General features: G+C 60.3%; 47 protein-coding genes, 1 tRNA gene and 3 pseudogenes (1 of these 51 running past the window's edge). 31 read left to right on the top strand and 20 right to left on the bottom strand.

The window, feature by feature from the left end; all coding sequences use genetic code 11:
• The 3 genes from NKH29_RS28635 to NKH29_RS28645 all read left to right on the top strand — a co-directional run.
• On the top strand, positions 1-215 hold a 215-nt coding region (locus tag NKH29_RS28635), incomplete at its 5' end, for a protein-L-isoaspartate O-methyltransferase family protein (protein WP_502911310.1).
• A gap of 593 nt (positions 216-808) precedes the next feature.
• Positions 809-1,513: a Crp/Fnr family transcriptional regulator gene (locus NKH29_RS28640; RefSeq protein WP_352496223.1), complete on the top strand. Its 705-nt coding sequence runs from the start codon at positions 809-811 to the stop codon at positions 1,511-1,513.
• 924 nt (positions 1,514-2,437) lie between these two features.
• Positions 2,438-3,223, top strand: coding sequence for a LuxR C-terminal-related transcriptional regulator (locus tag NKH29_RS28645; RefSeq protein WP_353001144.1), 786 nt, complete (start codon positions 2,438-2,440; stop codon positions 3,221-3,223).
• A gap of 631 nt (positions 3,224-3,854) precedes the next feature.
• Here NKH29_RS28645 and NKH29_RS28650 read toward each other — a convergent pair.
• The 4 genes from NKH29_RS28650 to NKH29_RS28665 all read right to left on the bottom strand — a co-directional run bounded on the left by NKH29_RS28650 (position 3,855) and on the right by NKH29_RS28665 (position 6,902).
• The gene (locus NKH29_RS28650) at positions 3,855-4,151 is read right to left on the bottom strand and encodes a hypothetical protein (RefSeq protein ID WP_352896512.1); all 297 of its coding nucleotides are present in this window, start codon (positions 4,149-4,151) and stop codon (positions 3,855-3,857) included.
• A 413-nt stretch (positions 4,152-4,564) separates the two neighbouring features.
• Positions 4,565-4,714: a hypothetical protein gene (locus NKH29_RS28655; RefSeq protein WP_352896514.1), complete on the bottom strand. Its 150-nt coding sequence runs from the start codon at positions 4,712-4,714 to the stop codon at positions 4,565-4,567.
• Positions 4,715-5,106: 392 nt separating this feature from the next.
• Positions 5,107-5,928, bottom strand: a complete 822-nt coding sequence (locus tag NKH29_RS28660) for a LuxR C-terminal-related transcriptional regulator (RefSeq protein ID WP_352896516.1) — start codon at positions 5,926-5,928, stop codon at positions 5,107-5,109.
• 779 nt (positions 5,929-6,707) lie between these two features.
• The gene (locus NKH29_RS28665; protein WP_352896519.1) at positions 6,708-6,902 is read right to left on the bottom strand and encodes a hypothetical protein; all 195 of its coding nucleotides are present in this window, start codon (positions 6,900-6,902) and stop codon (positions 6,708-6,710) included.
• Between the two features lie 270 nt (positions 6,903-7,172).
• Here NKH29_RS28665 and NKH29_RS28670 point away from each other — a divergent pair, with 270 nt between their 5' ends.
• The 10 genes from NKH29_RS28670 (at position 7,173) to NKH29_RS28715 (ending at position 19,452) form a co-directional block, all read left to right on the top strand.
• Complete coding sequence (locus tag NKH29_RS28670) at positions 7,173-9,053, top strand: polysaccharide biosynthesis/export family protein (protein ID WP_353001146.1); 1,881 nt, start codon at positions 7,173-7,175, stop codon at positions 9,051-9,053.
• A gap of 206 nt (positions 9,054-9,259) precedes the next feature.
• A complete protein-coding gene (locus tag NKH29_RS28675) occupies positions 9,260-9,904 on the top strand; it encodes a class I SAM-dependent methyltransferase (protein ID WP_353001147.1) in 645 nt (214 codons plus the stop codon).
• Between the two features lie 417 nt (positions 9,905-10,321).
• The gene (locus NKH29_RS28680; protein ID WP_353001148.1) at positions 10,322-11,611 is read left to right on the top strand and encodes a GNAT family N-acetyltransferase; all 1,290 of its coding nucleotides are present in this window, start codon (positions 10,322-10,324) and stop codon (positions 11,609-11,611) included.
• Positions 11,612-11,863: 252 nt separating this feature from the next.
• Positions 11,864-11,948 (top strand) — tRNA-Asn (locus tag NKH29_RS28685).
• Positions 11,949-12,033: 85 nt separating this feature from the next.
• Positions 12,034-12,276, top strand: coding sequence for a PAS domain-containing protein (locus NKH29_RS28690; protein WP_352896528.1), 243 nt, complete (start codon positions 12,034-12,036; stop codon positions 12,274-12,276).
• Positions 12,273-12,698: a hypothetical protein gene (locus NKH29_RS28695; protein ID WP_352896530.1), complete on the top strand. Its 426-nt coding sequence runs from the start codon at positions 12,273-12,275 to the stop codon at positions 12,696-12,698. Before NKH29_RS28690 ends, NKH29_RS28695 begins: the two co-directional genes overlap by 4 nt.
• Before the next feature lie 542 nt (positions 12,699-13,240).
• Positions 13,241-13,852, top strand: coding sequence for a 4'-phosphopantetheinyl transferase family protein (locus tag NKH29_RS28700; protein ID WP_352896534.1), 612 nt, complete (start codon positions 13,241-13,243; stop codon positions 13,850-13,852).
• A 297-nt stretch (positions 13,853-14,149) separates the two neighbouring features.
• Complete coding sequence (locus tag NKH29_RS28705) at positions 14,150-15,172, top strand: TubC N-terminal docking domain-related protein (protein WP_352791575.1); 1,023 nt, start codon at positions 14,150-14,152, stop codon at positions 15,170-15,172.
• Between the two features lie 47 nt (positions 15,173-15,219).
• Positions 15,220-18,195 carry an amino acid adenylation domain-containing protein gene (locus NKH29_RS28710; protein ID WP_353001149.1) on the top strand — a complete coding sequence of 992 codons (2,976 nt, stop codon included), beginning with the start codon at positions 15,220-15,222 and terminating at the stop codon, positions 18,193-18,195.
• A gap of 78 nt (positions 18,196-18,273) precedes the next feature.
• Positions 18,274-19,452 (top strand): acyl-CoA dehydrogenase family protein, encoded by a 1,179-nt coding sequence (locus NKH29_RS28715; protein ID WP_353001150.1) that lies wholly within the window; start codon positions 18,274-18,276, stop codon positions 19,450-19,452.
• Positions 19,453-19,566: 114 nt separating this feature from the next.
• On the opposite strand, the gene NKH29_RS28720 is transcribed toward NKH29_RS28715, so the two are convergent.
• The 8 genes from NKH29_RS28720 to NKH29_RS28755 all read right to left on the bottom strand — a co-directional run bounded on the left by NKH29_RS28720 (position 19,567) and on the right by NKH29_RS28755 (position 30,028).
• Positions 19,567-20,406 (bottom strand): class I SAM-dependent methyltransferase, encoded by an 840-nt coding sequence (locus NKH29_RS28720; protein WP_352450585.1) that lies wholly within the window; start codon positions 20,404-20,406, stop codon positions 19,567-19,569.
• A gap of 28 nt (positions 20,407-20,434) precedes the next feature.
• A complete protein-coding gene (locus tag NKH29_RS28725) occupies positions 20,435-21,751 on the bottom strand; it encodes a lipopolysaccharide biosynthesis protein (RefSeq protein WP_353001151.1) in 1,317 nt (438 codons plus the stop codon).
• On the bottom strand, positions 21,742-23,019 hold the full coding sequence (locus tag NKH29_RS28730) for a glycosyltransferase family 4 protein (protein ID WP_352450583.1): 1,278 nt from the start codon (positions 23,017-23,019) through the stop codon (positions 21,742-21,744). Before NKH29_RS28730 ends, NKH29_RS28725 begins: the two co-directional genes overlap by 10 nt.
• A gap of 14 nt (positions 23,020-23,033) precedes the next feature.
• A complete protein-coding gene (locus NKH29_RS28735) occupies positions 23,034-23,678 on the bottom strand; it encodes a hypothetical protein (protein ID WP_352450582.1) in 645 nt (214 codons plus the stop codon).
• Positions 23,679-23,778: 100 nt separating this feature from the next.
• Entirely contained in the window at positions 23,779-25,530 is a 1,752-nt protein-coding gene (locus tag NKH29_RS28740; RefSeq protein WP_353001152.1) for a putative glycosyltransferase family protein, read from the bottom strand.
• Between the two features lie 224 nt (positions 25,531-25,754).
• Positions 25,755-26,900 (bottom strand): glycosyltransferase family 4 protein, encoded by a 1,146-nt coding sequence (locus tag NKH29_RS28745; RefSeq protein ID WP_352450580.1) that lies wholly within the window; start codon positions 26,898-26,900, stop codon positions 25,755-25,757.
• The gene (locus NKH29_RS28750; RefSeq protein ID WP_352450579.1) at positions 26,900-27,706 is read right to left on the bottom strand and encodes a glycosyltransferase family 2 protein; all 807 of its coding nucleotides are present in this window, start codon (positions 27,704-27,706) and stop codon (positions 26,900-26,902) included. The genes NKH29_RS28745 and NKH29_RS28750 overlap by 1 nt, the downstream gene beginning before the upstream one ends.
• Positions 27,707-28,372: 666 nt before the next feature.
• The gene (locus NKH29_RS28755; protein ID WP_352744549.1) at positions 28,373-30,028 is read right to left on the bottom strand and encodes a glucosamine inositolphosphorylceramide transferase family protein; all 1,656 of its coding nucleotides are present in this window, start codon (positions 30,026-30,028) and stop codon (positions 28,373-28,375) included.
• A gap of 340 nt (positions 30,029-30,368) precedes the next feature.
• Here NKH29_RS28755 and NKH29_RS28760 point away from each other — a divergent pair, with 340 nt between their 5' ends.
• From NKH29_RS28760 to NKH29_RS28775, 4 genes are all read left to right on the top strand, one after another.
• Positions 30,369-30,659 (top strand): hypothetical protein, encoded by a 291-nt coding sequence (locus NKH29_RS28760; protein WP_352746488.1) that lies wholly within the window; start codon positions 30,369-30,371, stop codon positions 30,657-30,659.
• Positions 30,660-30,851: 192 nt separating this feature from the next.
• Positions 30,852-32,018: a glycosyltransferase family 2 protein gene (locus tag NKH29_RS28765; protein WP_353001153.1), complete on the top strand. Its 1,167-nt coding sequence runs from the start codon at positions 30,852-30,854 to the stop codon at positions 32,016-32,018.
• Entirely contained in the window at positions 32,019-33,635 is a 1,617-nt protein-coding gene (locus NKH29_RS28770) for a Rossmann-fold NAD(P)-binding domain-containing protein (protein ID WP_353001154.1), read from the top strand.
• A gap of 7 nt (positions 33,636-33,642) precedes the next feature.
• Positions 33,643-34,515, top strand: coding sequence for an NAD-dependent epimerase/dehydratase family protein (locus NKH29_RS28775; RefSeq protein ID WP_353001155.1), 873 nt, complete (start codon positions 33,643-33,645; stop codon positions 34,513-34,515).
• A 657-nt stretch (positions 34,516-35,172) separates the two neighbouring features.
• Here the strand turns inward: NKH29_RS28775 and NKH29_RS28780 are convergent.
• Complete coding sequence (locus tag NKH29_RS28780) at positions 35,173-35,955, bottom strand: FkbM family methyltransferase (RefSeq protein WP_353001156.1); 783 nt, start codon at positions 35,953-35,955, stop codon at positions 35,173-35,175.
• 233 nt (positions 35,956-36,188) lie between these two features.
• Here NKH29_RS28780 and NKH29_RS32745 point away from each other — a divergent pair.
• Positions 36,189-36,638, top strand: a pseudogene (locus NKH29_RS32745) (SOS response-associated peptidase family protein); the annotation flags it as partial.
• 182 nt (positions 36,639-36,820) lie between these two features.
• On the top strand, positions 36,821-37,672 hold the full coding sequence (locus NKH29_RS28785) for a glycoside hydrolase family 16 protein (protein ID WP_352821907.1): 852 nt from the start codon (positions 36,821-36,823) through the stop codon (positions 37,670-37,672).
• Positions 37,673-37,821: 149 nt separating this feature from the next.
• Here the strand turns inward: NKH29_RS28785 and NKH29_RS28790 are convergent, their stop codons facing one another.
• Positions 37,822-38,007: a hypothetical protein gene (locus NKH29_RS28790; protein WP_353001170.1), complete on the bottom strand. Its 186-nt coding sequence runs from the start codon at positions 38,005-38,007 to the stop codon at positions 37,822-37,824.
• Between the two features lie 774 nt (positions 38,008-38,781).
• Here NKH29_RS28790 and NKH29_RS28795 point away from each other — a divergent pair.
• The 11 genes from NKH29_RS28795 (at position 38,782) to NKH29_RS28845 (ending at position 50,933) form a co-directional block, all read left to right on the top strand.
• Entirely contained in the window at positions 38,782-39,759 is a 978-nt protein-coding gene (locus NKH29_RS28795) for an NAD-dependent epimerase/dehydratase family protein (RefSeq protein WP_352450570.1), read from the top strand.
• The gene (locus NKH29_RS28800) at positions 39,759-41,681 is read left to right on the top strand and encodes an HAD-IIIA family hydrolase (protein WP_353001167.1); all 1,923 of its coding nucleotides are present in this window, start codon (positions 39,759-39,761) and stop codon (positions 41,679-41,681) included. Before NKH29_RS28795 ends, NKH29_RS28800 begins: the two co-directional genes overlap by 1 nt.
• Positions 41,678-42,679: a GHMP family kinase ATP-binding protein gene (locus NKH29_RS28805; protein ID WP_353001157.1), complete on the top strand. Its 1,002-nt coding sequence runs from the start codon at positions 41,678-41,680 to the stop codon at positions 42,677-42,679. Before NKH29_RS28800 ends, NKH29_RS28805 begins: the two co-directional genes overlap by 4 nt.
• On the top strand, positions 42,676-43,332 hold the full coding sequence (locus tag NKH29_RS28810) for an SIS domain-containing protein (protein WP_352746473.1): 657 nt from the start codon (positions 42,676-42,678) through the stop codon (positions 43,330-43,332). Before NKH29_RS28805 ends, NKH29_RS28810 begins: the two co-directional genes overlap by 4 nt.
• Positions 43,333-43,345: 13 nt before the next feature.
• Complete coding sequence (locus NKH29_RS28815) at positions 43,346-43,675, top strand: hypothetical protein (RefSeq protein ID WP_352746471.1); 330 nt, start codon at positions 43,346-43,348, stop codon at positions 43,673-43,675.
• An 837-nt stretch (positions 43,676-44,512) separates the two neighbouring features.
• Positions 44,513-46,069: a family 16 glycosylhydrolase gene (locus NKH29_RS28820; protein ID WP_353001158.1), complete on the top strand. Its 1,557-nt coding sequence runs from the start codon at positions 44,513-44,515 to the stop codon at positions 46,067-46,069.
• Positions 46,070-46,413: 344 nt separating this feature from the next.
• Positions 46,414-46,743: a hypothetical protein gene (locus tag NKH29_RS28825; RefSeq protein ID WP_352792081.1), complete on the top strand. Its 330-nt coding sequence runs from the start codon at positions 46,414-46,416 to the stop codon at positions 46,741-46,743.
• A gap of 318 nt (positions 46,744-47,061) precedes the next feature.
• On the top strand, positions 47,062-47,973 hold the full coding sequence (locus NKH29_RS28830) for a metallophosphoesterase (RefSeq protein ID WP_352749702.1): 912 nt from the start codon (positions 47,062-47,064) through the stop codon (positions 47,971-47,973).
• A gap of 785 nt (positions 47,974-48,758) precedes the next feature.
• Positions 48,759-48,887: a hypothetical protein gene (locus NKH29_RS28835; protein WP_353001159.1), complete on the top strand. Its 129-nt coding sequence runs from the start codon at positions 48,759-48,761 to the stop codon at positions 48,885-48,887.
• Between the two features lie 542 nt (positions 48,888-49,429).
• Positions 49,430-50,260 carry a PA3715 family protein gene (locus tag NKH29_RS28840; RefSeq protein WP_353001160.1) on the top strand — a complete coding sequence of 277 codons (831 nt, stop codon included), beginning with the start codon at positions 49,430-49,432 and terminating at the stop codon, positions 50,258-50,260.
• 124 nt (positions 50,261-50,384) lie between these two features.
• Positions 50,385-50,933 carry a class I SAM-dependent methyltransferase gene (locus tag NKH29_RS28845; protein ID WP_156948240.1) on the top strand — a complete coding sequence of 183 codons (549 nt, stop codon included), beginning with the start codon at positions 50,385-50,387 and terminating at the stop codon, positions 50,931-50,933.
• 304 nt (positions 50,934-51,237) lie between these two features.
• On the opposite strand, the gene NKH29_RS28850 is transcribed toward NKH29_RS28845, so the two are convergent.
• Together NKH29_RS28850 and NKH29_RS28855 are read right to left on the bottom strand one after the other, a co-directional pair.
• Positions 51,238-51,468: a DUF6429 family protein gene (locus tag NKH29_RS28850; RefSeq protein ID WP_352822887.1), complete on the bottom strand. Its 231-nt coding sequence runs from the start codon at positions 51,466-51,468 to the stop codon at positions 51,238-51,240.
• A 160-nt stretch (positions 51,469-51,628) separates the two neighbouring features.
• Positions 51,629-51,822: pseudogene (locus NKH29_RS28855) on the bottom strand (3'(2'),5'-bisphosphate nucleotidase CysQ); the annotation flags it as partial.
• Positions 51,823-52,138: 316 nt separating this feature from the next.
• On the opposite strand from NKH29_RS28855, the gene NKH29_RS28860 reads away from it, so the two are divergent.
• Positions 52,139-53,725, top strand: coding sequence for an adenylate/guanylate cyclase domain-containing protein (locus NKH29_RS28860; RefSeq protein WP_353001161.1), 1,587 nt, complete (start codon positions 52,139-52,141; stop codon positions 53,723-53,725).
• 224 nt (positions 53,726-53,949) lie between these two features.
• On the opposite strand, the pseudogene NKH29_RS28865 reads toward NKH29_RS28860, so the two are convergent.
• From NKH29_RS28865 to cysD, 4 genes and pseudogenes are all read right to left on the bottom strand, one after another.
• Positions 53,950-54,348, bottom strand: a pseudogene (locus tag NKH29_RS28865) (type II toxin-antitoxin system VapB family antitoxin); the annotation flags it as partial.
• Between the two features lie 3 nt (positions 54,349-54,351).
• Entirely contained in the window at positions 54,352-55,140 is a 789-nt protein-coding gene (gene cysQ, locus NKH29_RS28870) for a 3'(2'),5'-bisphosphate nucleotidase CysQ (RefSeq protein WP_353001168.1), read from the bottom strand.
• Positions 55,141-55,150: 10 nt separating this feature from the next.
• A complete protein-coding gene (gene cysN / locus NKH29_RS28875; RefSeq protein ID WP_353001162.1) occupies positions 55,151-57,088 on the bottom strand; it encodes a sulfate adenylyltransferase subunit CysN in 1,938 nt (645 codons plus the stop codon).
• A 2-nt stretch (positions 57,089-57,090) separates the two neighbouring features.
• A protein-coding gene (cysD, locus tag NKH29_RS28880) for a sulfate adenylyltransferase subunit CysD (RefSeq protein ID WP_352737410.1) crosses the window boundary here: on the bottom strand, positions 57,091-57,671 show its 3' portion. The gene runs 325 nt beyond the window's last position; 581 of the gene's 906 nt are visible here — the last part of the coding sequence; its start codon lies beyond the right edge, outside the window — the gene reads right to left on this strand; its stop codon occupies positions 57,091-57,093.

Consider the following 57,671-nt stretch of genomic DNA (forward strand, 5'->3'; position numbering starts at 1 on the left):
CTGAGCACGCCCCATTCGACAAGGTCCTGGTCACGGTGGCGGCTGAGCGGACACCGCCGGCTTTACTGAAGCAACTCAAGCCGGGGGGACGCCTGGTTCTGCCTGTGGGACCTGAAGATGTGCAGTTGCTGACGGTCATCGACAAGGATTCGGCAGGGCAACTGAAGACTCGCAAACTCATCCCGGTTCGGTTCAGCCGGCTCGAAACGGTCTAATGAGGTGCGACAACTAGCGCGACCGCGCGTTTCCGACCGTCAATCAGATGCCAGCCTTCCGCGTTTCTTCGCCCTTGGTGAACGCGAAGAAACGGTAGAGTCGAGGTGTGGCGCAATGGCGGTAGGTTGAACATATCTGTTTGCCGCCCCTTCGTCTTGTCCTGCCTTTATTGATTCAACCTTGGCTCCGTTTCCACACCCCGCTCATCGAACCGGACCTGCAGATCTCCCGCATCCGGCTCTCGGACAAGTACTCACGCCTTCAGCCACGACACGCCACGTCCAAGTCGGGTCAGACGTACGAGCCCGAAGTGCTCGTAAAGATGCGAGTCTGGATAGGCTCCGCCCTTGCTTCGTGCAGGCTAGCTGCTGCTGAGCAATGATCTCACCACACTTCTGCAGGGCTTGGCGTAGATCGTCTCGCCGAAGCCGGAAGACTTGACCGCCTGAGGCTTGCAACCCCTTGATCTAAACGCAGTCTACCTCATTCGAACAGACGAGGACAGTAGGCCATGCTGCCTCTACCGTGGGTGGTCCTTCTGTCAAACTCGTGCGGGAGAAATTATTGTAGGTTGTGCGGAAATTGAAGCAACATGCAAACACTGTTGCAGTTCATACACTCGCATCCCGTAGGGGGGACATTCTCGAAGGACGATTGGGGTAACAACGATTTTCTCGGTGTTACCGCAAGAATTTACAAACCCCATTCGGTGATATCCCGCCAGGATGACAACAACGATGGGATATTCATCGTAAAATCGGGTTGGGCCCTCCTTTACCGCGGACTACTGGACGGAGAACGGCAGATCATCGACACTCCTCTGCGGGGGGACATTGTCGGTTTCCGTTCCGTGGACGGACCCCGTTTAGCGTCCCTGGCGTCTATAACCGAACTAGCTGTTTATGAAATTTCCAGCAAGAAACTGATAGAGGCCATCTTGTCGGAAGGCCGCCTTGGGAAGACCATCGCCTGCTCCCTAGCCCGCCTGAACGCCATCCTTGCCGAACATCTCATGAATGCCGGGCGGCGGAACGCGATGAGCCGCACCGCCCATTTCCTGCTCGAGTTGGAGGAGAGGCTCTCGATCGTTGGCCTGTCGGCCCATGGAAGATATGAGTGTCCCCTGACCCAGCACGAATTGGCCGACATCCTCGGAATGACCACCGTTCACCTCAATCGGACGTTGAGGGAACTCCGCAAGGCCGATCTCGTCGCTTTCAAGGCAGGCCATGTAGAGGTGATCAACCGCAAGAAGCTGGTCAAGACAGCCGGATTCGACAGCGAGTACCTCAGGTAAAGGTTATTCCCTCTAGCTCGGGTTCAACCGTCTCGCGAACTTTCGCGTCGCCGCCTGCGGCGCGGTGCTGGGCGCCAGCGCGTAGGCCATCAGCAAAATTTCTGCTGGAAGACGACAGTGCGCCGTCGCTTGAGCAGTTCCAGACAATGCTTAGTGCGCGGCTTACCTGGCGGGCCCGCAATCTATCTTGACGAGGGCAGCCGCAAAGGCCCGATTATCATGACCGACGGCACCATGGCCTATCGCTGAGGAGAACGTGCTGCCGAAATATGTAAGCTGCCCATAAACTGCGGCAGATACAGCCAGGTGTTCTCGGACCTAAAGCGCTTGGCCACGGATGCCACGAACTGCGCCCTGGTCATGCCAATATCCACCTTCAGGATTTCTCGTCCACAATCACGAGGAACTACCGATCCTCCCTCGAATGGCTGCTGGGCTTGGGGTTTGGCTGAGCGGTCCCATCCTGAGAATGGCATCATCGCCTACCCGGTTAGTCAACCTCGCAGAGCTATCCCACTCCTTGGCATTCCTTAAGCGGTCGGGAATCATTCCAACGGTTGGCACATGGCCAAAGAGATTGAACCTGACCGGACCCGCGCGTCACGATCGAACTCGCGGGAGCTTCAAGGCGGGGTGACGCGGTCTCAACACATGCCTCAGGCGACCGTCGACGCGAAATTTCCTAAAAATTAACTTATGTTAGAGAACGCTTATAAATAGACGATAGGCTGCACAAGCTGTTCTCGGCTAGGGGCGAAGAACTGCTGAAGACTGCTGGGTGAGCCTCACGCTTTCACAAGGGCTGGGTGTTCGATCACAAGCGCATTCAAACACAGGGCAGCGTATTCAAGCTTTCAGATTGCGAAGAATGAGGGGTGTTTTGGCAGCCGCAACGCGGCTTGTGCGAAAAGATTGGGGATTGACATGGGTTCCACAGCAGGACGGCGTAAACACACGGCCAATCGGTCAGGAGTGCTGTCCAGCGGAACGGAAAGTCTCCACGGCCAAGGAGGCAGGGGATGCCTCCTCATCCTGGACGGAAGGGCTCTAGGCCGCGAGTGTCTCGCATCGGCTCTCGCGGACCACGAACTCGGCATGGAGATCGCCGCCATGGGTTCGATCGATGAATGGCGCGTGAAGAAGGGCTCGGCACCTCCCCTTGCAGCCATACTCTTCAACCTTGGCGGCCGGAAGGTCACCGATCATGGCATCGCAGACGAGATTAGGCATATTTCGTCCGAATTCAAATCAGTCCCTGTGGTTATCCTGGCCGACACCGAAGACCTTGCACACATACTCACCGCTCTCGAATGCGGCGCACGCGGCTACATTCCGACCTCGGTCGAAATCGATGTCTGTGTCGAGGCTATCAACCTTGCGGCAGCGGGAGGCATCTTCGTCCCGGCGAGCAGTGTCCTTTGCATGCGCCACCTGATAGGTTCGGGCAGCCGCGACACGCAGCCTTTGACAGGCATGTTCACGCTCAGGCAGGCCGAGGTCGCCCAAGCGCTCCGGCGCGGAAAGGCGAACAAGATCATCGCCTACGAACTGAACCTGCGCGAAAGCACCGTGAAGGTCCACATCCGAAATATCATGAAGAAGCTGAAGGCGACCAACCGCACGGAAGTCGCCTACAAAGTCAATGATCTCTTCGCGGAAGGAACTCTTGCCGAAGCGTATCCAAGCAATGAGACGGCCAGCATCGGGTGAATCCCGGCGGGCCGTCTTAGTGAAAGTCGGGGGATCTCCGTTGCAGTGAATGGCATCCGGGAGCCGCCCGAGATCCAGCGGCCCCCCGCCCCGGTGGGTTCGTTGCCCCGAGCTTTCTGATAATATGCTGTAGGGGATTTTGGCGGGGTGCTCCGAAGCGCCCGGCATCGTCGCGATGATCTTGTTCTGCAGTCCTCTGGAAAGCTGTTCCAAGGGGGCAGTGTCAGAGGCAATGGTCCGCATGCGGCCGCAGAAGCTCTCGGCGCTCGACCCGACGGCAAGCCGGCGTAGACATACCGTCCCGTGTTCCTGCAGGACATTCAGGCGTGGAGTGCTCATCCCGCTCTCGTCGTCAGCTACACCCGCGACGAGGCGGCTGTCATGAAGATGATAGCGGCCGCCGACGGTGACTGGCGGTGATGAGCACGACCTCACTTCGGTTGCGGACCAATAAGGTGACGGCCGTCTGACAAACGGGTCTAGGTGTTGCCGAAGGGCTTCGCCGGGACCCGCACAGGGCGGCACGCAAAGCCAAGAAGATTCCCGCCGGCAGGAAACTGGCCTGGAGGACGACCGCTTGAAAAGGGAAATGCGCGACTTCCGCCAGCTCGGAAGCTGACCGCGATTCGGGTTAACTTCCTGCCGCTGAATCCGCTGATTCATCTGAAGTGTCAGGGAAAGTGTGTCTGGCCACCCATCTTATGGCTTCTTCGATCGTATCGAAATTCTTGTGCTGCCCGCTCAGCAGCCCGAAGCCTGTCTCAAGGAACCATTTGCCCTTCGTGGAGTAGGCTTCCTCGTCGATCTGAGTAAGGACCGCGACCAGTTGGTCCCATTTCCACACCAGAACCCCGGATTCTCCGCCCTCGACCGTTCCGATCCGGGCTTTCTTGAACGAAAATCCATGAGCAATTTTTGCTTCGCCCACTTTGATGAATCCCTCAACTTCAAAATGGATAGTAAGAACGGTCGGCCCGAATGGCCAGTTCTGTACTGTCTTTCCTTGTAGACGTCTTTTTGCCGGACCGCTGTAGACGAATAGTTAGCAGATCGCCCGATGAGTTCAAGGCCCACTCCATTTTTCGACGGTCCCTTTGTTAATTTTGTGCGAGAGAATGTGTGCAAACTGCTAAAGAATTTTGGCCTTCCGGAGCGTGAAAGTCCCGGCGAAATGCTCGGGTGCCCGGCATTCCATTGCGCGCAATCTCGCAAGCCCAGCGAGTGTCTCGCGGTCGAACCAGTCCTTGGAGCGTTCCGAAGTGCTTGTCGAGGAGCTCGATCATGCGTTCTAGCACGTCGGCAGTGAGCGGCACGTAGGTATTGGGTTGGCAAAGGTCGCCGTCACATTTCGGGGCGGCATTCGAGCACCAGATGATCGCGGAAGACGTTCCAGGTCAGTTGGTTGACCTCCCGCTGGCCCTGATGGGCGTCGAACCTGGCCTGGGTTAACACCACGTCGGGATGAACCGTGATCTTACATCCGTCAGCCACTGCTTTATCGATCGGCTGTGGGCGGGGAAGTAGCTGTCTTCGAAATCCGCGACGGCAATCACAAAGGCCGGGTCGTGGTGCCGTTGGCGGGTCCACCGCAGCGCCCCATTGCGATCCCGTCTCTACCTTCCTTCGCTACCATCGCGGCGGTGATTTGAACCTACGCGTTCTTGATCGCGGAACCTCTTATCGGGGCGTAGCTTTGGAAAAGTGCATCGTAGAAAGGTGTGGTTGCGGGGACCTGAGACCATCTCAAAGTTGCGGTTTTCAGCATCGGGAACTAATGTGCTGGGTAGCAGGTCGCATCGGTCGACCGGTCTCCTTCGTGCGGCAGCATAATGCAGCGTACAGGTCACCAGCCCGAAGGACGATATGTCAAGACGCGGAGGCGGTCACATCGGATGAGTGTTCTTGACAAGGTGGTACTCCTTTTGTGCTTCAAGTAGCTCTTGCGGATGGGGAGAAGGCTGAGTTGCCGTCTTTTCGGTCCCTGACGGAGCGGAAGTGAGCATACCATGGTTCATCGCCCAAACTGCAGCCTGGGTACGGTTGCCGACCCGAATCTTTCGAAGGATGGCCTTCACGTGCACCTTCACTGTCGCTTCGGCGATGTTAATCTTGCGCGCGATTGTTTTGTTAGACTCCCCTCCGATCAAGCAACGTATAATACAATCTTCCCGAGTTGACAACATTGATGGTTCTCGATCAGCGTTCTCCATTGTAACAGCCACGTTTGTAAACTCGTGTACCGCATCATGTTTCAGACCATGTCTTATGTCCTGAATAAACGTCGAAGTTTCTGCAGGTAGCACCGTCTGACCTAGCATAACCAATTCGAGAGCTTTGATGAAGGTGTCGTGAGCGGCAACTTTTGTCAAATACGCGTCAGCCCCCGCACGAAGGGCTGAAACTATATCGTTCGGTCGACAGTGATCGGCTAGCGCAACGACATGGCTGGTCGGATAAATCCCTTTAAAATCTGCAATTTGTGCGAATCCAGCATCCGCATCAGTACCGTCGACATCCATGATGAGCAAGATGGACCGGTGCTTGGGTAGCGGCTTCTGCAGAAGGTCGTGAACACAAGCCGCAGAGAAAAGAATGCGAAACTTTGCTGCATCCAGAATTAGAACAAGGCCCTCTCGGAGTAACTCTCTTGGGCTGACAAGCACTGTTATAAAAGACTTTGTGGTCATCAAGGATTTCGTTGTCATCGTAGCCTCCCCTGACGCGATTGAGGTACGCACGTCTCGCAAGGCGCTCCTCGCATAGTTTCTTTTTTGACCGTGTTACCTTACGCTAGGAAAACCCTGGACAAGAACACCCTCTTTAGGCGTAGGGTTAGCTTCGTCGAGGGCTACCCCGGATTCTCAAGCCTGAGGCCTTGGTGAGGGGTGCGAGCCCTGGCTTTCAGCCGCTCCGGGCGGCACCCAGCACCATCGTGGCGCCGGATGCGCGGGCCGCGAGAGTTGCCGGGCTTGGTCTCCCGTGGGGCATGGGTGGTGCTGCCGCCGGTCTGGCGCGGGGCGGCGCGGCGTGTCAGGCGGGAGAACCGCTGGCCCAGGCGACCCGCGCCGCGACCAGCCGCCATTTTGGGATGGACGGCGCAGGCGGAGGAGAAGGCGATCTTGACGCGGCGCGCGCTGATCCTGACCAGCGCCCGAGCTTCACCAGCTTGAGGAGCAATGTGCCACGGCTGGCAGCGGCGCAGCGGCCACAACAGCACGGAAGCACGGATGCCTTCGGGCATCGAAATGGACTGCCGAGCCGCTCCTTGCGATGCACCTGCGGTGAGCAATAGAGGAGTTGCCTGGCGCGTCCCCTGGGGCGGCCGACATCCGGGCAGCGCTGCCGGGGAAGTCCTTTGGGTGAGATCCGGCGAGAGAAATGAGTGAGGCGGGCCAGTTCTGCTATTGCTACCGCGGTAGAATTGCCAAGATTGGCGGCTTCGTCGAGGTTCGCCTCTTCAGTCATCAGGCGGGTCAGCCGTCGATCAGGTCATCGACGTAGCAGAATGATCGGAGCCGGAGATCGTGATCGGCTCGTTTTCCAGGGCCAGGACGACGAAGTTGGAGACGGCCAGCCATTCTGCGAATGCATGTTGGGGCCACAGGGGGCTCGAGACGCTGCGTCGGACCACTATTTCCGGCTCTTCGTTGCGTTCGATCGCCTTTGTCCCGTTTGCCATCAAAGGGGTTCTCCTTCAGCGCAGCAATCTGCTCATTGGACGAGTTCGCCGGAGGGGGCGTTTATCCGGAGGGAGTGCCTACAAAGGGATAGTTGTGCCGCTAGCGGTGAAGGGCCACGATAAGGCAGAGCCTTCCTCGTCGACCGAATGCTCGCGACTTCGGGATGGGCTGGCTACCATTGAAAGTGAAAGCCACGCGCCATGGCCATGGATGCAAAATACAATTCCGAGCCCGTCACTCCCTCATCACAGGCGGCCCGCCGCAGGAGAATGAAGGCCGTCCTGCTTGTCTTGGGGGTCGCCGTCCTGGGAGCGGGAGCGGTCAGAAACTGGGAGCCCATCGAAGTTGTTTCCAGAGCCGTAATTGAGAAGGTCGAGGATGCCTCCGCAGCCGTGTTGCAGAAGGTCGAGGATACCTCCGGAGCCGTAATGGAGAAGGTCGAAGATGCCTCCGCAGCCGTGGTGCAAAAGGTCACGGACGCCTCCGACGCCGCGATGCAGAAGGTCGAGGATGTCTCCGGAACCGTGGTGCCGAGGATCCAGGATGTCTCCGAAGCCGTGGTGCAGAGGGTCGAGAATGTCTCCGGAGCCGTGATGCAGAAGGTGTCTGCTGCTATCGATAGCTGGCAAGAACAGCCGGGCCACGCCACGGCCGAACCCTCCCGTGCGATCGTGTCGGGACCGGATGCGTCGGCCGCGACGTTCGTCGAACGGAGCGCCGTCCCTGAGGTCCCCGCTAGCGCCGAGCCCCCCCAAGCCCTCAGCACGGGACCGGATGCATCGGCCGCGGCGTTGATCGAGCGGAGCGTCGTCCCTGCCGTTCCCACCAGTGCCGAGCGCCCCAAAACCCTCAGCAAGGCACCAGGCATGCCAACCGGAGCCCTGTTTGGCGTCGGTGACCGCCTCAAGGTCGCCTTCTACGAACGCGTCGACGTCGAGGAAGACAAGTGGGGGGGCGCGTCCTCGGCCTTGCACGGCATCCTGCAGCGTCCGGAACTGAGCGGCGAATATATTGTCCAAGAGGACGGCACGATTTCCGTGCCCTTGCTTGGCTCCATTCCGGTCGCCAACCGGTCGACGCAGCAGGTACAGGCCGACTTAGCGGAAACCTTCAATCAACTGGTGGGCCGCGAGGGACTGGTCAACATCCTGCCGCTGGAGCGCCCGCCCATTTACGTACTGGGACCGGTCAAGAATCCAGGCTCGTTCAAATACGCGGCCGGCATGACGGTCCTGCACGCGATCGCGCTGGCCGGCGGACTCGACCGCGCCGAGAGCGAGCCGTGGCAGAAGATCGAAGCCGTGCGTGAAACCCAGAAGCGGAGCGGGGCGATCGATGCCATGTTGAAGTTGCTCGCGCGCACGGCGGTGCTGAAGGCCGAGCGCGACGGTACGGCACCCACCATCCCACGCCAGTTGCTGGAACTGGCCGGCGCGACCGAAGCTGCCAACCTTGTCAACGAGCAGAGCGAGCGGCGCAAGGCCGTCGCCACGGCCCGCAAGGATCGCGAGCGCGCGAACCTGCGTGCGCTGGAGGCGGCTAAGCAGGATGTTGTCGCTTATGGGCGCATGAAGTCGCTCGACGAACTCGTCAAGCTGCGCCAGGAGCGCGTCAACAGCATGCGCACGCTCGTGGACCGCAAAGTTCTCAGCATGACGGTGATGGATCAGATCCAGAGTGAGTTGTCCGACGCGGAACAGCGTCGGCAGGACGCCCTTAACCAATACGCAAGCGCCAAGCAGCGCCTCGCTTCGCTGGAGTCTGAGGTGTTGCGGACCCGGGCGGACCTCAGGAACGATCTCGAGATCGAGATCGAGACCATCGAGAGCCAGATCGCGGCCAATATGCGCGAGTTGAACGCCAGCGAAGGCGTCCTGTACACGTTGCCGGTGACCCGCGTCCAGTTTGCTAAGGACGCGAACAGCGCAACTTATCAAATCGTGCGGCAATCGGCAGCCGGGCCGGTCAGCATTGACTCTGTCGGGATGACCCTGTTGCAGCCAGGCGACCTCGTCAACATCATCGTGGGCGAAAACGAGCCAAGAGAGCCGGCCGGTTCGCCCGTCCCGACCTCGTCGCCGACCAGCGAGAGCTTGCCGGCCGCGTCCAACCCCAACGATGTCGAGCCTTCCCGCGTGGTGAGGCAGTAGAGGATCGGTCCGAAATTGATGCCCGGCAAGGAGATTGGTCTGCATGGCTGGTCTGCGTAGTGACCTCGTCGGGACGAAGTGGGAAGCGAAACGACCACTCGCCGTCGCCGACAGCTTGAACCGCTTCATGAACGAGCATGTCCGCCTCCGCTCAGGAGTTCGGATCACTGACAAAGGTGCAGTGAGATGACATCGAACGGATACAGGTGCCTATCAAGCGGGATTGGTCAAAGATTTCGGAATTTTGTCACGACGCGCGCACGCCCGAGCGGATATTTGCGCACTATCAAATCGAGAAAGCTCTGGCTGCTCAGCTGCTGAATTCAGATCAAGACGCTCGGCTCAGCCTCTATGCTGAAGTGTACGGCAAACTTTTTACTTCCCTTGAAGATCATCCCCAAAATAGAAATGAATACAGAGATGATCGTCTAGTCAATCTTCAGACCACCCTTCTAAGAACGCTTATCCAGAAAGGCGCGCGTTTCGGCGAATTGGGGGCCGGTGATTGTAAGCTTAGCCTCAGCATGTGCAGTCATTGCTCGTCAGTAAATTCAATCGACGTAACTGACGCGTTACTGCCACCTGGGGAGAAGCCCGTCAATTTTCAATTCGTCAGGATCGACGGTATTCATCTACCTTTCGCCGATAATAGTCTCGATTTTATGTTCAGCGATCAGTTGATGGAGCACCTACACCCCGACGACGCAGTAAGGCAGCTTTCCGAGGTCTATCGTGTTCTTTCACCCGGCGGTGCTTACTATTGCATCACTCCAAACGCCGTTACGGGTCCTCACGACATTTCGGTATACTTTGACAACGTTGCATGTGGATTCCACCCTGAAGGAATATAGCTATCGTGAGCTGTCACGCGCGTTTACGGGAATTGGCCTTCGAAAGCAGGCTGTGCTGTTCGGCAATGGGGCCGTCAATGTGCTCGTTCCTGCCAAAATTGGGATCGTGCTCGAAATGATCATGCAAGGAGTTTGGCGGCGGCGATCGAGGCCCCCTACGAATTCGGTTCTTCGGCATCTGATGGGGATTCGCCTGCTCGGCTATAAATGAGCGCGCGAGCCGCCGCGGTTCCAGACAATGCCTCGGAAACGCCTTCGCTGGTCCCGGCCGCTTTAAAAGGCCCCGTGTGAAGCGGTCGCTCGTCCTCCTCCAGCCGGCATAGACTAGGCTCTCCGTGAGTAGTCAAGAATAGGGTCTTCACTTTTAGCGCCTCCCGACATGAAGTCTTCTCCAAACAGGAAAACCCCGGGTGCTCCATGGACGAACAGCAGCGTGCAGCGAGGATACTCCTGGCATTCCCGCCGCAATGCGCAAAGTATCAGGAAGATGGTTGTATATCAGGACCTCTTGGTGTCTCAGCCATCGGTGCGGAACCCTATCGCGTGGCTTCAGTAGAACAAGCCATGCGCCAGGATACGGTCATCGACGTTACCGTGGAGGCTTTGCCGGACATCGCGACACTCGAGACCGCTTGGAATGAGCTCGAAGCGCGAGCAACGCACTCATTCTATCTGTCCTGGCTCTGGATCGGAACTTGGCTGCGGCATCTGCCGGGGGGCGCGCAACCACATGTTCTAGTCGCTCGGACGTCAAGCAGGATCGTTGGCTTGGCGATTATTTGCCGGCGGAGGGCGTGGAGTTTCGGGCGGCATGCGCGGGCGCGTTGGCTGCTCAATGAAACCGGAGATGTTCGATTCGATCGATTGTTCATCGAGTATAACGATATTCTTGCGGAGCGATCCCTGGCCGATGCCACTCGAGCGGCATGCGTCGAGGCCTTGGCGCATCACTTGCGCCGCTCTGACCAACTGGTGTTCTCCGGAATCGATCCCGACTTCGAATTGGCCGCTTGTCGCACCGCGGGCCGGGCCGGGCTCCTTACCGAGGTGAAAGCAGAAGATACGGCACGGTGGATCGATTTCGCCAAAGTCCGCCAGAAAGGCGCAAATTACCGCGCCACATTAGGCCGCAATACTCGCCAAGCGGTAAGCCGTGCCATGCGGCTATATGCGGAACGCGGGCCCGTTGCGTTCCGGACTGTCGAAGTGACATCGGAGGCGCTCGCCGCGTTTGATTTGCTGGCCGAGCTTCATCAGGCGCGATGGGGACGCAGGGGAGCCTTTGCCAACCCGAGCTTCCGTCGATTTCACGAGGAACTCATTGCGCGCGGCGTTCCCACGGGGACCGTCCGCATCTCACAGACGTTGGCCGGGGACCAGACAGTCGGGGTCCTCTACAATTTCGTGTGTGACGGCCGTGTTCTCAACTATCAAAGCGGCTTTCTTTATGAGCGCGATGGCCGGCTCAAGCCAGGGCTTATCAGCCATGTGCTGGCTATTGAGGACAGCATCGGACGCGGCGAGTGCGGCTACGATTTTCTGGCAGGCTTCGCCGGGCACAAGTCCCACCTGGCCAATGCGGAGCATACCATGAAGTGGATCGCAATAGGCAGAGACAGTCCAGAGCGCCGCATCGAGGCACAGCTGCGCGGTGCCAAGCGGGTGCTAGGGACCATTGCTGCTCACATGAAACAGGCCGCGGCTTGAAGCGTCGACCGAAAAAAGGGAGCCCCCACTTTATATCAAGTATTGGGGCAGGCTCTTCCACAATCGATCGGCGGGTTCGGCCCTTCGGAAGGCGAGGACCAAGGGGAGGTTGGATTTGTTTACGTTATGCGATGTGACCGTTGTCGGTGCTGGCCACTTTGGACTATCGGCAGCGCCGGATAAGCACAGCGCGTATTCCGTTCAATTCGGGATCAGAGCACCAGTTCGCGCGGCGGGCTCTCTAATCTATGTTTCAGCGTGGCGGAATTGGTAGACGCACCGCACGGTTAATGCGACGCCGAAAGGCTTGTAGGTTCGACTCCTACCGCTGGAGCCATAGATTACAAGTAGCCGCGTAGCCATCATTTTAAGCCGTTGAATAAGGGGCTTTCGGCCCTCTTTCTGCCCGTGCAGGAGTACCCTTGGTCCACCTGATCCGCCGCCGGCAGGGCGAGGTTCACCGCAGCGGCCGCGGCGCTCGTGATGCAGCAGCTGGAGCTGCGCCGCAGCGAGATCGCCTGCGGTCGATGATGGGCTCTGCCGGCGCCACGGAGCTTGCGATCCTCACCATCGACGTCCACGGCGTCATCCGGTTCGCCAACCATGCGGCCGGCACGCTGTTTGGGTGGGATCTTGCGGAGATGATCGGGTACCCATCGACATGATCGTCCCCGAGCGGCTGCACAACGCCCACAATGCGGGACTGGCGCGTGTCGCCCGGGGCGGCGAATCCAAGGTCGTCGGAAAGACGGTCGAGGTCGCCGCCCGCCTCGCCCAACTCTATCTGCGTGCCTCCACCGCCGAGCAGGACGCCAGCCGGATCCGCTGTGGAAACCAAGCCGAATCGGCGATGTTCGAACGGACTGGCGATGCGGACCTATTGAGAACCGATCAATTACTCAGAAGAGGTAATCCGAATTGGATCTTTACTGACAGCGCTATCGCGTCGTCCCCAGTAACCAAGTCTTCCACAAGGCATAAAGCCGCGCGGAGAGGCCGGGAGACTTCCGTCGTCCAGCAGCAAAAGCCTATCGCCCAGGCGCTCACTCGGCCGCACAAGCGAAGCGCGGAGATTGCTTTGATCTGATGTAATTCCGCATCCAGGTAACTGCTTTTTGGCAAAACCCGGCGCAGCAGCCTTGCTCGTCAGAGCAGGGGATCATTGGAGCGCCAGTTCATTGTCAATCCGGCAAGATAAAGTTGGCAATTTCGCCTCCGGCAGACCCCTTGCGAGCAGCAGCATGTCTGGGTCTTTTGATGTAGCCCATCCATACCTCGAAATAGCCACCAGGCGCTCCTTGCTTTCGCCCTTACGTGGTTGTTTCATCAGGGAAATCCGCAAGAATGGCGCTGCCGTTCATTAGAAAGAATTGCACTTGTGCGCATGAGCGCTCCCAGCGATCGGAATCCACGTATGACTTCTGGCTGCTGCCCTGAGTTCGACTTTATCCAATTTTCTGGCGCGGGCGGGGACGAGGGCCATGGCGCATTGGGCGAGCTGGAATTTTCATGCTGTCTCGGGACATCGATCAATTCGACCCGTCAGATTCGGCGTCAGTCAGCCTCTTGCGGGACCGGCACCGCCCCCCTCCAAACTTGGATAAAGTCGAGCTGAGACCCGGGATCATAATGCCGGTCCTCGAGAATGATGGTTTGGAGATCCTGGCATTCATGCTCGATGCGGAGCAGGACGTCATCCGCGAGATAGGCGTTTGCCTCAACGAAGAGGAACGTCGGCGCGCCGAGGGATTGAGACTGGAGCGGGACCGCCGCCGCTATATCGTTACCCGCGGGCAGCTGCGCCGGGTCCTCGCCTCCAAACTGGGAATCTCGCCGTCCGACGTCGAACTAAAATATGGACGCCTAGGCAAACCCCACCTCTCGCACCGCATGCCTGCTCGCGATTTGCGCTTCAGCGTCTCGCGATCCGGAGATGTCGCGGTCGTCGCCCTCTCGACCAGGCAGGAGGTCGGCGTGGACATCGAGGCAGTTCTCCCTGTGCCCGAAGCGGACGAGATCGCAGCGCATTGCTTTTCTGCCTCCGAGTATGGGTCCTACACCGCCCTTGGTCCGGAAGACCGGCTGGAAGGCTTCCTCCGGCGCTGGACCCGGCTGGAGGCTATCTCTAAGGCCCTGGGGTGCGGCTTAGGACAGCCCCTTTCTTGGGATGAAAGGGAATGGGCTGTCCATAGGTTCGTACCGAAACCTGGGTACATCGGGACGGTGGTAGTCCGGAATTGAGTGGTAGTCCGGAATTGAAGTGCCCGCGATGCCACTATTCACTTATGATGCACTGCGGATAACGAGGAGCTCAACCAATTCCATTGGACTGCACGCAAGTTCATTCGAACCGGACTTGTTCCCCACACTTCGCCGTGGGTCGCGGTTGAGAACACGGGACAGCGCTTCACTGACATGTCCCGGGCGTATGGAGAAACAGCGGCAGTTTCATCGATGAAACCGTCGTGCTGGAGGGACTGGGACGCGGGAACCACTTCGGCTTCCGTCGTGAATCATGAAAAAGTGATCGGAAGGCCTATGTCGGCGGACGTGATGCAGTTCCCGGAGCTTCTCGCAGACCTCGCGGTCAAGGACATCAAGATCTGGGTGGAGGGCGACCGGCTGCGGTGCAACGCCCCAGCTGGCGCACTGACGGCGGAGTTTCGCGACCAGTTGCGGGACCGGAAGGGCGAGATCATTGCGTTTCTGAATATGGCCACGGCGGCGGCCCGGCAACAGCCTGCAATCATTCCCCTGCAGTCAGGCGGAACACGCACGCCCATTTACGCCGTACCCGGGCATATCGGGGCGCCCTTCTCATTCTCGGACCTGTCGAAGCACTTGGGCGGCGATCAACCGTTTTACGCACTCCAACCGTCTGGCTTCGATGGGCAGAGCGAGCCGATGGACCGCGTCGAAGATATCGCGGAGTACTTCGCCCGCCAGATCGTCGAATATCAGCCCACCGGTCCGTATATCATCGCCGGTTACTGCTCCGGCGCTGCAACCGCTTTCGAACTGGCGAAAATGATGGGTCAACGCGGAGCGGAGGTCCCGTGCATGGCGCTCTTTGGCCCTCTTCACCCCACCACCTATAAGGAATTGCCGCGTCTGCTGTATTTCTATACCAGGCGTAGCGCCGATTCGTGCCTGCGAGAGATGGCGAAGCTGCCGACATTCGGCGCGCGTCTCCGATATTTCGGCAGTCGCCTCCGGAATCTCGGCGAGCGCGTCCGCGCCGCCCTCGTGCCCCTCGTTCGCAAAAGCAAAGGGCCTGTCACGACAGATCCGGTGCTGGCGAGCAGAGCTCGACTCAAATCGACGGCGATCACGGCTTTGCGGCGGTACATTCCCACTCCGTATTCGGGTCGAGTATGCATATTTCTTCCGAACAAGGCTTGGCTGCGATCGGGCGCAGCACCGCACCGATGGCTTCGAGTGGTGCCGCATGCCGAATTTTATTTCGGGCCCGAGGACTGCAACGGTCCCCTTATGCTGGAAGAACCGGACGCGCCTGCCATTGCAGAGCTTTTTCGCCGGGCAACCCAAAAAGCTGAATGATTGACGTGATTTGATTTTTTTGATTTCCGCAATGGGGACCGTATCTCATGAATGAAGTCCTTCCTATCGCGGCGGAGGGCGTAACGCTTCCCCTGCTGAAAGATGCCGATCATCAGGCGCTGGTTGTCGAGTACAACGCCACGGCAGCGCCCTACCCGTCGGACAGGACAATCATCGATCTCTTCCGCGACCAGGCGACGCGTAGTCCTGACGCTGAAGCGATCCGCTTCGGCGATGCAACGCTGACGTACCAGCAGCTCAACGAACGCTCCAACCAGATGGCCACGCATCTGACATCGACCGGCGTGGGGCCGGGTCGGATTGCCGTTGTGTTCATGGAGCACTCCATTGAAGTCGTCGTCGCAATCTTAGGCGTCCTGAAGTCAGGCGCAGCCTATGTGCCGGTGGATGCGGCAACGCCGAAGGGGCGTCTGGCAACAATCCTGAAGGACATTGCCAACGGGACCGACGGGCGGGCGCCGGTGGCGATCACTCAGGCGCGCCTGCAATCCGTCATTTCCCCGAACCTTGCCGACATTTTCGTGCTCGACGCCGATTTCGGGTCGATTTTGAATCAGCCGGACTCGGCCCGACCGTCCGCTGCCACTCCGGACGGCGCCGCCTATATCATCTTCACCTCCGGCTCGACCGGCACGCCCAAGGGCGTCGTGATCGAGCACCGGAATCTGGTGAACTACATTGGGTGGGCCGCTCGGGTATACAGTTGCGGCGAACGTCTCGCATGGCCCCTTTTCTCATCCCTCGCCTTCGATCTGACCGTCACGACGCTCTTCACACCACTCATCACCGGCGGCCGCATCGTGGTCTATCTTGGTGATCCCGGAGTCCAGAGCATGGTCGTGCTCAAGGTCATCGACGACAATGCCGTCGATATCATGAAGCTGACGCCGGCGCATCTCGCGATGATCCGCGACCGCAATCTTGAGACCACAAGGCTGCGCAAGTTCATCGTGGGTGGCGAGGACTTCAAGACCGAGTTGGCTCGCGATATCACGAAAGCCGTCCCCCATCCTATCGAGATCTACAACGAGTACGGACCAACCGAAGCCACTGTGGGCTGCATGATTCACCGTTTCGACATCGACCGGGATCAATCCGCATCGGTGCCGATCGGCGTTCCGGCGGCCAATGCGGGCATCTACGTGCTCAACAAGGCACATCAGCCCACTGCCCGCAGCATCATCGGTGAGATGTTCATTGCCGGCGACGGTCTCGCGAGAGGCTATTTCAATCGCCCTGACCTGACCGACGAGCGTTTCCTCACGGCCGTCGATCCGAGAGATGGGTTTTCGAAGCTGCGGCTGTACAGGACGGGCGATCTCGCCCGCTGGAACTCGGAAGGGCGCCTGGACTTTCTCGGCCGCGCCGATCATCAGGTGAAGATTGGTGGCGCGCGTGTCGAGCTGGGCGAGATCGAAGCGCGGCTTCTAAAGCACCCGCACGTTCAGGAATGCGCTGTCGCTGCTATCGCCACCTTGGTGGCGAAACCAGCGACACAAGTGCGTTATTGCGAACGGTGCGGTGTTGAGTCCGGCCTGCCCGGCACGACATTCGATGCGGCAGGCGTCTGCAATCTATGCCGGGCCTTCGACACCTATGTCGACAAGGCGCAGACTTATTTCAAAACGTCGGACGACCTCCAGGTTCTCATCGCGAAGATGCAGGCTAACCGGAAGGGACCTTACGACTGCATCGTGCTGTTGAGCGGCGGCAAAGACAGCAGTTTTATGCTGTGCAAGCTCGTCGCCATGGGGGTGAAGCCGCTTACCTTCACCCTCGACAACGGTTTCATTTCGGAAGGAGCCAAGGCCAATATCAGGCGCCTCGTGAACTCTCTCGGCGTGGATCACCACTGGGGAAGCACCCCGCATATGAACGAGATCTTCGTCGACAGCCTGAAACGGTTCGCGAACGTCTGCAACGGCTGCTTCAAGACGATCTACACCCTGGCCACGAACGTCGCCCGCGAACGAGGGATCGGGTACGTCGTGACTGGGTTGTCCCGCGGCCAGTTCTTTGAGACGCGCCTGACCGAGGAGGTCTTCAAGCGGGACGACTACGATCCGGCTCGTCTGGACGCGCTCATCGCCGAGGCGCGCAAGGAGTATCACCGCCGCGACGATGCTGTGTCGCGCTATCTCGACGTGGATGCCTTCCGCAACGACTCAGTATTCGAGGAAGTGAAGTTCATCGACTTCTACCGCTACTGGAGCGTGCCTCTTGAGGACATGCTCGATTTCCTGAAGACGCAGGCGGGATGGGATCGGCCCGCGGATACAGGACGCTCCACGAACTGCCTCATCAACGATGTCGGCATCTACGTTCATAAGAAGCAGCGGGGACATCACAACTACGCGCTCCCTTACAGCTGGGATGTGCGTCTCGGCCAGAAGACGCGCGATGAAGCCATTGACGAACTCAACGACGAGCTGGACCTATCCCGCATCAAGGAGATCATGGCCCAAATCGGCTATGTCGAACCGCCAGCGGCCGAAGACGGCATCGCACGACTTGTGGCCTACTATGTCTCGTCGAAACCCCTGACCGTGGCGGACCTGCGCACCCACCTCGCCGAAGAACTCTTGGAGTCCATGATTCCGACTCAGTATGTTCGCCTCGAACGGATGCCGCTCACGTCCAACGGAAAGATCGACCGCTCTGCGCTTCCCGAGCCGACGGCGGAAAACATCCAGCCTGCACAAGACTTCGTCGCCCCCTCGACGGCGACCGAGAAGACGCTGGCCGCGCTGTGGTGCGATCTCCTCAAGGTCGAGTCGATCGGCCGTGACGACAACTTCTTCGGCCTGGGTGGGCATTCGCTGCTGGTGATGCGGGCGGTGTCGCGCATGCGGCAGAGCTTCGGCGTCGACGTGCAGCTTCGCAACCTCTTCGAGCGCCCGACAGTGGCCGGACTGGCGGAAGTGATCGACGGAATGCTCTGGGTGGCCGACGCCAGAGCCCCTTCAGTCTCGGAAGGACCGAGAGAGGAAATCGAACTCTAGCTTGCCGCAAGGCCTCCGAATGGCCTTGGGGTACCAATCCGGACGGAAGCTTTTGCGTTGGACTGCAGAGCAGAGCGGATGAAGATGATGGACAAAGCTTGGGTACCGGCGCGAGGACCGGGGCTGCCTTGGGCGGCGGGGGAATATGAGCTCTTACGCGATCAGGTGCGCCGGTTCGTGGAGGAGGAGATCAAGCCCCGTGCGGATCGCTGGGAGGAGGACGGGTTCATTCCCCGTCCGATCCTGCACCGCATGGGTGAACTCGGCTTCTTCGGCATCCGCTACCCGGCCGAGTATGGTGGTGCCGAAATGGACGCGGTCGCATCCACGATCTTCGCCGAGGAGCTCGGGCGCTCGACCTATGGCGGCGTCGCCGCCGTGACGCTGGTCCATACCGACATGGCTTCCGCGCATGTCTTTCACGACGGGACCAAAGCCCAGCGGGCCCGCTGGATGCCGGGGATTATCAGCGGCGAGGTGATCACCGCGGTCGCCATCACGGAGCCGGATGCAGGCTCGGACGTGAAGGCCATCCGCACGCGCGCCCGCCGAGAGGGCGAGTCTTACGTCCTCGACGGCACGAAGCTCTACATCACGAACGGCGTCCACGCGGATCTCTACTGCGTCGGCGCCAAGACCGATCCCTCGGCAGGAAGCCACGGGATCACGATGTTCCTCGTCGAGAAGGGCACGCCAGGCTTCAGCGTCGCCCGCGAGCTGGACAAGCACGGCTGGCGCTGCTCCGATACGGCGGAGCTCGTCTTCGACGGTTGCCGTATCCCCGCCGAGAACGTGCTCGGCGCGGAGGGACAGGGCTTCTACTCCATCATGCGCAACTTCCAGAACGAGCGCCTTGTCCTCGCGGGCATGGCGATAGGGGCGGCCGAGGCGGCGATCGATATGACCCTCGCCTGGGTGAAAGCTCGCCGCGCATTCGGGGGCGTCTTATGGGACATGCAGGCGATCCGTGAACGTCTCGCGATGCTCTCTGCGAAGGTGGAGGCAGGCCGCCAGTTTCTCTATGCCACCGCTTGGCGCATGGCGGCGGACGAAGATTGCCTGCGCGAGGTCTCGATGGTGAAGGCCATCTGCGGCGAACTCGTCAACGAGGTTGCGTATACGTGCGTGCAGTTCCACGGCGCTATGGGCCTCATGCGCGAGAGCCCGATCGAGCGCATAGCGCGTGACGCCCGCGTCCTATCCATCGGCGGCGGCGCGACGGAGGTGATGCTGGAGGTGGTCGCGTCGATGTCGTGAGCCTGATGCGCAGCATCCCACCGCGCCAACCGTCCGGCTCTCCAGTTCGTTTCAACTCGAATACAATTCGTCATGGCTCGGCGGAGTGGAGCACCGGTCTCCGAAGCTGGCCAGTTAAGTGTGGCCGACGGGGCGGGTCGCTACGACCAGGGTTGAAACGCCGAATTTCCGCAAAGCCGTTTTTTCGATCCGTGGCATGAGCCGCCGGTAGGTCGGTATCACGCTAGCCGGCAGCCATTGATAACGCTCCAACACCGGCAGCACATAGTCGACCTTCTGTATCTCGAAACCCGCCGCAGCCACAATATTCCGCAATTCATGCGGCCAGTAGTTCCGTGCCGCCATAACGCGAGCCGACCACGAACTCGGCAGCCAAGGAAGCAGTGGGATAGGGAAACCGAAATTGCGGCCCAGAAACCGCATCCCATGGCCCTCGAATGGAAACCAGCGATTTGGACTCATCACGACCAGATGACCGCCGGGCCGCAGGACTCGCCAAATTTCGCGCAGCGTGGCCGCCTCATTGGCGACGTGCTCAAGAACCTCATTCAACAATGTCGCATCAACGGACGCATCCGGTAATGGGAAGTCGTCGGTGCAGCAGTGGTATTCGATCGCATCTGGCCGCCGATTAAGCTTCTCATCATTCACCAGCTTGCGAGCGATGGCCTCGTCGATCCTCGATCGTTCAGGATCGACACCAATGACTTTCTGGGCACCCCAGGCGACCAGGGCCTCGGTGTAGCCGCCCTCGGCACAGCCGCAGTCGAGCCACACTCCCTGTAGCAGTCCCAGGTCTCTCAACTTGCCGAGCCTGTAAGCAACATTGCTTCCGATCGCGGTCGAGTCGCCGGGATGGGGGTAGCGTGGCGCAGTACGCGCGCGCGATAAAGAATTCTCGCTTGTCGCGATGACCCGCAGGCCATCCAATTGCGGTCGATAACGTTGCGCCATGAGCGGTGTCTCCTCAAGTCTCAGATGGTTACGCAACCGGCGGCCCTTCGTGCACAGGACCGCCGGCGGAATTCAGGTTCATCGCGAAGGCCAAAGTCAGGGCCGCGCACACGCCCTCGATGCTAACGGCGAGCGTCCAGCCCAGGACCAGGCCTTGAAGTCCGCCAAGCTTCGCCCCCGCGATCACGAGGCACAGCTCCAGCAACCCGCCCAGCGCGAACCAGCGAGATGCCTTGCGCATCCTGTCGCCCAGCCGCGCCAGCGTGCAGGCATGAAATTTGAGCGTTGATCCCAACAGGCTGAAGCCGAGGAAGCGCAGGCTCGAACCGGCGATCTCAGGATAGGCCGGATTGAAGACCGCAAGGATCTCCTGCGAATAGGTGAAGACGAAGACGGCGCAGACCAGCGAGAAGAGCAATGACGCCGTCAGCGACATAAGGATGTCGCGTCTCGATTGTTTCGGGCTTGTTCTGACCACGGGGAACAGGATCGTGGCCATGGCTGCGGGAATCAACGAGGCCAAGGAGACCAGCATCCACAACGGCATGAAGGCGGCATTGGTGGTCGGCGACAGGAGAACCAGCACAAGGTAGGGCATGATGGTGCCCGGGGCCTGCAAAGCCACATCGAGCGCGTAGTGGTCGAACACCTTGCGTCGGAGCGCATGGAGCAGCTGGAAATCGGGGGTCCCAAAGAGGCGACGCGCGCCGCCCCGGGTCAAGAGATCGACGCCGATACAGGCCGCCAGCAAGCCGGCCACCCAGGTCAGAAGAAGCGCGGCATTGGAGGCGTAGCCGGCGGCCGCGGCGAGCAGCATCAGCTTGAACGTGGAGAACAGCACTTGCCGGATCATCTTGCCGGTGCTGCGCAGGTTGCCCATGAACGCCGTATCGGCCACGATCCCGAGAACGGTCAGGCCGCAGCCGAGGACGAAGGTAACGCCCACGAACAAGCCGTCGATCGGCCCGGTCGGGCTGTTGAGGTACGCCTCCCCGAAGACAAACAACAAGGCCAGGCCGACCGCCAGCGCCACCCCGACGCACGCTGCAGCGGCCACGAGGCCGCGCTCCTTGCCGGGATGCCGGACGATTTCACCCATCAGCAACGTCCCCAGCCCGGCGTCCCCCAGCAGGCCGATGAGCGCCATCACGGACAGGAGGGCGGAGACGTTGCCGATCACCTCAGGCGGAAACAGCCGGGCCGCGAGCCACCAATAGACAAACCCGAGACCGGCCGTTGCAGTCGTTCCGATCGCCAGAGCGCCGGAATTCATGACGAACGCGGCGCTCTTTCGAAGCTCCCGGCGCAGGCGAATAATGGCCGTCCCGGCGGGGTCTACCGGCATGACGGCTCTCCCGAACCTTGGTTTGCCGGCACCGCAGGCCTGCTGGCGGCTGGGCGCAGGACGTCCCGGTAGACCTGCTCGATCCGGGTCACGACCGCTCCGGCCTTGAGGCATCCAACCCTGGCGAGGCTTGTCGTCTCCAGGCGGGCCAGCAAGGCGCGGTCATCCAGAAGTGTCTGCATTGCGTGGGCGAGGGCGTGCGCGTCGCCGGGCGGCACGAGAAGCCCTGTTTCCCCATGATCGACGATATCCGGCATGCCGCCGACATCGGTTGCGATGACTGCCTTGCCGGAAGCCATGGCTTCCATGATGACCGTCGCGCAGGCTTCAGGTCCCACCGATGGTAGCACGCCGAACAGTGAGCGCCGCCATGCATGCATGATGGCGGAATGCGGCCACGTACCGAAGACGCGGACGTTCGGCGGAAACTCGGTTGGTGTATCGGCGGCCCGGCGCCCGATCAGGACCAGCTGCGGCGCCCGCTCCAGGCCGGCATAGGCTTGCAGGAGAACGTCAATGCCCTTGAGGCGCGCCATGTCGCCGACGAACAGGATGAATCCATGCCCAGGTAGCTCCCGCAGGCAGGGATCTTCCGGGCCAAGTACCTCGACATTGTCGGGCACGAAGTTGGGAATGACCTCGTAGGGGGCGCGGCCTTGGGTGAGGCCGGTGTGGCTGGCCACCGCGTGGCTCACCGCGATGAAGCGGTCCACAGCGCGCCGAGCGCCGAAGCTCGAAGCCCAGTTGCCCAAGGTGGTCGCGGCTGCCTTCACGGCTCCGTAATGCCCGGTGGCGCAAGGTAAGCACTTGGCCGGTGCTGGGCCACTGCAGAGATGGGTCCCCAAGTGCATGAAGTTCTTCTTGGCGCAGACAAGGCCGTAGTCGTGCAGAGTGACCACGAGGCGTGCCCCACTGAGAACTTTGACCGGCAGGAAGGACGCGTAGATCCAGTTGTGGGCGTGGACGATGTCCGGCCTCTCCTGAGCGACCAGCCGCTTCAGGGCTAGCACCAGTTCGGGATCCGGGAAAGGTGGTGCGTGGCGGCGCTCGGGATCGGTGTGGAGGCCTGACAGACGCTGGAGCGTGCCGCGCAAGCGGTGCACGCGAACCGCGCCGTCCAGCTCGGTTGCGGGCGATCCGGGATGCATCAAGGTCCCGACGCTGACATGATGGCCCCGCTCCACCAACGCCGCGCCGAGGTTGCGGACGTGCCGCTCCTCTCCCCCGATCACCGGAGGATAGAACTGCGATAGCAGCAGGATGCGCATGGTACAGCCTCGTTTTAGATCCGCGGCACAAGCGTCGAAACGCTGCGATAGAGCCGGTTGTCTTCCGGTCGATAAAGCCGCGCCTCGGCCGTCTGGCGAGTTGCCAAGACGGGCACCGGGATTTCCCGCGCCCAAGTGTCGCCCGGCGCGATGGTGAGCGATCGGAAAACGGCGAACGGCTGCCCATCGAGGGTGATTTCCAGGTCGAATCGCTGAGGTCGAGTCTCGGCGCTCCTGATGCCGACGGTGATCCGGCCGGACTCGCCACCGGCCGACGGCAACAACCAGAACGCGGTGTATTTGAATTCCCGGTAGGCCGCTTCGTCTCGGACGGCCAACGCATAGGCTCCGGTCGCTACAAGCAGCGCTAGCATGAGCGCAGCCCCCTGCCAGAGCCGGACCCGCGCCGGAGCCGGCCAGGCTGGCAGATCGGGAGTGTCGCGGCGGCCGGCGGCCACCAGTGCCGCGGCGGCCGTCACCGCCCAGAACCACACCGCCCAGCCGAGCGGCGTAAGGAAGCCTGCGGCGTTCAGGGCAAAGCCCCCGGCGATGCTGGCGGCCAGGCTTGCTCCGACCGCGTAGACGAAGTGTTCCAACGCGGAGGTTGTCCTGACGCCAATGGCCCGCAGCACCGTGTGGCCCGAGACGAGGAACACCATGGGCGCGCCCAGGGCAGTACGGAGGAGCAAGCTGTCGCTGACCGCAACGGCCGCCACCGCGGCCCCCGCCCACAGGCACGCGGCCAGAAGGTCCCACTTGCTACAAAATCTCATGCAATCCCCTCACGTCATAGATGACGATCCAGCCGTTGTCGTAGATGCGGGTGACGCCCTTGACCTCATTGAACTTGAGCAGCGCTGCGCCCGAGAGCGGCGCTCCCTGCCGCGCTTCCCACGGCTGGAAGTAAAAGCCGAGCACCGGCGGAGCCGTAGTCAGGCGCAGGTCAATCAGCAGGAAATCGATGTTGCTTCGCGCCAAGGCCCAAAACTCGTCGGGCCCCAATGTCTCGGCCTCGAAAATTCGCGCGGGATCGACGCCTTCGACGATGGTGACCCTAACGTCCTGCCGGCCGTAGCCCGCAAGCAGAAGGCGGTTGATGCGGTCGGTGGTGAAGCGGTTGCCAGCACCGAGCCATTCCTTGGCCCAGCGTGCCGTTTCGATCCCCATCGGCTCGATGGATTCGTGATCCGCGGCCACCCTGTAGCGCCCATGGATCGGATTAATCGAAGAGCTCGTGACGCCGCCCAGGACGATGATCACCAGAGCAACGGCCGGTGCGATGCGGCGCCACCCGCGTGGCGTGCGTCCCTGCCAGAAGTGGACGATGCTCACCGCGACGACCAGCCCGACGGCGATGAACACGAACGTTCCCATGCGGTTGCCGACTTCCCATCCGGCGACGGTCAGTCGGAAGGCCACCGAGACTGGGAGCCCGAAGGCCAGCAAGCTGAGGAGCACGAGGCGGCTATCGCGCCAGCGGCGTTTAAGAATGTCCTGGATCGGACGCCAACCGGACCGCGCACCACTCGGCGCTGCCATGGCCAGCGACCGAAAGAATCCCGTTGCCAGTCCGAGGGCCACCAGCAGGAGCGCCAGCAAGGTGGTCAGCCGCATGTAGAGCGCCTTGTCCGGCGCTCCGAGGTGCTCCGACCGCGGGGTGGGCGCGCCCAGGATGTTCCGGAGCAATGTGTCGAGACCGGACTCGATCACCGGGCCGAGATAGCCTGTGAGAGGGATGCCACGGGCCTGCACCCACAGGGACGGCAGGGCTATGGCGAGGATCGCCGCGAGGCCCACGGCAGTGCTGGTCTTGATCCGCAGGGGATCGTGCCGGCGCAACGTCTCGAGCGCCGCCAGCGCTCCGAAATAGATGGCGGCGAAGGCGGCAGAGAGGTGATGCGTGACCGCGAGGCTTGCCAACAGCAAGGCAATCAGCCCGAACGACTTCAGCCTCGGTCGCCCGACGAGATCCTTGGACGCTGCTTCGACCGCGAAGGTCAGCACGCATAGCACGATACCGAGGCTCTCGTAGGAGAACATCGAATCGAACAGGAAGAAGGTTGAGCAGCCCATATAGGCCAGACAGGCGATGGCCGAGATACGCGGCGACCCAGCGATGCTTTCGAGGAACAGAAACAGGGCACCGATGAACGTGCCCTTGAGGATGGCCAACAAGAGCGTCCCCGCCACAAACAAGGGCAGTCCCGTCAGATCGACGATCGCCGTCGTCAGGATTTCCAGGGCGGGATAGGTTGGCCCGATCGGGAAAAGCGGGTTGGACAGGAACAGCCGGCGGGCCGTGATGAGATCCTGGGCCGCGATCCAGTGCAAGACCTCGTCGTAACCGCTGAAGCTCGTCGGGGAATAGACGTTCTTGCAATAGAACAGGGCTTCGGCAAGCAGCAACAGGAGGAACAGGCGCTCACCCCGGGCTGTTGTCGGCCAGGCGATGCGAAGGCTGGTCGGAGCGACCAGGAGAACGACACCGGACCAGAAGAGCGGCGGCGCCACGTCATAGCCGCGGCGCCCGGCCGCGTGACCGGCCACGACCAGGAGTAGAGCCGCGGCGATCGTCAGGCATAGAACCGCAATCCATCCGGAATTGGCGCGTTGCGACGGGGCATCGGCGCTGCCGTCGCGAAGGTCGGGACCGACAACGGCCGAGACGAATCGTATCCCGGCCTGAAGCGGGTTGATCCTGGTTCCCGCGCTGAAATGAGCCGGCATCATCAGCATCATGCCCTCGTCGCAGGAGGCCACGATGTCACGCCGCCGGGGCCCAAGCGGAGCATGGATCGGCTGCCGAGAACATCATAATAAACGTGGTTCAGCGCATGCGCGCAGGCATCCCAGTCCGGCAGGGCCAAATCCGGGACCTCCCGATGCGCCTCCAGTTCCTGGGCCATGGCGGCGGCCAGCTCTCCAGGACCGGCGTTGGGCGGAATCGCCCGGCACAGGCCATTGGCGGCCAGCTCCCGCAGACCGGACGTGTCGCTGACGAGGACCGGACGGCGCAGCGACAGGGCTTCCATCACAGCGATCGGATGGGCTTCGTATTCGCTGAACAGCACGAATAGCGCGGCGCTCGCCAGCAGGTCTGCCATTTTCTGCCGCTCGGATCCGGGGATGCCCGCAATGGTGACCCGCTTCTCGAGGCCGAGCGTCGCGACGAGGCGCCGCAATTCTCCCTCGTACGGGCCTGTTCCAACGATGTGCAGTCGCACGTCCGGTACCCGGCGGATCAGTTCGGGCAAGGCCGCGATCGCCCGGTGATGGCCCTTGTAGCGCTCCAGCCTGCCGCCCGAGACGATCAGATGCGGATCGACCTTGATGCCGGGGCTCGGAGCCGGCATCGCAGCGCCGTTCGGGATGACGACAAACCGTTCGCGCGGCACGCGCATTCTGGCGCTGAAGAAGCTGGCCTCGAATTCGGAGACGCCGATCAGCCGCGCGGCGCGGGCCACCAGCGGTCGAAGCAGCGCGTGCTGTGTGCCGCGCACGGCATTGCGCAGCCGGGAGGAATGCCCGCCGCTGTGGAAGGTCAGGATGAACGGCAGGTCCCCGCGAAGGGTCGCGAGCAGCCCGATCGGCGCCACGAAGCTGTTGTAACCTTGGAAATGGATCAGATCCCATGCCCCGCGCCGGATCGCGGTATAAATGCCGGGCGCAACATAGAGGTCCAGCTCCCTCGGCCAGGCCGGCACGCGCTGCACGCGCATACCGCGCACCTCCTCCTCAGCCGGCAACTCCCCCGAGGGATCGGTAGTGAGCACGTCGACGGCGTGGCCACGCGCCACCAAGCGGGGACCGACTTCCTGGATGTGAGTTTCGATGCCACCTATGAGGGGGTAGCAGCGAGCGGCAACCATCAGGATTCGCATCAGGTCTGTCCACCGACAACACAGGCTGTCGCGCTCCGCCTGCGCTGTTGGTGCACCCTCTCGCGCAGGATGGTTTTCAGGACGCGCCAGCCGTCCGGCATGGCGCGCAGATGGCTCACGCCGCTGATGCGCGGAGCCTCGAAACTCGCCACCTCGACGATATTGAGGTGGTTCTTCAAGGCCCGCACGTTGATGAGGGTCTCGATCTCGAACCCATCGCAATCGCAGTCCAGCGTGGCGACGTGCTTGGTCCAGAAGGCTATGTATCCGTAGCATAGATCGGAGAACCAACCGCCATAGAGCAGCCGCACGAACAGGGTCAGCCCCTTATTGCCGAACATCCGGAACAGCGACATGTCGTCGGTGCCGGCGCCCTGGATAAAGCGTGAACCCTTAACGAGATCCGCGCCGGCCATCAGCGCACTGACAAAGACGATCGCCTCCTCCGGCACCATGGAGCCGTCAGCGTCCAGCATGACGATGATTTCGCCTGTGGCGGCCAGGAATCCCGCTTGCAGTGCAGCGCCCTTGCCCCGCCGGGGCTCCATCACGACCTTCACGTCCTCTCGCAGGCGGCGCGCGACCGCGACCGTATCGTCAGTCGAACGCCCATCTACGATAATGATCTCATGCGCCCAGTTGGGGATGCGCGGCAGAAGCCACGGGAGGTTCTCGGCTTCATTGAGCGTCGGGACGACGAAGCTGACTCGGGGCAGAGTCAGCGATCCCCGCAGCGCGACATTTAACGGGTCAGGCGGCGATGTGGCACCGACGGGGGCGAGAATGCCGGAGAGACGGGCGTTCATGGCAGCGCTTTGAGGTCGTACGATGGGACCCATCCGGGGAGCATATTGTGCTTCCATGACCCCATGAGCTCCCCGAAAATCCGGTGCTCCACATAGCGCGCACGCAAATGCGCGGCCAGCGACAAGCCGCGGCGGCCAGCTCCAATGACCGCCACATCCACGGATGTGCTTGATCCAACCATATGCGGACTCCCGGCCGTTATGAAATGAAGATGAAATGAAAGAGGATTGGCAAGCTTGTCGCCCCCTAATATTGGGTTGTGATGCGACGATTACTGATGCAGATCTGAAATGGAAGGACGATAGATGGTTATGAAAAGCAAATAGATGATTAGCTCTTTTGGGGTATCCCTACAGGTTATTTCCAGCCATACGACCAGCGCGGATAGTACGGCAGCGGCACCGATCACCTTCAGCAGCTGTGTTGGCAGCGTTGCCAAACCCGTTTTAGACCTCTGGGTCCACCTTCAACCCCAGCGAGGACATTCATCGACCCGCGGCTGGGACTAGCTCACAGCGACACTTTCTATTGAGCGAACCGTGCAGAAGGCAGCGAAGCTCGCCGGCGCGAAGAAATGAACGTCCAGCGCAACGCTGACTTGCCACTGGCCAGAAGCTGCGAAGTGCAGGTGGGCTCGCTCCTTCACTTGGCCGTGATTTCCGAGCTTATTTTGTGCCCGAGAAGGGTCGAGCGCGCCCGGCCCTTCGCAGGCGGGGCACCTTGCGCTCGACCGCCTGGCTACGGGTAACTAACCCGGGCAAAACCGGCCAAGAGAGCGACCGCCCACGCGGTCCCGAGACCCCGCGCGGTCCCGAGACCGGCGCGTTGGGTATCAGCACACGATACGAGGTCGTGACCTCTCGCAAACCCCGGATATGCCCGAACAGGTCGATCACCTCCAGGCCAGACCGGCGATTGTAGGTGTGACACCCCAACGCTCCGGACCAAATGCGACCGACCGGGGTCTGGGCAAACTCCGACGCGCCGAGCGCATCAATCTGGCAGAACGTCACCGCGCCGCCATAACCGCGCGCGCAGTCTTGGACCGGGCGTAGCGTGCGTCCGCCATGTCGGATGACGGCGCCTGCGGGACGGCTGAGCCTTGCATCGAGCAGGACGGGGTTGGCGGCATGGGGCGTCCAGGACCCAGTCAGGCTCTCGGCACGGTAGAGGCTGAGAAGATCCCAGGATGTGGACCTCCAAAGCCTTGGGCTGACGAAAAACCAAAAGCCGCCCTCATGGCAGAGCGGCGTGGTATCGTAGCCCTCAATGCCTTCCATGAGACAGGCCTCCCGCGTCCACCGGTAAGGGAATTCCACTGCCCTGTAGAGGCTGACATTCTTGGCCGCCCCCGATTCGGGGATCATCCAGATCTGCCCATCCTGCTCGAACACGAACGGGTACGAGAGGTGATGCGGTTCCTCTACGACGATCCGGGATGCGCCGGCTGTCCCGTCCCGGTTCACTGCCACGACCGCAATGCACCCCCGGTTCTTCGAGTAGAGGTACTGTTCGACAAAGATGAAATTCTGCCCCTGGTGCCGGAACGGGAACGGGTCGGCAAGGTAGCTGTCGGCATTTCCGGTGAGCACCCGGAAGGCTGCTTCGCCTTTGTCGAGCAGGCTCGCCGATTCATCGAAGCGCCAGCCAATCCCCCACATCCTGCCGCCCCTCGCCAGGACGTCCAAAAGCCCGATCGCCTTCGATGCAACCGTGCCGCTCGCCCTTGCAAGCGCCGAAAGCGCGCCAAACGAGGGCACTGCCGTCCGCGGACCGCGGATACCGGACGCAGTTGAACCGCTTTCCTCGCACAGGGCTTTGAGGATCAGCGGCACAGCGCAGGAAAGGGCGCTGTCGAGCCTCGCTGCCAATAATTCACGGTCTGCACTGGCCGGACGCGCCGTCCACGGCCGCAACGGGCGCGCCGTGTCATGCAGGTCGACGAGAAGATCCTGATGATTCACCCAGGCCGCCACAACTCCGATCTCGCCGGGTGCGCCGTTGAAGACCGGGGTGAGCACGCGCCGCCCCGCCGGGAGCGATTCTGCGCCGCTCAAATCGATCACCACATCCACTTGGTCGGCCGGAGGCGGCGGCAGGCACCGCAGCGCCGCCTGGACGGGGTCGATGGCGCCGTTCCCGCGAAAGCCACAGACCAGTTGTTCGAGTTCCAGCAGCAGACGGCAGATTATCGGCAGCGGGCAGCGACCGGCCGCCAAAGCGCAGAAGACTTCGTTGCCGGGCACTTCAGCGAGCGCTTCTGCCAGCCAGAGGTGCCACCGCAGCAGCCGGGACGAATCGAGACTCAGGCAAATGCGCATTGTTGTTCTCACGGCCGATTTCAAAAAGCCAGCTTACAGCTTCCACGAGAACCACCTCAGGCGATCCGCCTACCCTGGATTCCGCCGCAGGCACGCGAGCCAAGGGCGGCAGATAGAAAGCCGCAGCGCGAGGATGGTTTCCACCCACCATGGTTGCGGGGACTCGCCATGTCGGGAGCCGAACACTTGATTGGGAGATGCCTGAGCACGGGTCCATACTCGAGCGACTGGAAACGGCTAAGCACCACTATGCCCGAACGACGCCGTGGCTGTGTGAGGTCAGAGGAGGTAATCCTTAGGGGCCATTGCACCCTGTGGCCGGCGAGAGCCAAATGCCAGGATGATCATCGACTGGCAACGAGTGAAAAATGGGCTGCGGAACGCCGGACTGCGGGTGCTGGTGTCCGCGTTGCTGTCCGTTCCGGCAGTCGCGAGCGCCGCGGACGATCCGTCGGCAACATCCCTCATCAAGACTTCCGGAACGAACTTTGCGTTGGACGGCAGGCCGTTCTTCGTGACCGGCGTAAACAACCACTATCTGACCTACCGGTTGCAGGCTGAGGTCACCCGCGTGCTCGACGACGCGGTGGCGATGGGCGCCAATGTGGTCCGCACCTTCTCCAGCCGGTGATCGGGTCGCTCGACGGAAGCAAGCCTACGATGGCGCAAACCTCGGCCCTGGTTGGTAACTTTTTATGCTGAAAACCGGCTTCCGGGTAGGCCGAATCCCGCGTGGAAGCCTGCGTTTCAAAAACCAAGACCATCGCACGTCTATCAAAGAGTTTGGACAGACATTGGCAGCTCAAGTCGGGAGAATTCCTAGATGCGTATTCTGATGCTTGCGCAATCCTATATCTCGATTGGCGTTGGCCAGCGGGGCCACGTCCGCAACCTAACTATCGGTCTCGCCCGCCGCGGTCATGACGTTGCCGTTGCCACAACCGGTCAGCCTGGATCCAAAACCGGGCAGCCCGAGGATGGCGTCAGCAGCGAATGCCGGCAGCCGCCCCCTACGATCTCAGTGATTATCTGTGCCTACTCCGAGGACAGATGGGAGCTGTTGCTTCAGTCGGTGGCCTCGGTTCAGGAGCAGACCTTGCAACCCCGCGAGATCATCGTATCTGTCGACCAGCCCCTGTTCCACCGTTGTGCCGCGCACTGGGCTGACTTCGCAGCATCCGCCCCTCCGATACGGGTGATCCAGAACAAGTATGACGGGCACCTGGGGGCGGCCCGAAACACGGCAGCCGAGACAGCCACTGGAGAGATCCTGGCGTTCCTGGACGACGATGCGGCGGCCGACAGGGACTGGCTCGAGATTCTCATCGAACCCTACCGGGATAAGCGCATCGGCGCCGTCGGCGGGCGCCCCATACCGGTTTTCGAGACGAGCCGCCCGGCCTGGTTTCCTGTGCAGTTCGACTGGGTGTTCGGATGCGCTTATGACGGCCTTCCGACCAGCCGAGGTCCTTTGGCTCACCTCATAGGAGCCAACATGTCGGTGCGGCGGACCCTCCTCGAGCAGGTGGGAGGGTTCCACTCCGACCGTCACGACGACATGGACATGTGTCACCGCGTGGCGCACCTCAGGGGCAGTGAGGCAGTCATCTACGAACCAGCGGCGACCGTTCGCCACTTCGTGCCCGCCTCACGGCCGACCTGGAGGTACTTCTGGCGCCGCTGCCTGTTCGTCAACAAGGGGAAGGTCGAGGCCTTTGCCCAGATGGGCGACGCGGCCACACTGGGTGCAGAGGCCCGCTTCGCCTGGTACGCGCTGACCAAGGGCCTACCGCGGGAGATTTTGCAGGCGGCCAAGGGTGACGCCCACGGGCTGGCCCGGTCCGCGGCGATAGTCGCTGGCGTGGGGCTGGCCGCGGTAGGCCACGTCGCCGGCCGGATCGAGCTGGTGCGGCGCTTGCGCCGGCGGCGCCAACAGGCAACCAAGCAGATACTGGACACAGCCGCGCAAGGCGATGGGCGCGGCAAGTAGATGCCGTCTTCGATAATCATTGGTTCGGGTCCGGCTGCAGCCGCCGCCGTGTTGGCGCTGTCCGATAAACCGGACGAGAAGGTAACCGTGTTCGATCCGGGCACCGTGCTTGACGCGGAGACGCAAGAGGTAATCTCCAGGATGTCCAAGCTGCGTGTCGACAACTGGGATGAGGAGGACGTCCGCGGGGTCAGCCTGCAACCCAAGCGGATCCGGTCCGATTCGCTGCCTGAAAAGAGAAGCTACGGATCCGATTTCCCGTTTGTCAACAAGGGCCAGCTCGACGGCGTCCACTCCGAGGGTAGAGTCAACTCAGCTGTCATATCAAGCGCCTACGGGGGGTTCAGCAACGTCTGGGGAGCCCAGATCATGCCCTTCAGCGCCGCCTCGTTCAAGGGATGGCCGTTCGACTTCTCGGATATGGAAGAGCACTATCGGACGATCCTGGGTCACATTCCTTTCGCTGGAGAGTCCGACGATCTCGAGGAGTGGTTCCCGCTCATCGGATCCCCGGACCCGCTTCCGCCGCTGGCGCCGCGGGCGCAGATGGTCCTGGCCAACTACGACCGGCACCGCGATCGAGTGCGCTCCGCGGGAATAACGATAGGCCGCGCCCGCCTCGCCTTCTCAGCGCCCGAATGCCAGCCCTGCGGGCTGTGCATGACTGGGTGCCCGCGGTCGCTAGTCTATTCGGCCTCGCACAGCTTCGATCGCTTCAGGCGCAGCGGGAGGATCGCCTACCACAGCGGGCTGCTGGCGGTGCGAGTTGACCAGGAGGGCGACACGGCCGTCGTGCAGGCCCGGGAGCTGTCCAGCGGCCGGATCCAGCGATTCACCGCCGACCGGGTCTTCGTGGGCTGCGGAGCAGTCGGGACCACCCGGCTGATCCTGGGCTCGCTCGGATCGGACCAGCCGGTATATCTTTCGGAATCGGCTCAATTCGTTCTTCCAATGATGTCCATGAAGCCGACCCCAGACCCACGTACAAGGCGCGAGTTCACACTCAACCAGTTCAACATGGTCATCGTCCGGGACGACGAAGGCTTCGATGTCTCACAGATTCACTTCTATCCGTTCAACCAGGCATACTACGATGCGCTTCCCGGCTTCCTCCAACATCCCGCCGCCGCCTTCGTGACGGATCGACTCCTGAGCCGGTTGACGGTAGGCCTCGGCTATTTGCCGTCCTGGGCGTCACCTAAGATCCGGGTCACGGCCCAGCTGCCCGCAGCTCCTGATGAGCTACCCCAGATCACCCTTGCTTCGGAGGGCTTCAGCGAGGCCAGGGTCAGGGGCAAAGACGTGCCTCCGATGCTGCCTGACGTAATAAAGCGGATCCGCAGGGCGGCACCTTACCTTGACTTGTGGCCAGTCACGCCGCGGATGCTGTGGTCGGGCGGGGCTAAGAGCTACCACTTTGGCGGCAGCTTTCCCCACGCCAGTGAGCCGGATACCGGGAGTGCGTCGACAGACCGCCTCGGGCGGCTGGCGCGCTGGGACCGTATCCATCTCATCGACGGGTCGGTTTTCCCAAATGTTCCAGCTACTACCTTTACCCTGACTGTGATGGCCAATTCTCATCGCATCGCCTGCGAAGCGATGCAGCTGACGGGTTGAGCGTTCTATGCGTGTCGGTATCACCGGAGCCAACGGATATGTCGGGACCATCCTGCGTGCCGCCTTCGCCGAAGAAGGGCATGAGGTCATCGCGTTCGCCCGTTCGAACCGGGTGACCTCCGACTCTGCCACCGCAATGGTTGGCGTCGCCGAGTGGCGCCCATACGAGATCAAGCGCCCGCCGTCGGGGGCCGCATTGAGCGACCTAGATGTGCTCATCCACGGTGCATGGGACCTGGCTCTCGTCAGCGCCGGCGATGTGTGGGGTGTCAATGTGTCCGGCTCGCAGCACCTCCTGCGTAATGCCGCCGACGCAGGGGTTCGCCGGGTCATTTTTATCTCCTCGATGTCCGCCTGTAAGGGAACCCGACAGTTGTACGGTCAGGCGAAGCTGGCCTGCGAGCGCACCGCCAGCAGTCTGGGAGGTGTCTCCACCCGCCTCGGACTGGTGTACGGCCCCGGTTGGGGCGGGATGGCAGGCGCGCTCCGCAAGCTCACCAACCTGCCAGTCACACCTCTCATCGGAGCGCGCTCCCATCAGTTCACCGTGCATGAGGCGGACATGGCAGCCGCCATGGTGCGTATTGCCGAGTCGGACATGCCCCTGCCGGAACCGGTAGGGCTGGCCAACCCCGAACCGGTACCGTTCCGACGGCTCATGAAAGAGATCGCCGCATCACAAGGCAGAACACTGCGCGCCGTCGCCGTGCCCTGGCAGCTTGTCAGTGGCGTCCTCAAGGCAGCTGAGGCCCTGCATGTCCCCCTACCCTTCCGATCCGACTCCATCCTTGGGCTCGTGCACCCGGCGGCAGAGGTTCCCGGTGTAGAGCGGCTCAAGCAACTCGGAATCGAGTTTCGGAGCTTCTCGCTGGAGCCCTAAACAGTATGGGAGATCCCACGGCCTTGCCGTGTGACACTAGCAGTTTGACGTTTCCGGGCGTCGACGACTTTCGCCTTCGTGAGCCTCCACGCTTGAGCCGCTTGAGAGGCTCAAGTCTGAAGGCCCCCGGCTTTGCCGGGTGGATGGCTACTCTAGCACATTGCGTGGACATTCTCAGTCGAAGACCGGCGCGATGCGCCAAGAGACATTACCCGCAAACAGCGAAATTGTGCGGTCGGCGCGGTAGCGAAGGCGTCTGGATGCGCGAGGCCGGCGAGATCGCTGAGGAAGCTGAGGCGGCCGGCCCTCGCGACGCCGTCAGCGCGTCGAGCCAACGACCTTCATGCAGCCTCGCTCGGCACGCGGCCTATCGGAGGTAGCTCATAGGAAAGCATTATCGCGTCTACGTTCTGAACGAACATGGCCAATTTATGGGCGGGGTCAACCTCGCCTGCACGGACGACGATGCAGCGAAAGAGCACGCCAACCGGTTAGCAGTATGGCCATGAGGTGGAGCTTTGGCGACTGGTTGCGCAGTTTGTGCCAAGGCCGCCGTGGAAGTCGCGATGAAATTCTCGGACGACCTGATGCGCGAGTCCTCCGTCGCTCAGAAGTACGACGAAGCTTCGCAGCGGGGAGCCGGTTTTCCGAAAGAGACTAACGAACGGCGTTCAGTTCAAGTCGCTGTGCGAAGCGCTGGCTCGCAGACCTGTCAGGAAGAAACAGCACATCGGCAGATTTGGTGCCGGTTGTTCTGGCCTCAATCTCGGATTGGCTTGCCTTTCGGCGCCCGGTCCGGGTCAGCCAGTATGCCTCGTATCCGTTATCCGACAAGAGGCGCAGGACTACCAAAACCGACGCCCCGAACTTGTTCAATCCCTGGTCGGAAAGTTCGACGAACAGGGCCGGGCGGGCGAACCTCAGGATCTCGATCATGCCCTGAAGCGTCAGCAGTTCGGCACCCTGCACATCGATTTTCACGAGCGCCGGGCGCCGGGGTCCCTTGTCCGCGAGCAGTCCGTCGAGCGTCACGGCGGTGACCGGCACGCCGGTACCGTTCTGGGAAAGCTTGTGGTCGGCCGGATAAAGCGGGTTGATTTCGAGAAAGGTCGTGCCGGGCTCGGCGGCGGCGACCACCCTCAGCGCCTCGACGCGGCCAAGGAGACCCGCGCGCTCGAGCGCGCAAATCAGGCCGCTGTAATTCTGATCCTCCGGCTCGATGGCGATCACCTTTCCGCCATCACCGACCCATTCAGCAAAGCGGACCGAGAAGAAGCCGACATTGGCGCCGACGTCGATGACCAGCGATCCGTCTGGCACGAATTCCCTGAGCTGATCGATTGGGCCTGCTTCAAAATACCTTTTGTACAGGGGATAAAGCGCAAGATAGGCGCGGTGGAAAAGCGGAAGACTCTGCAGGCCGAGCTTGGCGGTCAGCACGTATAGCCTGATAGCCGAATCTCTTAGGAAAACTTTGAGCATTCAGGAACCATCCATGACACCGATGCAGGATTGTTGACAGTGACTTGTCGAGGGGCCCCGCTCGGAGGGCCGCATCGCAACGATCTTCGTTCGGCTATGCAGACTTTATCACTCGATCAAGGCCTGATCGCGGGAATAAGGAGCTACCTCCCGAGGATCGGCGTCGACACACCGCCCCAAGACCACCTGGCTGGATAATGCCGCCACCGCCACGAGCCGGGAGGTTTCCAAATTACGAACATCAGGAGCACTTCCTCGCATCACCGGCTGGCGTGGCTCAGCTCGGAAAAACCATTGTTTGGTCCCGGCGAACAGCTTCGCTGAGTACGCTCCCGAGCCCAGCCCGGTGACCCAAAAAAACGTGGTCTGGTTCGCCCTGAGGCATGTGGACGGCATTCAACGGCGGCCGACGGACGAAGTCCAAACCCTTGCCCGGACCGCACTATGTTTATGGCTTCCTCACGCCGGCGCCGAACGAGCCGATCCATCCCAAGGTCATGCCGTAATCACACCACGGATGAGGAGCACGACGTTTGGATGTGCGTGCGACATGGGATGAGGCGACGGCGTTGCTGCGGCCGGATGATGGGCTGAAGATTGTACTGCGCGGCGAGGACAAGAGGGTCAGGCAGCAGCCTTAGACCGACTGAGACTTCTATAACCCGGTGCCCTATGGTCGCATCGAGGTCCACCTGCCGCGCCGCAATAAAGTCGGGGTAACCAGTCCTCGTCGTTTCACTATAAGCTTGGCTGTGCCATCGGTAAGCGGCGGCGACCATTGCAATCGCATCTCGGTCAAGCCCCTCGTTACGAGGAGGGCAATATGAAAAGTATATCGAAGTACATTTGTTTCACAGCGCTCATGATCGTCACGTGCTGCACGAGTGGTGGAGGTGGTGGATCGTCGCTGCTACCCCCGGCTGGGTACACTACCAGTCAGCTGATATTCGAGGACACCTTCACGGGGCACTCGCTCGACTCCACGAAGTGGACACCGGCGATCGCGGACCAGAACGGTATCTGGCAGCAGAGCGTGCCGTCGCCGTACTCCGCGGTGAACGCTGGCGGATTCAACGCCGAGTACTTCGACCCGGCTCAGATCAGCACTGGCCCATCAGGCTTGAAGATCGTTGCGACGAGAAGCAACCGGTTCGCCGGGTACACGTGGAAGTCGGGCGCCATCTGCACGCACGGCAAGTTCACGTTTGCCGGTGGCTACGCCCAGATACGCATGAAGCAGCCGGACGTCAGCACTGGCGGATGGCCAGGCTTCTGGCATCTCGAGGGCGGGGCCGAGATCGACACGCAGGAGGGCGGGTTCCTCAACGGCTCCGTGTCGAGCAACGGAGTGCTGGCAAACGCCTTGTTGGCTGCCACCAACGAGCAGCGGTTCTTCGATGCTGGTGTGGACCTGTCGGCCGACTACCACGTCTGGGGCATGGAGTACATACCGGGCGTGTCAATCAAGTTCTATTTCGATGGTGTGCTCAAGCGAACCGTCACTACGAACGTGCCGACCGATGCCATGACCCTGCTCATTAATCTGAGTATCGCCAACAGCAGCGCGTCTGGCTGGCACACGGCCTACGACAGTTCGACCCCGGCAACGCTCGAACTGGAGGTGACCGACGTTCAGGTCTACCACCTGAGCATGACCGACAGCATCGAGGGGTGACGATACGAAAGTGAGCGCTGCGTACTGCTCGTAGAACGGAGCAGGAACTAAGCGGCGAGTAGCGAGACTGGCCGGCGCAGCGGCCGCAAGCCGTCGGTGGGCGTCGGATCGGCGCCCCAGACGTAGTCCCCCGTCAGACCGACATGCTCTCACCCTAGCGGCGCGACGTGCTTCACGAACTCGGCCTCAACGGTGCGCTTCCCGCAGGTGAACATGCCGATAGCGAGCACATTGACTTTCATGAACCTCAGGAGGTCGATGTCATCCTTGTCCCATTCGATCACCTGCGATCGATCATGGCAGCGGTTCGATTGGCACGGTTCGTCGACCCGCACGGCGGCGGTTATCCACGCGGAGGCAAATGAGATTGATGCGGCGCGCGCCCGACGCCTTCAGCTGAAGCGCCTCGCAAGTTGGGCGGTGAGCTTGTGCGAGGGTCTCCGCGGCGCCGATCGGTTCCGCGAAGGCGCGACGGACTTCGATCAGTTCCTGCGGGGCGGATCGGCTCGATTGGCTTGCCGACATGGCCGGTCGCGAGGCCGACGAGCCAACCGGCTCACTGGACAGTGGTACCAGCGATGAGAACCTATCACTGTTCGGGGCCTTCATCGCGACGGTCACACCATCATCCGGTTCCGCATGCCACCGAATTCGCCGATCGCGCGGGCCGACAGATCACGCTGCACGAATCCTCAACGACGATGTGGCATCGGGCAAGAATTCGCTTCTGAACGCCATGAGGTTGCTCCCATGAGTCTTCTGGAGAGCCTGCGAATCGCCACGCACGCGCTTCGCGGGATCAGGCTGCGGAGCGCCTTGACCGTTCTTGGGATCGCCGTTGGCGTCGCCGCACAGGCGAGCGCGGTGCAATTCAGTCCGGATCAGCAAAATGGGGCTACCCCTGAGGAACGATCGCGGATCGGAGAAAACCATGCGATGAATTCAGAATGACGCGTGAGACGCATGACCTTAACGACGAGCGCAGAGCTTAACGCCAAGCCCGGTCGAACTCCCGGCTCTCCAGCGGTCAAGGCTTGTAAATGGAAGTTGTCATTGCAATCCCGAAGACTTAAGGCGCCAAAGCTTACGCACGAATAGGGCAAATCCGATTGGGTGAACCGCACGCTATTCTTGTATCGGGAGTTGCGGGCTTCGTAGGAAGCAAGCTCGCAAGGCTCTTTGTTGATCGTGGATATCCGGTCTTCGGCTTTGATGACCTGTCACGAGGTTCTCGGCAAAACCTAAGTGGCCTCCTCACGCATGAGAGGTTCATTTTTGAGAAGGTGGATCTCTCAGACGCCGGTGCAGTGAGAAGCCGCTTTATGAATTGTCACAGTCGCATTCCGATTTCCGAAGTTTGGCACATGGCTGCCAATTCGGACATTGCTGCGGGAATCGCCGATGCCTCTGTTGATCTACGCGACACCTTTCTATCGACGTTCAACGTGTTGAACGCGATGAAGGAGGCGGGGGTTCCGTTCCTTGCTTTCGCTTCCAGTTCAGCAGTATACGGCGATTTGGGAGAGGCTCCGATTAGAGAGGATGTCGGGCCGCTGCTGCCCGTTTCCAATTACGGTGCTATGAAGCTCGCATCGGAGGCGCTAATCAGCGCTGCCGTCGAGAACTGGCTAGCTCGGGCTTTGCTCTTTCGCTTTCCGAACGTGATCGGCGTCCCAGCAACACACGGTGTCATTCTAGATTTCGTGAGAAAGCTTCGGATCACGCCAAACAAGCTGAATGTTTTGGGATCGGGGCGACAGCAGAAAGCATATCTTCACGTCAATGATCTGATTGATGCAATTGTATACTTGCGTGCGAACGCATCCGAGCGGCTTGGCTATTACAATATCGGCCCCGGGGACAACGGGGTAACCGTTAGCTTCATAGCGGAGACGACTGTCGGGGCTGTCGCACCGGGCGCGGGGATCGAATATGGAGTTGAAGACCGCGGTTGGACGGGGGATGTTCCCCGATTTTCCTATGACATAGCAAAAATCAGTGCACTCGGTTGGCGGCCCCAGCTTGGTTCGGCTGATGCTGTTCGAAAAGCCGTCGTAGAAATCGTGCGACAGGAAGGACACCTGTGATGCAGGCGGTTGTACTTGCGGGCGGTCGAGGGACGCGGCTCAGGAGCCGGACAAGTGACTTGCCTAAGTCGCTGGTCAACGTTGGCGGCAGGCCACTTCTTGAGCATCAAATCGTCCTCGCTAAGCAACACGGTATCGAGAGGATCTTGATTCTGGTGAACCACGCTGCCGAGCAAATCGTGGAGTTTTGCAATCAGCGCGAGAATTGGGGGATTGACGTTCTTTGCGTAAATGACGGTGCGCCTCGCGGGACTGCTGGAGCAGTTCTGTCCGTTTTGGATCTGCTCGACGACGACTTCCTTACGATCTATGGCGACACGATGCTCGACATCGATCTCACCCGCTTCAAGTGCTTCCATGAAAAACACAAGGCAGCAGCCGCAACAGTTTTCACCCATCCGAATGATCACCCGCATGATTCCGATCTGATAGACACGTCAGAAGACGGTATGGTTACCGCGTTCTATCCATATCCACACGATCCCGGTTGCTATTACCCCAACAAGGTCAGCGCGGCTCTTTACTATATTCGAAGACAAGCTTTATTCCGGTGGCGCGCCACAGTAACTCCGCTCGACTTTGGCAAAGACCTTTTTCCTGAAATGCTTCGGGCCGGTATGAAAATTAGAAGCTACAACAGCCCTGAGTACATAAAAGACGCTGGGACCCCGGCGCGACTTGACAAGGTTTGCGCCGACTTTGAATCGGGCTGCATAGCCCGAGCTTCCCTCACTTCTCCGCAGAAAGCAGTATTTTTGGACAGGGATGGGTGCATCAATGTTGACTATGGACACATCGATCGTCCCGAACGCTTCGAACTGATTGACGGAGCTGCGGCCGCGATCGCTTGTTTCAACCGAGCCGAATACCGGACAATTGTCGTCACTAACCAACCCGTTGTGGCCCGAGGCAATTGCTCTGCACGAGACTTGCGGATGATCCATAACAAGATGGAGACTGAGCTTGGCCGCTGTGGAGCTTTTGTTGATGCCATCTATTTCTGCCCGCACCATCCAGATCGCGGCTTTATCGGTGAGGTGGAAGAGCTGAAGATCCGCTGTGAATGCCGCAAGCCTTCTATTGGGTTGATTAATGAGGCCGTCGAGGCATTCAATATCGATCGCAGCCAATCCTGGGTCATCGGCGATTCATCTACGGATGTCGCTCTTGCAAAGCGGTCTGGCATCAGATCGATCCTCGTCGAGACGGGCGCGGGCGGGTTGGATAGCAAGTATCATGTCACGCCTGACTATACTGTCTCAGACTTGTTGGAGGCAGCTAAGTTCATTCTCGCCGTTCATCCACCCTTGATAAATTCAGCATCTGATCTGATCTCCCATGTGAAGCCAGGTGATGTTTGTTTCGTAGGGGGCCTCTCCCGGAGCGGAAAGAGTTTTCTTTCCAGCGCTATCGCGGAGGTTCTTCGCGGGCGCGGCTTTGAGACGGAAATCGTTGCTCTTGATCGCTGGATACAGTCCGTCGCGGATCGCGAACCAACCGTGATGGGTCGCACCAATGTGGACGAGATCAGGCAGGTTCTAAGCCGCTTAGTGGGAGTTCGCTCTCGCGAGACGCACGAACTGCCCTTTTACGAAAAGCTCAGCCGCATATCGCATCCAAGATCGGAAAGGATAACCGTTTCTCCGGAAACCGTCCTGGTCGTGGAAGGAACCGTCGCTCTTTGGCTGTCCGATCTGGTTTTGGGCGGTCGTGCACACACATTTTTCGTTGATATTGATGAGGAGGTGCGGATGTCCAGAGTAGCGCGAGAATACTTGCGGCGAGGTATGGATTGGGGGACTGCAGCCAGTATTTACAGTTCGCGCCAAGAGGACGAGACACCGATCGTGTTGGCATCGCGGGCGCAAGCTGAACATTGCGTCCAATTGCGGGCGATTGAGCTGACAGAGGCAGTTCAATGATCATTAGTCAGACGCCGTTTCGAGTCAGCTTTGTGGGAGGTGGTAGCGATCTTCCTGCCTTCTATCGGCAGGAAGGTGGCGCCGTCCTAAGCGTTGCTATCGACAAGTACGTCTACGTGAATGTGAACCGCAAGTTCGATAGTGGCACTCGAATCGCTTATTCGAAAACGGAAGAAGTAGACAGTGTTGAGGACATCCAGCATCCGATTGTAAGGGCGACGATGGGATATCTTGGGATCCCTGGAGGAGTTGAGATAACAACTATTGCCGATATTCCTTCGAAGGGAACAGGACTTGGATCCTCAAGCACTTTTACCGTTGGCCTTCTGCATGCACTAAACGCGTTTCGTGGGCAGTATGTCTCCAAAGCAAGGCTCGGCGCTGATAGTTGTCGCATTGAGATCGAACTTTGTGGCGCTCCCATTGGAAAGCAAGATCAATACGCCGCCGCTTTTGGGGGGTTGAATCTTATCGAGTTTCACCCTGATGAAAGCGTCTCGGTGTCACCAATCATATGCCCAGGTGATTTTATCGCTTCAATTGAGAAACAAGTTCTCATGTTTTACACCGGCATTACGCGTAGTGCTTCAGACATTCTCGTCCGACAGTCAGAGGGCATCGCAAGAGCACCGGACAAGCGGAAAGCGCTCAGGCGGATGGTCGAGCTCACGTATCACCTTCGTGATGAACTGCATCGATGCAACCTCGACGCCTTCGGCGAAATCCTCCATGAGAACTGGCTCTTAAAAAAGAGCCTCTCTGAAGAAATCACGAACGATGTAATCGATGGCTGGTACCGAACTGCGTTGCGAGCAGGTGCCACGGGCGGCAAGTTACTTGGAGCAGGTGCAGGAGGTTTTCTCATGTTCTTCGCGCCTCTCGATCGCCACGACGCAATCAAAGTAGCCCTCGGGGAGCTAAAGCATATCCCTGCGAAGTTCGACTTCGTCGGGAGTCGCATCGTTCATTATCAACCGACATCGGAGGCCACCCAATGAATGACTTCAGCGGCAGCGCTCAAGTATATTTCGAGAAGCTCGAGACCGTTCTGGCTTCATTAGATCACCAGAGCTTTGATAACGCAGTAGCCTTGGTCGCGCAGGCACAGGAAGACGGCAAGCAAATAATCACCCTTGGAAATGGTGGCAGTTCACTGACAGCGCTACACTTTATCACGGACTGGAACAAGAGCATCTATCTCTCTACGAAGCGCCCGTTTCGTGGTCGGACGCTGATCGACAATGTGGGCCTTACATTTGCCTACGCCAACGATGTTTCTTTCGAGGATGTATTCGTCGAGCAGCTGAAGAACATCCTGAACGATGGCGACTTGGTCATTGCCATTTCGGGCAGCGGGAACTCGGAAAACGTTTTGCGTGCTGTTCGATACGCTAATGATCATAGCGCAGTCACGTTGGGTCTTTGTGGATATAGTGGAGGAGCGCTCAAGCAGATCGTCCAACACGTGGTTTGGGCGAATGTGAATGACATGCAACTAGCGGAAGATATACATTCTATGTTCGGGCATGTCGTTATGCAGCGTCTTTGTTTTGGAAGTACACAACAGTGGAGCGATTGGCGACAACGGCTCAGCGCTGCTGGAGGCCTCAATTCAAATCGAGCTGGCGCCGAGACGGCTTGGCAACCCTGATCGAGAACAAGCCATGCCGCAGTTGGACGAACGCGGCCAATTTATAGGGGGGGTCAACCTTGCCTGTACATACGACGATACGGCGAAAGAGCAGGCCAGGCGGTTCGCAGACGGCCGCAAGTGGAGCTTCGGCGCCTGGTTGCGCCGTTCAAATTTGACAATCCGCGGGACCGGCCCGCGGCTACGAAGCGCCCTCGCGCCCGAGGGCGACGTTTCAGCCATTTCAAAGAGCCACTTAAGGACCATACTTCCCTTGGGTCTTCGCGCTGTTCAGATCTTGAAAAATTCGATCCTGATGCAGGCGCGCTGGCGTGGCGATCAAACGGCCTGTCCGGTGCTGTAGGGGCTGCGCTCGATGACTCGATGACGGTGCCAGCCTTCCACCTCGATCCGCGCAAACGGCACGGTCGAACATCCGGGCCTGCAGTTCCACCGTTCCACCCACAAGCACGTCAGCTAGTCCGCCACGCAGCAACGGCAGATATTCCGGCTGCCCCTCTCGATCACCTCATGGACACGGGCGGTGCGCTCGAGCCACGGATGCCCAAACCAGCGCAACATTTCAGCCGAAGGACACGGTTTTGGTAGGGCGTCCGGAAGGCTGTTTCGGTGCGGCCGTTCGACACACTGCCTACATTAGAAGGTGTTAATAAGTTATCGTCTAGCCTCATTCTCGCCGCAAATGGCAGGTTGGGTTACGTACATCGTCCTCGAATGATCAATTCACGCAGGTACAATGCCGTGCGTGAATAAGTTAGAGAACGAAAATACCTGCGTTTTACTTAGGGACGCGGGTCGAATTAAAACAAAAAAACGCAATGAGCTAATGGTATACGGTACTTACACTATACGACAAGCTCGGCGGTACGTCTGCCGGAAGAGTTGCCCTCACTTCAATCCGGCTGCGGCTGGAACCGTTGAACACCTTGCGGGGCGTCGGCAGCGACAGCGTATATGGTTTAAGGAGGAGGCCCTGATGGGCATTCCCGTTGACAAAACTCACCTTCGAGGGCGGGCTCAACGTTAAGCTCGCTCGACAATATGTCTGGGGCGAGGACTTCCAAATCTCCGCTACTTTGCAATCCGTTCGCGTTGCCTAGCTGCGGGCATGCTCATGTCGCGTGCCTCGGCCATGCGCGGCAGTAGAAATCCCTTTTTCAACCTCAAAGAGGATCACCGAATGGCACTTTCCACACCTGCAGGCTTTGCCTCTAGCGACTTGGTCTACGAGGAGGACTTCTCCGGTACGGCGCTCGACAGCAACTGGCACACCTACATCACCAGCAATGCCGCTAATGGCTGGCCGTGGAACGACAATGGATCGGGCGGAAGTGGGATGGGCAACCAGTTTAACGCCGAATACTTTATGCCGAGCCAAGATACGGTGAGCAACGGGCTGTTGAATCTCACGGCAATCCAACAGCCCGTCAACGGCGTGGTTCAGGGGACGGCACAAACATTCCCGATCACGTCCGGCGCCGTCAGCAGCTATGGCAACTTCGAATTCAACGGCGGCTACCTTCAGATCAGCATGCAGGCGTCGAGCGGCGACGGCGCGTGGCCAGGCCTCTGGATGATGCCCGGCCAAGGCGCGGGCAGCAGCGGCGACAATTTTGAGATCGATATACAGGAGGGTGGCTTTACCGGCTCGGGGCCCACAGACCATAATTTCGCCTGGCACCTCCACGGGCCGTCAGGGGCGACCGGTGGCGTCGTCGACAGCGGCGTCGACCTCACGGCGGGTTTCCACACGTACGGCATCAACTGGGTGCCCGGTGAATCGATCACCTGGTATCTGGACGGGAAGCAGATGGCGCAAGTGACCAGCGCACAGGCAGTGATCCCGGATGAACCGATGGAATTGATGATGAGCAATTCGGTCGCGAATTCGAACGCGACCGGATGGCGTACGGCTCTCGACAGCTCGACCCCATCGTCAATGCAGATGCAGATCGACGAGGTGCAGCTCTATCAAAAGATAGGTAGCGGCGACACTGTCACGGGGGCGAACGTCGCTCCCCCAATCACTGGCTCGACCGCGACCGAGACTGGGTCTGGAACCGGGACTGTCGCTCCTTCCGGCGACACCAGCGATGGCACTTTGTACGGCACCAGCGGCGCGGATGTATTGCATGGAACCAGCGGCCACACGATGATCGGCTATGGCGGCAACGACACTTACTATGTCGATAATGCCAACGAGAAGGTGGTTGAGGCAGTGGGCGGCGGCAACGACAGTGTGATCGCCTCGGTGAGCTATGCGCTTTCGGCCGGCTCGGAGATCGAGCATCTCGCCACCAACAACCCGTCCGGCACGAAGACGATGAGCCTCACCGGCAACGAGTTCGCCCAGACCATCCAGGGCAATGACGGCAACAATGTCATCAACGGCGGGCTCGGCGCCGACGTCTTGACCGGTTACGCAGGCCACGATGCCTTCTCGTTCAATACTGCTCTTGGAGCCGGCAATGTCGACAAGATCACGGACTTCAAGCGCTCCCAGGACACGTTCCATCTCAGCGATACCGTTTTTGCCGGGCTGCAGCCGGGAGGGCTTCCATCCAAAGCTTTCTTTGTTGGTGCAGCCGCGCATGACAGTTCCGATCATATCATCTACAACAGTGAAACTGGGGCGCTCTCTTTTGACAGTGACGGGGCCGGCGGCGCATCTCAAATACAGTTCGCCACTCTTTCCCCACATCTCTCGCTCGCCGCAGCCTCATTCTATGTGACCTGAAGTAACGCGGGGCTGCCGTGGCCAAACAAGGACTGGATAAACAGCACCTCAAAGCCATGATCCCGAACCGAAGTCAGCGTAGCAAAAGGCGGGAGCCCGGTTTTCGGAGAAGATCTGCTCAAGCAAAAGAGATGGGGTTCCATCCCGATGCCATCGGGATGGAACAGGCTCTAGTTGTGAGCTTCTGTAGGTTGTCCATTCGGACCGAACCGAGGAGACTGAAGTTGCCAAGCTTCCGGTCCGAATGAACATCCCAGACTGGCAGGCGCAGCATCATCAGCTACTTTCTCTCGCCAATGATGCAATACAAGCAGGAGACACTGCGAGAGCGGTAAGAAGCCGGTTTGCAGCCGACGAAAGTTCGCCCTCCGGTTTCAACTCGAGAGCGCCGCAATCTTGTCGACGCGCAGCCAAAGCATGCGATACGTCAAAGGCGGGAAGCGGTCGGCTCCAACCTGGATGACCAAAGCCGGGCGTGGAAGGTCGAACTGGAACAACTCGCTCGCGAGACAGGCCTCGCGCTCCACATTGCATCACCATCCGACGGGCACATCGACGTGGAGCAACATCGAACACCCCTGTTCTGCATCACGCAAACTGGCGCGGACGGCGCCCTCCTCGATCGCGCAGCCCTGGTCGAGCTGATCGCAGTCACGACAACCAAACGGGCCTGAAGTTGGGCGCGGTCGATTCCGCGAGCGACGAAAAAAGGGAACAAGTGAACGATGTCGAGATGGAGGCGCTCGCCATCTAAGGCGACGCGTTCATCCGATGGGACTACATCATCCGCCCGAGATCAGTGGCAAATCGGAGCAGTTGACGGGTCCTAGCCAGCTCCCTCCCCTGCGCAATAAAGACCAATGCTTGCAGGTGACGCCGATTTGGGAAACTATTGACCTGCTAGGCCTCTCACGCGGTTGATGTGGTTCAGGCTGCCGCAGCTCAATTCGTGGCGATCTCTAAAACCGACCTCGTTGTGCTGGGAAATACAAGTGCTGACGTCGCGGCGCTCATTCCTGAAGCTCTTTGGCGCCGTGTCGCTCGCGACATTCGGTCTGGCGAGTTATGCGCTCGCGATTGAACCTCGGTTTCGACTGCGTGTCACTCGCTACAAGGTCCTACCGCCGCGCTGGCCGACCACAGCCAAGCCCCTGCGCATCGTCGTGATCGCTGACATCCACGCCTGCGAGCCTTGGATGCCGGTTTCCAGGATCGACGAGATCGTCGGTGTTTCGAATAGCCTGCAGCCCGATATCATCCTTCTCCTTGGCGACTATGTGATGGGCGTGCTGCCGCGCTATGCCACCGGGATCGTGCCCGACACTGTTTGGGGCAATTCACTTTCGAAACTTTCCGCGCCACTCGGCTGCCACGCCATTCTCGGCAACCACGACTGGTGGCACGGTGTCGATAGCGTCCGCGCAGCTCTCGTCGACAATGGCATTCCGGTCCTCGAGAACACTGCCACGCTTATCCGTCAGCAGGATGGCCCAGCATTCTGGCTCGCGGGTCTTGGCGACCAGTGGGCCGTGCAGTTGTCTGGCGGCGTGTATAAGGGCGTCAACGATCTGCCTGGAACACTGGCCGCAATACCGGACGACGGCAATCCGATATTGCTCCTTGCCCATGAACCGGACATCTTCATTACTGTCCCTGACCGTGTCAGCCTGACGTTATGCGGCCATACGCATGGCGGACAGGTGCGCTTGCCATTCATCGGCCCACCCATCATCAACTCAGCCTACGGACAGCGCTTCGCCTACGGGCATGTCGTCGAGGGTGGGCGGCACATTATCGTATCCGGGGGTTTGGGCGTATCGTGGCTGCCGGTGCGTTTCGGCGTGTCGCCGGAGATCATAGTCGTCGATATCGGCTCGAAAAACTCTCGTCCTGTCGACGAATGACATCTGCTGTCCCAGAGAGACCTGCGTGCGCGGACCGTTCCGCGCGAGGGTATTTATGGTCGTGTACATGCGGTCGGGGTTTCGCCGTGTTCCCATCGCCTTCCAAGACGAACGCAGCACAGTCCATCATCCTTTCTCCGGACGGGCGGAGTTCGGCGGATAGCTCTCGACCGGAATGTTTTAATGAGCTGAGCCAGGCGTCCAAAACACCTTTCTTCGACATTCTCGGGGAAGGGAAAAACTGAATGAGGTCAGCGGCAGCTTGCAGCCCATCCTTGTCGTTGGCGCCCGAGCAAAACGCATCTTGGAGCCTGCAAATGGGCATGCTTGGACGAGACCTCCTTTCGGCCATCGGCGGGCATACTCCTTTTGGATGAGGCGGCGCGAACCAGCGTTTCAGGACTACCAATTCCTGAAGGGGCCTGCGCCCGGCAGCGTGCTAGGACTGTTGCGCGCAATAGCGGATCAAAACCGTGACCCTCGACATACTCGGCCAAGCCAGGCCGAACACATTCGTCTTTGAAAGCAGTGCTCTCATCAAAGCCACTGGCTTCGGGAATACGACACGCGCTGGTGGTTCGGCCATCCAGACCGGGAGAAAAAGCCCGAACTCAACCTGATGGGCATGCAGGAGATCGGCATGGCGTTTCGCACCTTGATCGGCCGAATAGGTATAGTTCCCGACACCATCACTGGTCACTACTTGCACAACTGCCATCTAGTCTTACTGATCAGAAGCCTATGATATTGTCATCAATGCTGAGGTTCCGGACCAAGCCGATGGGATGGACTTAGCACTGGCGATCCGGGCAAGCGGCTGGATAAAGGATCTGGTTGTCCTCGAAGAACTCGACATGAATGCGGCGCTCGCAGCTGCCAAAAAGGCTGCCGGCGTTTACAAGCCCGCCGGCTGATTGGACAACTGGCTGTACATTGAAGGCAGCACGGTTCCGATTGAACGCGCCGTGCTGCCAAGTCTCAAGGAAAGACACGCTGCGGTTTCGGAAAGCCGAAGCAGGCGCGGCATTGGTTCTGCTTTGATACCGTGCCGACAGCGAACGCGACCGGCTCAGGGGGTCAGAAACGGAGGTCATGCCGAGTTAATTTTGGAATGTACACCCTAGAAGGTGTGCTTGACGGATCGGCAAGGTCCGGTTTTGTAGAGGTTTCTTGTCGGAGCGCTTCTTTATCTAATCGGAGCGCGACAAGGCAATCGAGGTCACATTGTCAGTATCTGTTTCAGATAGCTCGAACAGCCTTGGCAAAAATTGGCCGCGCGGGCGGCGTTCTCATGATCGCCGTCCCTAAGCGAGCTCGAACTTTACGACTTTCCAGGATACCTATGGTCCTGACGCAGCGGGTGGAGCTAGCCGTCACTTCCCTGCACCCTGTGCGCCGCCACCAATCTCGCGTAGAAAGTCACTGGCCGAACCTGGCCCTGCGAGGCGAGAATTCCATGCGAATAGTGTTGCCTGTCCTGTTGCTCGGCGCCGCCCTCGCCAGCCTGTCGCCCGCCCGCGCCGGGGCGGGCGATTGCGGCGACGCTGCCGCCCTGCTGCAGCAGGCCTATCCAGAGGCCCGAAAGAGCGCCGACGGCGCCTCGTTCACGCTTGCACCCCATACGAGCATCGCCGCAACGCTCCCGGAGAGCGATGCGCCATTCGGTCTGATTTGCAAGATTTGGCCCGCCCATGACGACCTGCTGTTGGTCGCAGTGCCGCTGATTGACAGGGCTAACGGCGACCACCTGCATGTCGGCGATATCGAGCTTCTGGTCGTCGACACGAATACGCTGCGTGTGCGCCAGCGCCTGCTCCAGCCCGGTCTGATGACCGATGACATGATTGTCATTGAAAAGGTGGAATTCGACACCGGCCGTTACGCACTGGCCCCCGATGTCAGCGCATTCGGCCTGCGCATCGAAATGGCGCACCATTCGCTGACCGCTCCGTTCACTGAAACCGACCTGCGGCTCTACGCTATCACCGGCGATACGCTACGCGTGGTGCTCGACGGCCTCGTGGTGGCCGGCCATAGCGGCGATAGCGATGGTAGTTGCGCCGGATACTTTCATTCCAGTCAAGTCAGCCTGATGATAAGCCCGGCGAGCCATCATGGCTATCACGATATCACCGCGGTTGAGCGGTCGAATACCGATAATCCCTCCCCCGACCAGAATGGCGAATGCCAGTCCCATCCCGCCAAGTCTGTGAAGCGGACCTACCGGCTGCGCTATGACGGCAACCGCTATCCGGTTCCCGCGGCACTCAAGGTGATGGGGTTGTGAGGCGGCCGCACACGTCCCTGCCTTGGTTCGTCAATGTCATCAATTCCAGTTGAACGGGTATCGACCGTTAATTCTCTCGTGATAGGAGGCGCTCAAGGGGGCTCTTCTCAAAGGAGCTGATGATTTGTGGTGGTCAAGATTCAAAAGGGGTTTTGCCGGAACGTGGGACGACAGACTTGACGGGCTATTCTCCGCAAAGGTCGACTACGCCGGAAAATCCATTCTCGATGTTGGCTGCAATATGGGTGTTGTCGCCTATGAGATATCCAAGCTGAAACCCAGTTCGATCCATGGGATCGACATTGCCAAGCCGCATATCGAGACTGCAAAGATGTTGTTGAGCGGCTCCCCGGTACATGCCCGGTTCGATCGCCTGAATCTTGGCAGCCGGCGCCTCGGCAATATCCTTCTACCGAAATACGATATCGTCCTGCTGCTGGCCGTCTATCAGCACATGCAGCGCAACATCGGCCCAGGCAAGGCGCGAAGGGTGCTTTCCAATATTGTGAGGCGCACCTCGAACGTCGTTGCCCGCGTTCCGCCTGGAACGGATGGCGAATTCATCGAAACGCTTTCTGACGAAGGATTCCAGGTCAAGAGCACTCACACATCGCCTCTTGGTAGTCATGTGCTGGTGCTTGAGAAACCTGCCTTCGGAAATCCGCAGCCATAGAGATTTCGCATCGCCAGTGGCAATCTGCCCCACCAACATCCCATGTGTCAGCAGCGGCGCCGACCCGCTGCTGGCTGCAACTCGGCCCGGAGCGCCCATTCCGCCGGGAGAAGCATCTCGCGGCTACGGTGTTCTCTGCCACTGCCTTAAAAGATAGGATGCCCCCGTTGGCCTAGGTGACGAAGACGAATTCGTCCGCCACGGCGAGAGCACTGCGCGTCCCGCCTGCGGTCAGGGCGCCGCCGTTATCGAAATTCAGCCGTGTGCGCCATCATTTCTTCGGCGCCCGCCCAGTGCTCATGGCTCATGGCGCCGGAAGGGTGAACAGGGTTCGGAATAGCTCCTCCGCACGCCGCAGTCCTTCATCTGTCAGAACCACGTACTTCGCCTTGTTTGCCGGATTCGCGATCAACCCCTTCTCGTGCAAGCGATCCAGAGCATTCCAATCCAACCCCTTCCAGGCGCGCCTCTCTTCATGCAGCAGCCAAAGCAGGCCCAGAACCGCATCGTCGATCTTGTCGGTGTCGATCTCCATGCAAGCAACACGCGAAAGGGCCTCTGCCACGATCCACACCGGATGGTTACTCCCTGCCACGAGCGTTCGCCTGAAAACAAGTGCCTCACTCAGGCGTCGCATCCGCGACGGCGTCATTGGGGGCGACGAGCCGGGACGGGATTGGAGTTCATTATGATGCCTAAGCGGCCGTGGCAGCGTTGCCGCTGGCAATGAAATGCGAATTGGCGAAATCCTCGTCTTCGCTCAGGTTGCGCTTATCGCAGGCGAGCGGCGCACTATCCAGGTGCGCGTCACACTGCCGGCAGCGCGCAGCACCGCGTCACCGGCCGCGGTGTCCCATTCCCTAGTGTGGCCGAAACGCGGATACGTTTCGCGGGACACTTTCTTTTCCGACGCGCTCTCCGGCCGCAGAAGTCTCAACTTTGCCAGAAGCGAATTTTGACCCCTGAGCGGTATCGCGGAGCGCATTCCGAGCAACAACCGACTTTGCGACATCCCCTTCACTGATTCATTGCCCGTCCAGCGCCAGAATGCGAAATCCGCTGTGAGGGTCGCGGCTTAGCAACAACCGCTCGAGGTCGGTCCGATGTTGCAGGGCTGACATGTTTTCATCGAGCCAAGACTGACTCTGGTACCGTGCCGGGAATGAGCTATAGTTCACATACTAAGACGGCCGGGCGCTTGCACAATGGCTGGACTGGGTGAACAGATTGCGCGTCAGCAGCGCACCATGGGACCGCTCCTGGTGGCGGCAGTGGTCATCGGCCTTGTCGGTCTGCCCGTCGCAGCCTGGCTCGACCTCCGAGACCTGTCGGAACGGATGCTGCGCAGGCAAGCCAGCGAAATCAGCCGCATCATCGACGAAATGCGCGGATTTTACGGCAGCGACGTCGTGGGACGCGTGCTGCAAGCTAACGGCGCCGTGACTGCGACGCACAACTACCGGGAAGTGCCAGGTGCGATCCCTATTCCAGCAACCCTCTCGATCGAACTCGGCAAGCGCATCAGCGCTCATGACGGCTCGGTCAAATATCGGTTCGTATCGGATCTGCCTTTCAAAGGCCGCGCGCCCCACCAGCTCGATGCGTTCGAGCGCAATGCAATCCTGGCTTTGCGCGCCAACCCGAAGGAGCCGATCATCGAGGTCTCGGGTTCACTGTTTGACCGGCAGGTCCGCGCCGCGGCCCCTGTCATAATGGGACAAGTGTGCGTGACCTGCCATAACTCACACCCGGACAGCCCCAAGACGGACTGGAAGGTAGGGGATGTCCGAGGGATCCAGGAGATATCAGTCAATCAGCCTATCGCTGCGAACGTGCTGACCTTCAAGTATCTGCTCCTATATTTCGGTTTCGCGGCGGCGGCGGGCCTGACGTTCATTCTCCTGCAGCGTCGGCAGTCCGCGTTGATTCAGGGCATCAACAAGGAGCTTTCCGAGGCAAACGACTTTCTGGCCGCGATTTCATTGAAGATCGCCAAATACCTTTCGCCTCAAATCTACAAAAGCATCTTCAGCGGCCAGAAGGACGTCACCATCGCAACCGAGCGCAAGAAGCTCACGATCTTTTTCTCCGACGTCAAGGATTTCACCGCGATCGTGGAACGGCTCCAGCCCGAGGACCTGACGCTTCTCCTCAACGAGTACTTCACCGAGATGTCGACGATCGCGCTCAAACACGGCGGCACCGTCGACAAGTTCATCGGCGACGCGCTTCTTGTGTTCTTCGGAGACCCCGAGACGCAGGGCGTGGAGGAAGACGCGAGAGCCTGCTTGCGCATGGCTGTCGACATGCAGCGTCGGCTGGAGCAGTTGAACAGGGTGTGGCATGACCGCGGAGTTGAACGGCCCTTCCGAGCTCGCATGGGCATCAACACGGGCTATTGCAATGTTGGGAACTTCGGTTCCGATGATCGGATGGACTACACGATTATTGGAGCCGAGGCGAACTTGGCGGCCCGGCTGCAGTCGATTGCCGAGCCCGGCGGCATCTGCCTCAGCTATGAGACTTACGCGCTCGTGCGCGACCTTGTCCGGGCGCGTCCATTAGCACCGATTGCCATGAAGGGGATCAGCCGGGAGGTTGTCCCCTACGAAGTCGAGGGCCTCCTGGGTGAACTCGCCCAGCGCCCTCAGGTCATCAGCGAGCATACGACTGGTCTCGACTTGTTCCTCGATGTTGAGGCAATCGACGAGAACGGGGTGGAGCGGGCGAAGAAACGACTTTCGGAGGCGCTCCTGGCCTTAACCATCCGAAGCAAGCCCGCCGCATTTTAGGTTCTTGAACGTGATCCAATCTGGACCGTGGCCAGCCAAGTAAAGTCCGGTTCAACACCGTTCAGCCGCGCCGGGTCCCGACCAGGAGTTCGCGCGCATCATCCTCGTTGGTCATCAGCGCCGTCAGGGCCGAGGCGTCGATGAACATCATCATTCTCGTACAGGCTGTCGCGAAACGCCTTGTCGGCGGGCCTGCCGTGATCAGGCTTGCCCCGGGCTCGCAGATCACGGCAGAACCTGACGCCGATCTCTACGAGGGACGGTCTAGCCTGTTCGCGCTCAAGCTCATGCTTGAGCGCGGCATGGACGGCCTCTGTCAGACCAATTCTCTTAAGTGCGGCGACCCGGCGGGCCAGTGCGTCGGTCTCGGGATTTTTGATGTGGAACGCCATCACTCGCTCGTATAGCCGTTCAAGTGTATCGGTATACAGCAATTTGGATACACCGTGTGAAGGCCCCGCAGCATCGACCGGACACGAAGCGAATCGGCCACGCCGACCCAACTGTCGGCTGGATGGGGATCGTACCGCTGTGTTTACAGATCTCGAGCAGTATCTGAGGTCGCTTGCATAAGTCACTTGCAACACGCGCACTTTCGTACGGGTCTGGAACTGCGCAATCATCGCCTAGCCAGATCTAGCAGCCTTGCCGCTTGCGATAAAATGCGGATTGGCGAAATCCTCGTCATCGCTCTGGTTGCGCTTGCCGTAGGCGAGCGGCTGGCCGTCCAGCGTGCGCGTCATGCCGCCGGCAGCGCGTAGCACCGCATCACCCGCGGCAGTGTCCCATTCCATGGTGCGGCCGAAGCGTGGGTATACGTCTGCCTCGGCGCCGGCGACGAGACAGAATTTCAGCGATGAGCCGACCGAAACGATCTCGGCAGCGCCAAGCGCGCGGATATAGGCGTCGGTTTCCGGCGTGTTGTGGGAGCGGCTGGCAACGACGGTCAGCGGCACCATACCGGCCCTCGCCGAAATCGGCTGGCGATCGACGATCTCATAGTCGTCATTGATCTCGATCGCTTCCGCTTTGCCCGGCCGGCCGGAGAAGAAGCGGCCGGTGCAGGGTGCGAAAACCACGCCGATCTCCGGCACGCCGTGGCGAACCAGCGCGATGTTGACGGTGAAATCGGTCCTGCGGTTGACAAATTCCTTGGTGCCGTCGAGCGGATCGATCAGGAAGAAGGCGTCGCCGAGATCCGGCGCCATGATGCCGGCCGAGGCTTCTTCCTCGGCCACGCATGGAATCTCCGGAAAAGCGGCGCGCAGCCCGGCAAGAATGATCTTCTCGCTCTCGCGGTCAGCCTCCGTCACTGGCGAACTGTCCAACTTGCTGTCGACCGCACAGCCGGCACGAAAGACGCGCATCACCTCGCGCCCCGCCGCCAAGGCAAGGTGCTCGAAGACGGCGAGCATCGCTTCGTCGTCAGATACCGCCGCCGCTGTCATATTGGTCTTCGGCAATGTCGCGCTCGTTCAGCCAGTGTTCCAGGGCGTCCACCATCTCCTCGGCCGATTTGCCGAGTGTCTTGAGATGAATTTCGGGTTTTTCCGGCACCTCATATGGTGAATCGACGCCGGTGAAATTCTTGATCTCGCCATTCAACGCCCGCGCATAAAGGCCCTTCGGATCGCGCCTGGCGCATTCTTCGAACGGTGTGTCGACAAACACCTCGACGAATTCGCCATCGGCCATCAGTTCGCGCGCCATGCGCCGCTCGGCGCTGAACGGCGAAATGAACGACACGATGACGATCAGCCCGGCGTCGGCCATCAGGCGCGCGACTTCGGCGACGCGGCGAATGTTTTCGACACGATCGGCGTCGGTGAAGCCGAGATCGCGGTTGAGGCCGTGACGGACGTTGTCGCCATCCAGAATGTAGGTATGGCGCCCGGTGGCGAAGAGCTTCTTTTCAAACAGGTTGGCGATGGTCGATTTGCCCGAGCCCGAAAGCCCGGTGAACCAGAACACCGCCGGCCGCTGGTTCTTCATATCGGCGCGGGCGCGCTTGCCGACATCGAGCGACTGCCAGTGGATGTTTTCGGCGCGGCGCAGCGAATGCAGGATCATGCCGGCGCCGACCGTGGCATTGGTGATGCGGTCGATCAGGATGAACGCGCCAGTGGTGCGGTTTTCGGCAAACGGATCGAAAGCGATCGGCGAGCGCGTCGAGATGTTGCAGATGCCGACTTCGTTCATTTCAAGCGACTTGGCCGCCTCATGGGCAAAGTCGTTGACGTTGACGCGGTACTTCAGGTCGGTGACGGTAGCGCTGGTCTGGTCGGTCTCGGTGCGCAGGATGTAGGAGCGGCCAGGCAGCAGCGCATGTTCGTCGAACCAGACGATGTTGGCGGCGAACTGGTCGGCGACCTGCGGCCGCGCCGCCGGCGATACCAGCATATTGCCACGAGAGACCTCGACCTCGTCGTCGAGGACAAGGGTGATGGCCTGGCCGGCGATAGCCTGCTGAAGGTCGCCACTATGCGAGACGATGCGTCTCACATGCGAGGATTTGCCGGATTTGGCGACGACTACCTCGTCGCCCGGCGCAACCGATCCGGAGGCGATGGTGCCGGCGAACCCGCGAAAATCAAGATTGGGACGGTTCACATATTGGACGGGAAACCGGAACGGCAATTCGACCGCGGCCTCGTCGACCGAGACGGTTTCCAGATGTTCGATCAGCGTCGGGCCAGAATACCAGTCTGTCCTATCGGAACGGCCGGTAACGTTGTCGCCGTAGCGGGCCGACATCGGAATGGGCACGATCGTCTGGAAGCCGAGCTCGCGTGAGAACTGCCCGTAATCCGCGACGATCCGTTCGAATACCGCCTCGTCGAAACCGACAAGATCGATCTTGTTGACGGCGAGCACGATGTGGCGGATGCCAAGCAGCGAGGCAATAATCGAATGCCGCCTTGTCTGGCGCAGTACGCCCTGGCGGGCATCGATCAGCACGATGGCGAGATCGGCGGTCGATGCACCCGTCGCCATGTTGCGCGTGTATTGTTCGTGGCCGGGCGTGTCGGCGACGATGAACTTGCGCTTTGGCGTTGCGAAGAAGCGATAGGCGACATCGATGGTGATGCCCTGCTCGCGCTCGGCCTCGAGGCCGTCGACCAGCAGCGCGAAATCGACGTCGTCGCCGGTGGTGCCGTGCTTGCGCGAATCGCGCTCCAGCGCCGCTAGCTGGTCCTCGAAAATCTGCTTGGTATCTGAAAGCAGACGCCCGATCAGCGTCGACTTGCCGTCGTCGACCGAGCCGCAGGTCAGGAAGCGCAGCAGCGACTTTCGTTCCTGCGCCGCCAGATAGTCGCGGACGCCGTCGGTCGCGGCGAGGTTCTTGGCTATGATGTGGCGCATGCTCAGAAATACCCCTCGCGCTTCTTCTTTTCCATCGAGCCGGCTTCGTCGCGGTCGATCAGGCGACCTTGCCGCTCGGAAGTGCGCGCCGTAAGCATTTCGCCGACTATCGCCTCCAGAGTATCGGCTTCCGAGTCGATCGCGCCGGTCAGCGGATAGCAGCCGAGCGTGCGGAACCGCACCATCCGGTTCTCCACCGTCTCGCCGGGCCGCAATTGCATGCGTTCATCGTCTCTCAGGATGAGCATGCCGTCGCGCTCGACGACCGGCCGCTCCTTGGCCAAATACAGCGGCACGATCGGGATGTCCTCCTGGAGAATGTATTGCCAGATGTCGAGCTCGGTCCAGTTCGACAGCGGAAATACCCTGATCGATTCGCCGGCAGCGATGCGCGTGTTGAAAATCTTCCACATCTCGGGCCGCTGGTTCTTCGGATCCCAGGCATGCTGGGCGTTGCGGAACGAGAAGATGCGCTCCTTGGCGCGCGATTTTTCCTCATCGCGTCGGGCGCCGCCGAAGGCTGCGTCAAATCCGTATTTGTCGAGCGCCTGCCGCAGCGCCACCGTCTTCATCACATGCGTGT

Origin of the sequence: Mesorhizobium sp. M1295 (genome assembly GCF_040318135.1) — a bacterium.
Taxonomy (GTDB): domain Bacteria; phylum Pseudomonadota; class Alphaproteobacteria; order Rhizobiales; family Rhizobiaceae; genus Mesorhizobium.

Coding starts and splice junctions, on each gene's coding strand:
- NKH29_RS28640 (WP_352496223.1), top strand. CDS start 809: ATGCAAACACTGTTGCAGTTCATACACTCGCATCCCGTAGGGGGGACA.
- NKH29_RS28645 (WP_353001144.1), top strand. CDS start 2,438: ATGGGTTCCACAGCAGGACGGCGTAAACACACGGCCAATCGGTCAGGA.
- NKH29_RS28660 (WP_352896516.1), bottom strand. CDS start 5,928: ATGACAACGAAATCCTTGATGACCACAAAGTCTTTTATAACAGTGCTT.
- NKH29_RS28665 (WP_352896519.1), bottom strand. CDS start 6,902: ATGGCAAACGGGACAAAGGCGATCGAACGCAACGAAGAGCCGGAAATA.
- NKH29_RS28670 (WP_353001146.1), top strand. CDS start 7,173: ATGAAGGCCGTCCTGCTTGTCTTGGGGGTCGCCGTCCTGGGAGCGGGA.
- NKH29_RS28680 (WP_353001148.1), top strand. CDS start 10,322: ATGGACGAACAGCAGCGTGCAGCGAGGATACTCCTGGCATTCCCGCCG.
- NKH29_RS28695 (WP_352896530.1), top strand. CDS start 12,273: ATGATCGTCCCCGAGCGGCTGCACAACGCCCACAATGCGGGACTGGCG.
- NKH29_RS28700 (WP_352896534.1), top strand. CDS start 13,241: ATGCCGGTCCTCGAGAATGATGGTTTGGAGATCCTGGCATTCATGCTC.
- NKH29_RS28705 (WP_352791575.1), top strand. CDS start 14,150: ATGTCGGCGGACGTGATGCAGTTCCCGGAGCTTCTCGCAGACCTCGCG.
- NKH29_RS28710 (WP_353001149.1), top strand. CDS start 15,220: ATGAATGAAGTCCTTCCTATCGCGGCGGAGGGCGTAACGCTTCCCCTG.
- NKH29_RS28715 (WP_353001150.1), top strand. CDS start 18,274: ATGAAGATGATGGACAAAGCTTGGGTACCGGCGCGAGGACCGGGGCTG.
- NKH29_RS28720 (WP_352450585.1), bottom strand. CDS start 20,406: ATGGCGCAACGTTATCGACCGCAATTGGATGGCCTGCGGGTCATCGCG.
- NKH29_RS28725 (WP_353001151.1), bottom strand. CDS start 21,751: ATGCCGGTAGACCCCGCCGGGACGGCCATTATTCGCCTGCGCCGGGAG.
- NKH29_RS28730 (WP_352450583.1), bottom strand. CDS start 23,019: ATGCGCATCCTGCTGCTATCGCAGTTCTATCCTCCGGTGATCGGGGGA.
- NKH29_RS28735 (WP_352450582.1), bottom strand. CDS start 23,678: ATGGTGTTCCTCGTCTCGGGCCACACGGTGCTGCGGGCCATTGGCGTC.
- NKH29_RS28745 (WP_352450580.1), bottom strand. CDS start 26,900: ATGCGAATCCTGATGGTTGCCGCTCGCTGCTACCCCCTCATAGGTGGC.
- NKH29_RS28750 (WP_352450579.1), bottom strand. CDS start 27,706: ATGAACGCCCGTCTCTCCGGCATTCTCGCCCCCGTCGGTGCCACATCG.
- NKH29_RS28755 (WP_352744549.1), bottom strand. CDS start 30,028: ATGCGCATTTGCCTGAGTCTCGATTCGTCCCGGCTGCTGCGGTGGCAC.
- NKH29_RS28760 (WP_352746488.1), top strand. CDS start 30,369: ATGATCATCGACTGGCAACGAGTGAAAAATGGGCTGCGGAACGCCGGA.
- NKH29_RS28765 (WP_353001153.1), top strand. CDS start 30,852: ATGCGTATTCTGATGCTTGCGCAATCCTATATCTCGATTGGCGTTGGC.
- NKH29_RS28770 (WP_353001154.1), top strand. CDS start 32,019: ATGCCGTCTTCGATAATCATTGGTTCGGGTCCGGCTGCAGCCGCCGCC.
- NKH29_RS28775 (WP_353001155.1), top strand. CDS start 33,643: ATGCGTGTCGGTATCACCGGAGCCAACGGATATGTCGGGACCATCCTG.
- NKH29_RS28785 (WP_352821907.1), top strand. CDS start 36,821: ATGAAAAGTATATCGAAGTACATTTGTTTCACAGCGCTCATGATCGTC.
- NKH29_RS28800 (WP_353001167.1), top strand. CDS start 39,759: ATGCAGGCGGTTGTACTTGCGGGCGGTCGAGGGACGCGGCTCAGGAGC.
- NKH29_RS28805 (WP_353001157.1), top strand. CDS start 41,678: ATGATCATTAGTCAGACGCCGTTTCGAGTCAGCTTTGTGGGAGGTGGT.
- NKH29_RS28810 (WP_352746473.1), top strand. CDS start 42,676: ATGAATGACTTCAGCGGCAGCGCTCAAGTATATTTCGAGAAGCTCGAG.
- NKH29_RS28815 (WP_352746471.1), top strand. CDS start 43,346: ATGCCGCAGTTGGACGAACGCGGCCAATTTATAGGGGGGGTCAACCTT.
- NKH29_RS28820 (WP_353001158.1), top strand. CDS start 44,513: ATGGCACTTTCCACACCTGCAGGCTTTGCCTCTAGCGACTTGGTCTAC.
- NKH29_RS28835 (WP_353001159.1), top strand. CDS start 48,759: ATGGACTTAGCACTGGCGATCCGGGCAAGCGGCTGGATAAAGGATCTG.
- NKH29_RS28840 (WP_353001160.1), top strand. CDS start 49,430: ATGCGAATAGTGTTGCCTGTCCTGTTGCTCGGCGCCGCCCTCGCCAGC.
- NKH29_RS28850 (WP_352822887.1), bottom strand. CDS start 51,468: ATGGAGATCGACACCGACAAGATCGACGATGCGGTTCTGGGCCTGCTT.
- NKH29_RS28860 (WP_353001161.1), top strand. CDS start 52,139: ATGGCTGGACTGGGTGAACAGATTGCGCGTCAGCAGCGCACCATGGGA.
- cysQ (WP_353001168.1), bottom strand. CDS start 55,140: ATGCTCGCCGTCTTCGAGCACCTTGCCTTGGCGGCGGGGCGCGAGGTG.
- cysN (WP_353001162.1), bottom strand. CDS start 57,088: ATGCGCCACATCATAGCCAAGAACCTCGCCGCGACCGACGGCGTCCGC.